The 57,671-nt window shown below is 43.5% G+C and carries 54 protein-coding genes, 2 tRNA genes and 3 pseudogenes (1 of these 59 cut by a window edge); 37 read left to right on the top strand and 22 right to left on the bottom strand.

What is annotated here, in order from left to right; genetic code table 11:
• The first annotated feature begins 201 nt into the window (after nucleotides 1-201).
• From ACE1OE_RS13120 to yqfB, 6 genes and pseudogenes are all read left to right on the top strand, one after another.
• Nucleotides 202-909, top strand: a complete 708-nt coding sequence (locus ACE1OE_RS13120; protein ID WP_449211388.1) for a response regulator — start codon at nucleotides 202-204, stop codon at nucleotides 907-909.
• A 13-nt stretch (nucleotides 910-922) separates the two neighbouring features.
• On the top strand, nucleotides 923-2,215 hold the full coding sequence (locus ACE1OE_RS13125; RefSeq protein WP_449211352.1) for an ATP-binding protein: 1,293 nt from the start codon (nucleotides 923-925) through the stop codon (nucleotides 2,213-2,215).
• Nucleotides 2,216-2,359: 144 nt separating this feature from the next.
• A complete protein-coding gene (locus tag ACE1OE_RS13130; protein WP_449211389.1) occupies nucleotides 2,360-3,502 on the top strand; it encodes an exonuclease SbcCD subunit D in 1,143 nt (380 codons plus the stop codon).
• 5 nt (nucleotides 3,503-3,507) lie between these two features.
• Nucleotides 3,508-4,177: pseudogene (locus ACE1OE_RS13135) on the top strand (AAA family ATPase); the annotation flags it as partial.
• Between the two features lie 1,793 nt (nucleotides 4,178-5,970).
• A pseudogene (locus ACE1OE_RS13140) lies at nucleotides 5,971-6,552 on the top strand (SbcC/MukB-like Walker B domain-containing protein); the annotation flags it as partial.
• Nucleotides 6,553-6,803: 251 nt separating this feature from the next.
• Complete coding sequence (gene yqfB, locus ACE1OE_RS13145) at nucleotides 6,804-7,100, top strand: N(4)-acetylcytidine aminohydrolase (protein WP_102470275.1); 297 nt, start codon at nucleotides 6,804-6,806, stop codon at nucleotides 7,098-7,100.
• Nucleotides 7,101-7,211: 111 nt separating this feature from the next.
• On the opposite strand, the gene ACE1OE_RS13150 is transcribed toward yqfB, so the two are convergent.
• Both ACE1OE_RS13150 and ACE1OE_RS13155 read right to left on the bottom strand, forming a co-directional pair.
• A complete protein-coding gene (locus ACE1OE_RS13150; RefSeq protein ID WP_449211353.1) occupies nucleotides 7,212-8,168 on the bottom strand; it encodes an ADP-ribosylglycohydrolase family protein in 957 nt (318 codons plus the stop codon).
• Nucleotides 8,169-8,387: 219 nt separating this feature from the next.
• On the bottom strand, nucleotides 8,388-9,401 hold the full coding sequence (locus ACE1OE_RS13155) for an OmpA family protein (protein ID WP_449211354.1): 1,014 nt from the start codon (nucleotides 9,399-9,401) through the stop codon (nucleotides 8,388-8,390).
• Nucleotides 9,402-9,856: 455 nt separating this feature from the next.
• Here ACE1OE_RS13155 and ACE1OE_RS13160 point away from each other — a divergent pair, with 455 nt between their 5' ends.
• The 6 genes and pseudogenes from ACE1OE_RS13160 (at nucleotide 9,857) to ACE1OE_RS13185 (ending at nucleotide 15,647) form a co-directional block, all read left to right on the top strand.
• On the top strand, nucleotides 9,857-10,768 hold the full coding sequence (locus ACE1OE_RS13160; protein WP_449211355.1) for a DUF6279 family lipoprotein: 912 nt from the start codon (nucleotides 9,857-9,859) through the stop codon (nucleotides 10,766-10,768).
• A gap of 37 nt (nucleotides 10,769-10,805) precedes the next feature.
• Entirely contained in the window at nucleotides 10,806-11,045 is a 240-nt protein-coding gene (locus ACE1OE_RS13165) for a hypothetical protein (protein WP_102470210.1), read from the top strand.
• Nucleotides 11,046-11,129: 84 nt separating this feature from the next.
• Entirely contained in the window at nucleotides 11,130-12,638 is a 1,509-nt protein-coding gene (locus ACE1OE_RS13170; RefSeq protein WP_449211356.1) for an NAD(P)H-hydrate dehydratase, read from the top strand.
• Nucleotides 12,639-13,174: 536 nt separating this feature from the next.
• Entirely contained in the window at nucleotides 13,175-14,221 is a 1,047-nt protein-coding gene (locus ACE1OE_RS13175; protein ID WP_102470212.1) for a GMP reductase, read from the top strand.
• Nucleotides 14,222-14,397: 176 nt separating this feature from the next.
• Nucleotides 14,398-14,526, top strand: a pseudogene (locus ACE1OE_RS13180) (helix-turn-helix domain-containing protein); the annotation flags it as partial.
• Between the two features lie 125 nt (nucleotides 14,527-14,651).
• Nucleotides 14,652-15,647 (top strand): ABC transporter substrate-binding protein, encoded by a 996-nt coding sequence (locus ACE1OE_RS13185; protein ID WP_449211357.1) that lies wholly within the window; start codon nucleotides 14,652-14,654, stop codon nucleotides 15,645-15,647.
• Between the two features lie 101 nt (nucleotides 15,648-15,748).
• On the opposite strand, the gene ACE1OE_RS13190 is transcribed toward ACE1OE_RS13185, so the two are convergent.
• A complete protein-coding gene (locus ACE1OE_RS13190; protein WP_449211358.1) occupies nucleotides 15,749-16,600 on the bottom strand; it encodes an SDR family oxidoreductase in 852 nt (283 codons plus the stop codon).
• A gap of 865 nt (nucleotides 16,601-17,465) precedes the next feature.
• On the opposite strand from ACE1OE_RS13190, the gene ACE1OE_RS13195 reads away from it, so the two are divergent.
• The 5 genes from ACE1OE_RS13195 (at nucleotide 17,466) to ACE1OE_RS13215 (ending at nucleotide 19,933) form a co-directional block, all read left to right on the top strand.
• Nucleotides 17,466-17,810 (top strand): cupin domain-containing protein, encoded by a 345-nt coding sequence (locus ACE1OE_RS13195; RefSeq protein WP_449211359.1) that lies wholly within the window; start codon nucleotides 17,466-17,468, stop codon nucleotides 17,808-17,810.
• 1 nt (nucleotide 17,811) lies between these two features.
• Nucleotides 17,812-18,474, top strand: a complete 663-nt coding sequence (locus ACE1OE_RS13200) for a DUF3313 domain-containing protein (RefSeq protein ID WP_449211360.1) — start codon at nucleotides 17,812-17,814, stop codon at nucleotides 18,472-18,474.
• A 39-nt stretch (nucleotides 18,475-18,513) separates the two neighbouring features.
• Nucleotides 18,514-18,729, top strand: a complete 216-nt coding sequence (locus ACE1OE_RS13205; protein WP_102470216.1) for a DUF3820 family protein — start codon at nucleotides 18,514-18,516, stop codon at nucleotides 18,727-18,729.
• Nucleotides 18,730-18,913: 184 nt separating this feature from the next.
• On the top strand, nucleotides 18,914-19,534 hold the full coding sequence (locus ACE1OE_RS13210; RefSeq protein WP_372061979.1) for a LysE family translocator: 621 nt from the start codon (nucleotides 18,914-18,916) through the stop codon (nucleotides 19,532-19,534).
• Nucleotides 19,535-19,564: 30 nt separating this feature from the next.
• Nucleotides 19,565-19,933: a VOC family protein gene (locus ACE1OE_RS13215; RefSeq protein WP_449211361.1), complete on the top strand. Its 369-nt coding sequence runs from the start codon at nucleotides 19,565-19,567 to the stop codon at nucleotides 19,931-19,933.
• A gap of 185 nt (nucleotides 19,934-20,118) precedes the next feature.
• Here ACE1OE_RS13215 and ACE1OE_RS13220 read toward each other — a convergent pair whose 3' ends face one another.
• On the bottom strand, nucleotides 20,119-20,376 hold the full coding sequence (locus ACE1OE_RS13220; RefSeq protein ID WP_102470219.1) for a putative hemolysin: 258 nt from the start codon (nucleotides 20,374-20,376) through the stop codon (nucleotides 20,119-20,121).
• Between the two features lie 283 nt (nucleotides 20,377-20,659).
• On the opposite strand from ACE1OE_RS13220, the gene ACE1OE_RS13225 reads away from it, so the two are divergent.
• The 4 genes from ACE1OE_RS13225 (at nucleotide 20,660) to ACE1OE_RS13240 (ending at nucleotide 22,917) form a co-directional block, all read left to right on the top strand.
• Nucleotides 20,660-21,178, top strand: coding sequence for an NUDIX hydrolase (locus ACE1OE_RS13225; protein WP_372061975.1), 519 nt, complete (start codon nucleotides 20,660-20,662; stop codon nucleotides 21,176-21,178).
• Nucleotides 21,179-21,189: 11 nt separating this feature from the next.
• The gene (locus ACE1OE_RS13230; protein WP_372061974.1) at nucleotides 21,190-21,849 is read left to right on the top strand and encodes a potassium channel family protein; all 660 of its coding nucleotides are present in this window, start codon (nucleotides 21,190-21,192) and stop codon (nucleotides 21,847-21,849) included.
• 184 nt (nucleotides 21,850-22,033) lie between these two features.
• Nucleotides 22,034-22,510, top strand: a complete 477-nt coding sequence (locus ACE1OE_RS13235; RefSeq protein ID WP_372061973.1) for a LabA-like NYN domain-containing protein — start codon at nucleotides 22,034-22,036, stop codon at nucleotides 22,508-22,510.
• Between the two features lie 2 nt (nucleotides 22,511-22,512).
• Nucleotides 22,513-22,917 (top strand): nitrous oxide-stimulated promoter family protein, encoded by a 405-nt coding sequence (locus ACE1OE_RS13240; protein WP_449211362.1) that lies wholly within the window; start codon nucleotides 22,513-22,515, stop codon nucleotides 22,915-22,917.
• A gap of 57 nt (nucleotides 22,918-22,974) precedes the next feature.
• Here ACE1OE_RS13240 and ACE1OE_RS13245 read toward each other — a convergent pair whose 3' ends face one another.
• Together ACE1OE_RS13245 and ACE1OE_RS13250 are read right to left on the bottom strand one after the other, a co-directional pair.
• Nucleotides 22,975-23,295, bottom strand: a complete 321-nt coding sequence (locus ACE1OE_RS13245; protein WP_372061970.1) for an AzlD domain-containing protein — start codon at nucleotides 23,293-23,295, stop codon at nucleotides 22,975-22,977.
• A complete protein-coding gene (locus ACE1OE_RS13250; RefSeq protein WP_198593102.1) occupies nucleotides 23,292-24,020 on the bottom strand; it encodes an AzlC family ABC transporter permease in 729 nt (242 codons plus the stop codon). Before ACE1OE_RS13250 ends, ACE1OE_RS13245 begins: the two co-directional genes overlap by 4 nt.
• 114 nt (nucleotides 24,021-24,134) lie before the next feature.
• Here ACE1OE_RS13250 and ACE1OE_RS13255 point away from each other — a divergent pair, with 114 nt between their 5' ends.
• Nucleotides 24,135-24,995: a hypothetical protein gene (locus tag ACE1OE_RS13255; protein ID WP_449211363.1), complete on the top strand. Its 861-nt coding sequence runs from the start codon at nucleotides 24,135-24,137 to the stop codon at nucleotides 24,993-24,995.
• Between the two features lie 93 nt (nucleotides 24,996-25,088).
• Here ACE1OE_RS13255 and ACE1OE_RS13260 read toward each other — a convergent pair whose 3' ends face one another.
• The 4 genes from ACE1OE_RS13260 to ACE1OE_RS13275 all read right to left on the bottom strand — a co-directional run bounded on the left by ACE1OE_RS13260 (nucleotide 25,089) and on the right by ACE1OE_RS13275 (nucleotide 28,417).
• Nucleotides 25,089-25,880, bottom strand: coding sequence for an EAL domain-containing protein (locus tag ACE1OE_RS13260; RefSeq protein WP_372061969.1), 792 nt, complete (start codon nucleotides 25,878-25,880; stop codon nucleotides 25,089-25,091).
• Between the two features lie 307 nt (nucleotides 25,881-26,187).
• Nucleotides 26,188-26,976: a lipase family protein gene (locus ACE1OE_RS13265; RefSeq protein ID WP_102470227.1), complete on the bottom strand. Its 789-nt coding sequence runs from the start codon at nucleotides 26,974-26,976 to the stop codon at nucleotides 26,188-26,190.
• Nucleotides 26,977-27,072: 96 nt separating this feature from the next.
• A complete protein-coding gene (locus tag ACE1OE_RS13270; protein WP_449211364.1) occupies nucleotides 27,073-27,705 on the bottom strand; it encodes a hypothetical protein in 633 nt (210 codons plus the stop codon).
• 67 nt (nucleotides 27,706-27,772) lie between these two features.
• The gene (locus tag ACE1OE_RS13275; protein ID WP_372061966.1) at nucleotides 27,773-28,417 is read right to left on the bottom strand and encodes a helix-turn-helix domain-containing protein; all 645 of its coding nucleotides are present in this window, start codon (nucleotides 28,415-28,417) and stop codon (nucleotides 27,773-27,775) included.
• Nucleotides 28,418-28,597: 180 nt separating this feature from the next.
• Between ACE1OE_RS13275 and ACE1OE_RS13280 the strand changes: the two genes are divergently transcribed.
• The 6 genes from ACE1OE_RS13280 to pulA all read left to right on the top strand — a co-directional run bounded on the left by ACE1OE_RS13280 (nucleotide 28,598) and on the right by pulA (nucleotide 35,201).
• Nucleotides 28,598-28,831: a DUF2164 domain-containing protein gene (locus ACE1OE_RS13280; protein ID WP_449211365.1), complete on the top strand. Its 234-nt coding sequence runs from the start codon at nucleotides 28,598-28,600 to the stop codon at nucleotides 28,829-28,831.
• A 153-nt stretch (nucleotides 28,832-28,984) separates the two neighbouring features.
• Nucleotides 28,985-29,539 (top strand): cytochrome b, encoded by a 555-nt coding sequence (locus ACE1OE_RS13285; protein ID WP_449211366.1) that lies wholly within the window; start codon nucleotides 28,985-28,987, stop codon nucleotides 29,537-29,539.
• A complete protein-coding gene (locus ACE1OE_RS13290) occupies nucleotides 29,536-30,105 on the top strand; it encodes a YceI family protein (protein WP_449211367.1) in 570 nt (189 codons plus the stop codon). Before ACE1OE_RS13285 ends, ACE1OE_RS13290 begins: the two co-directional genes overlap by 4 nt.
• Nucleotides 30,106-30,599: 494 nt before the next feature.
• Nucleotides 30,600-30,686, top strand: a tRNA-Leu gene (locus ACE1OE_RS13295).
• Nucleotides 30,687-30,709: 23 nt separating this feature from the next.
• Nucleotides 30,710-30,783: transfer RNA gene (locus tag ACE1OE_RS13300), tRNA-Cys, on the top strand.
• A gap of 413 nt (nucleotides 30,784-31,196) precedes the next feature.
• A complete protein-coding gene (gene pulA, locus ACE1OE_RS13305) occupies nucleotides 31,197-35,201 on the top strand; it encodes a pullulanase-type alpha-1,6-glucosidase (protein WP_449211368.1) in 4,005 nt (1,334 codons plus the stop codon).
• Between the two features lie 167 nt (nucleotides 35,202-35,368).
• Here pulA and ACE1OE_RS13310 read toward each other — a convergent pair whose 3' ends face one another.
• Nucleotides 35,369-35,689, bottom strand: a complete 321-nt coding sequence (locus ACE1OE_RS13310; RefSeq protein ID WP_102470234.1) for a heavy metal-binding domain-containing protein — start codon at nucleotides 35,687-35,689, stop codon at nucleotides 35,369-35,371.
• A 297-nt stretch (nucleotides 35,690-35,986) separates the two neighbouring features.
• Complete coding sequence (locus ACE1OE_RS13315) at nucleotides 35,987-36,802, bottom strand: phosphate ABC transporter substrate-binding protein (protein ID WP_102470235.1); 816 nt, start codon at nucleotides 36,800-36,802, stop codon at nucleotides 35,987-35,989.
• 183 nt (nucleotides 36,803-36,985) lie between these two features.
• On the opposite strand from ACE1OE_RS13315, the gene ACE1OE_RS13320 reads away from it, so the two are divergent.
• Nucleotides 36,986-37,333, top strand: coding sequence for a DUF3024 domain-containing protein (locus tag ACE1OE_RS13320; RefSeq protein ID WP_102470236.1), 348 nt, complete (start codon nucleotides 36,986-36,988; stop codon nucleotides 37,331-37,333).
• Between the two features lie 111 nt (nucleotides 37,334-37,444).
• On the opposite strand, the gene ACE1OE_RS13325 is transcribed toward ACE1OE_RS13320, so the two are convergent.
• The gene (locus tag ACE1OE_RS13325) at nucleotides 37,445-38,869 is read right to left on the bottom strand and encodes a methyl-accepting chemotaxis protein (protein WP_449211369.1); all 1,425 of its coding nucleotides are present in this window, start codon (nucleotides 38,867-38,869) and stop codon (nucleotides 37,445-37,447) included.
• A gap of 188 nt (nucleotides 38,870-39,057) precedes the next feature.
• On the bottom strand, nucleotides 39,058-40,296 hold the full coding sequence (locus ACE1OE_RS13330) for an aromatic amino acid transport family protein (protein ID WP_449211370.1): 1,239 nt from the start codon (nucleotides 40,294-40,296) through the stop codon (nucleotides 39,058-39,060).
• A gap of 702 nt (nucleotides 40,297-40,998) precedes the next feature.
• Here ACE1OE_RS13330 and ACE1OE_RS13335 point away from each other — a divergent pair.
• Nucleotides 40,999-41,943, top strand: coding sequence for an endonuclease/exonuclease/phosphatase family protein (locus tag ACE1OE_RS13335; protein WP_449211371.1), 945 nt, complete (start codon nucleotides 40,999-41,001; stop codon nucleotides 41,941-41,943).
• Between the two features lie 47 nt (nucleotides 41,944-41,990).
• On the opposite strand, the gene ACE1OE_RS13340 is transcribed toward ACE1OE_RS13335, so the two are convergent.
• The 4 genes from ACE1OE_RS13340 to ACE1OE_RS13355 form a co-directional block, all read right to left on the bottom strand.
• The gene (locus ACE1OE_RS13340) at nucleotides 41,991-42,557 is read right to left on the bottom strand and encodes a PhnA domain-containing protein (protein WP_102470240.1); all 567 of its coding nucleotides are present in this window, start codon (nucleotides 42,555-42,557) and stop codon (nucleotides 41,991-41,993) included.
• Between the two features lie 182 nt (nucleotides 42,558-42,739).
• Nucleotides 42,740-45,199 carry a VolA/Pla-1 family phospholipase gene (locus tag ACE1OE_RS13345; RefSeq protein WP_449211372.1) on the bottom strand — a complete coding sequence of 820 codons (2,460 nt, stop codon included), beginning with the start codon at nucleotides 45,197-45,199 and terminating at the stop codon, nucleotides 42,740-42,742.
• Between the two features lie 18 nt (nucleotides 45,200-45,217).
• Nucleotides 45,218-46,465, bottom strand: coding sequence for an outer membrane protein transport protein (locus tag ACE1OE_RS13350; RefSeq protein WP_449211373.1), 1,248 nt, complete (start codon nucleotides 46,463-46,465; stop codon nucleotides 45,218-45,220).
• A gap of 251 nt (nucleotides 46,466-46,716) precedes the next feature.
• Nucleotides 46,717-47,508 (bottom strand): M48 family metallopeptidase, encoded by a 792-nt coding sequence (locus ACE1OE_RS13355; RefSeq protein WP_449211390.1) that lies wholly within the window; start codon nucleotides 47,506-47,508, stop codon nucleotides 46,717-46,719.
• Nucleotides 47,509-47,725: 217 nt separating this feature from the next.
• On the opposite strand from ACE1OE_RS13355, the gene ACE1OE_RS13360 reads away from it, so the two are divergent.
• The 5 genes from ACE1OE_RS13360 to cutA all read left to right on the top strand — a co-directional run bounded on the left by ACE1OE_RS13360 (nucleotide 47,726) and on the right by cutA (nucleotide 50,817).
• A complete protein-coding gene (locus ACE1OE_RS13360) occupies nucleotides 47,726-48,160 on the top strand; it encodes a hotdog fold thioesterase (protein WP_449211374.1) in 435 nt (144 codons plus the stop codon).
• The gene (locus ACE1OE_RS13365; RefSeq protein WP_102470245.1) at nucleotides 48,157-48,390 is read left to right on the top strand and encodes a DUF3389 domain-containing protein; all 234 of its coding nucleotides are present in this window, start codon (nucleotides 48,157-48,159) and stop codon (nucleotides 48,388-48,390) included. The genes ACE1OE_RS13360 and ACE1OE_RS13365 overlap by 4 nt, the downstream gene beginning before the upstream one ends.
• A 64-nt stretch (nucleotides 48,391-48,454) precedes the next feature.
• On the top strand, nucleotides 48,455-50,176 hold the full coding sequence (locus tag ACE1OE_RS13370; protein ID WP_449211375.1) for an SgrR family transcriptional regulator: 1,722 nt from the start codon (nucleotides 48,455-48,457) through the stop codon (nucleotides 50,174-50,176).
• A 55-nt stretch (nucleotides 50,177-50,231) separates the two neighbouring features.
• Complete coding sequence (locus ACE1OE_RS13375; RefSeq protein WP_102470247.1) at nucleotides 50,232-50,483, top strand: hypothetical protein; 252 nt, start codon at nucleotides 50,232-50,234, stop codon at nucleotides 50,481-50,483.
• A 13-nt stretch (nucleotides 50,484-50,496) separates the two neighbouring features.
• The gene (gene cutA, locus ACE1OE_RS13380; protein WP_102470248.1) at nucleotides 50,497-50,817 is read left to right on the top strand and encodes a divalent-cation tolerance protein CutA; all 321 of its coding nucleotides are present in this window, start codon (nucleotides 50,497-50,499) and stop codon (nucleotides 50,815-50,817) included.
• 35 nt (nucleotides 50,818-50,852) lie between these two features.
• On the opposite strand, the gene ACE1OE_RS13385 is transcribed toward cutA, so the two are convergent.
• Nucleotides 50,853-51,476, bottom strand: a complete 624-nt coding sequence (locus tag ACE1OE_RS13385; protein WP_449211376.1) for a DUF2238 domain-containing protein — start codon at nucleotides 51,474-51,476, stop codon at nucleotides 50,853-50,855.
• Between the two features lie 198 nt (nucleotides 51,477-51,674).
• Here ACE1OE_RS13385 and ACE1OE_RS13390 point away from each other — a divergent pair, with 198 nt between their 5' ends.
• A complete protein-coding gene (locus tag ACE1OE_RS13390) occupies nucleotides 51,675-52,514 on the top strand; it encodes an isopenicillin N synthase family dioxygenase (protein ID WP_449211377.1) in 840 nt (279 codons plus the stop codon).
• Nucleotides 52,515-52,728: 214 nt separating this feature from the next.
• Nucleotides 52,729-53,343: a DNA-J related domain-containing protein gene (locus ACE1OE_RS13395; protein WP_449211378.1), complete on the top strand. Its 615-nt coding sequence runs from the start codon at nucleotides 52,729-52,731 to the stop codon at nucleotides 53,341-53,343.
• A 104-nt stretch (nucleotides 53,344-53,447) separates the two neighbouring features.
• On the opposite strand, the gene ACE1OE_RS13400 is transcribed toward ACE1OE_RS13395, so the two are convergent.
• The 3 genes from ACE1OE_RS13400 to fabV form a co-directional block, all read right to left on the bottom strand.
• Complete coding sequence (locus tag ACE1OE_RS13400; protein WP_449211379.1) at nucleotides 53,448-55,103, bottom strand: P-loop domain-containing protein; 1,656 nt, start codon at nucleotides 55,101-55,103, stop codon at nucleotides 53,448-53,450.
• Between the two features lie 173 nt (nucleotides 55,104-55,276).
• Nucleotides 55,277-57,163 (bottom strand): putative bifunctional diguanylate cyclase/phosphodiesterase, encoded by a 1,887-nt coding sequence (locus ACE1OE_RS13405; RefSeq protein WP_449211380.1) that lies wholly within the window; start codon nucleotides 57,161-57,163, stop codon nucleotides 55,277-55,279.
• Between the two features lie 188 nt (nucleotides 57,164-57,351).
• A protein-coding gene (gene fabV / locus ACE1OE_RS13410) for an enoyl-ACP reductase FabV (protein ID WP_449211381.1) crosses the window boundary here: on the bottom strand, nucleotides 57,352-57,671 show its end. The gene runs 877 nt beyond the window's last position; only the last 320 of its 1,197 coding nucleotides appear in the window; the start codon falls outside the window, past its right edge — the gene reads right to left on this strand; the stop codon is at nucleotides 57,352-57,354.

The following is a 57,671-nucleotide window of genomic DNA, read 5'->3' on the forward strand; positions in this document are numbered from 1 at the left end:
AAAGGGAAGACCCAAAATCCATCTATAGGTAGTAGTTAGATTCGTAACTCTTTGGAATTTAGAGACTAAATCTACTTAAGGCAGTCGTTACTTTATAAATGTGTAATGCCTTACTAAAAATGTAATATTATTTATACGTGTTTGAGTAACTATGTAAATTTATGTATGGTGGCGCGCAATATTATTGATATTACGGATGGGATGATGGACAGCCAGAAACTATTAATTGTTGAAGATGACGTTAAATTGAATGAAATGCTAGCGGATTACTTCAAAACTCAAGGCTTCCGCGTTCGTAGTGTCGTCGATGGAAATCTTGCTCAAGATGTCATAAAAGAATTTGAACCGGATCTGATCATATTAGATCTTATGTTGCCTGGGCAAGATGGCCTATCGATTTGCCGTGCTGTACGGGACAGTTATTTCGGAAAAATATTGATGCTCACCGCCAGTGACGATGACTTTGATCATGTGGCGGCATTAGAAACCGGTGCAAATGATTTTGTTTCTAAGCCTATTAAACCAAGAGTCCTACTCGCACGAATCCGAAACTTACTTCGTCAATCTGTGGGAGATAACGTCAATAAAACAGGTCACTCGCTGATGTATGGCCAACTCGTCATTAGTCAATTGAGCCGCAGTTGCAAATACAAAGACATTGACGTATCACTGACCGATAGTGAATTTGATTTACTTTGGTTGCTGGCTTCTTCGCCGGGTGAAACCTTATCGAGAGATTTCTTAACCAAGACGTTACGTGGCATTGATTATGACGGTATCGATCGCACTATCGATAACAGAATTGTGACCCTACGTAAAAAACTTTTCGATGACGCGACCAACCCCAAAGGTGTGATTACGGTTCGTGGTAAAGGCTACCTATTTGTTTCTGATGGCTGGCAAGATTAAGGTTGTATGATCAATGTGGCGAATATTTGTTGAATCTTTAATTGGACTTATCTTACTGTTCGCGGCCAGTATCGTGGGTTACGAGCATTTGATCTATGGTAAGTCAGACCCCGATCTTGCCGACGCCAATCTGCAGGTCGAGGCATTTCGTGACATATTGAACCATGTTTCTGTCAGTGAGAGTAATCAAGACGCAACGGAGTTGCTTCAAATATTCACTAAGAAGACCCATCGATTATTGGACGATGTTCCTAAGTCGGCCTTACCAGAAGATGTCGCTCAGTACTTTAATAGTGAAGCCAAACCTACTTATTTACTTGGCGACTCCGGCCAGTTTTGGTTGAAGTTTGATAATAGTAATCACTATTTTAAAATGTACGATGACCCTGACTCAGAATTGGTCAAGGCGATTGAATTCGCAGATCAAGTCGTGTGGCTCTTCTTCTTAGCCAGCTTCGTGGTATTCAGTTTTGGATTTATTTGGTTCTTGAGTCGAAGGCTTCGAGAGCTAGAACGCACCGCGAATGACTTTGCAAGCGGTAACTTTGCCGCTAGGGCCTCAGAACGTCACGGGATTAAATTAGGCAAGCTAAATCGAACGTTTAATAAAATGGCAGACGAGATTGCTAACTTGATGGTGAGCAATAAATCGTTAACGAATGCCGTTGCTCATGAATTAAGAACGCCTATTTTCAAAATTCAATGGCAAAGTGAGGTGTTGCTTGAGCAAGTGAGCTCGCCAGAACATAAAAAACAAATACAAAGTATTATTGAAGATACAGAAGAGATGGCGACGCTGGTGGATGAACTGCTTTATTACGCGAGAGTCGAGCGACCTGATGCTGCTATACATTTAGAAACGGTCGATGTGGTTACTTGGCTAGAAAATCACCATGACAAATGGCAAAAAGATGTCGGAGTCGATTTCGTTATACAAGCCGGTGATTCTCCACAAATAGCGAATATTGATCCTTTTCTTTTGTGTCGAATGATTGTCAACTTGCTTAGTAATGCAAAACGCTATGCCAATGAACGTATTGAGATAAACGTATTGTCCTGTGAGGAGAGTACCGTTATCCAAGTACAAGATGATGGCTGTGGTGTACCGAAAGAACATTGGGAAGGGTTGTTTGAACCCTTTTATCGAGTGGATAAATCTCGGGATAGAACATCAGGCGGCTACGGTTTAGGGCTTGCTATCGTTAAGCACATCATGCTTCGTCACAACGGGCGAGTTAAAGTTTGTGACAGTGAATTAGGTGGCGCGTGTTTTTGTTTGATTTTTCCTCATATAGAGCATAAATAAATCACTAGACATAATGACAATATTTCGCTAATTCAAAAGGGCTTCAGCCACACTTTCATGTGATTGATCTATCGCTGCCAACTGTTCCTTGAACGTTATATACTAACCTTGTACATGTATTAACAAGGTAACGAATTGAACCGTATGAAATTTATCCATACCTCAGACTGGCATTTAGGCAGACAATTTCACAACGTCTCTTTATTGGACGACCAACGCGTCGTTTTAGAGCAAATTGAGCAATATCTCACTGAACATCACATTGACGCGTTGATTATTGCTGGTGACATTTATGATCGCTCCGTCCCTCCGACAAACGCTATTGAAGTATTAGATAAATTTCTGACTAAAGTGATTCAAGAACTTGGCGTCCCTGTCATCATGATATCGGGTAACCATGACGGGGCGAAACGCCTAGGTTTTGGTGCGCGTCAGTTTGATCAGTCCGGCCTTCACATTATCAGTAGCCTTGAACAGATGACTCAGCCAATTGTTATTTCTGGCGCTGACAATACGCAAATTAATTTCTACGGCATGCCTTATAGTGACCCTGAGCATGTTCGCCATTTCTACGATGTTCCTGCAACTAATCATGATGACGCTCACCGAATTATGGCTGAGCAACTAGACCTTGTCATGGACACCTCAAAAAACAACGTTTTAATTAGTCACTGTTTTATTGATGGAGCAGAACCGTCAGAGTCGGAAAGAACCTTGTCAATTGGTGGTGCGGATCGAGTCAGTTACTCTCACTTTAGTCATTTTGATTACGTTGCTTTAGGGCATCTACATCAAGCCCAACAACGCGGAGCGCCACATATTCGTTACTCCGGTTCGATCATGAAGTACTCGTTTTCCGAACAATACCATAATAAAAGCATGACGCTGGTTGAGTTTGATTCTAATGGATTAGTATCAACGACTGCGATTCCACTAATCTCGCCTCATAATATGCGCATATTGGAAGGAGAGATGTTGGAGCTGTTAGAAAAGGGAAAAGAGGACACCCATAGTGAAGATTATCTGTTAGTTCGCTTAATGGATAAACACGCTATTTTGGACCCAATGGCCAAACTTCGGGATGTGTACCCCAATGTATTGCATCTGGAAAAGCCCGGAATGCTGATTGGTGTTGATAGAGAGTTAGCTCAAGCTAGATTGGCGCATTCAGAGTTTGATATGTTCAAAGACTTTTTCCAAGAAGTTCAAGGCAATACGTTGAGTACTGAGCAAGAAGACATGATCACTGACATCGTTAGCTCGTTAACGAAAAGCAACAAGGAATAGCGACATTGAAACCAATAAAATTAACCTTATCTGCTTTCGGACCGTTTGCTAAGACCGAAGTGATCGATTTTGCGTTGCTAGGGCATTCTCCACTCTTTCTCATTAATGGACCGACAGGATCAGGGAAAAGCTCAATCCTTGATGCCATTTGTTACGCCCTGTATGGAGAAACAACAGGAAGTGAGAGAACGGGCGATCAAATGCGTTGTGATTATGCAAGTGCAACGATGCTGACATCGGTGACATTCGATTTTGAGTTGTCTGGCGAGCAATATCGAATTGAACGCAGCCCTGACCAAGAAGTGCCAAAGCAGCGCGGTGAAGGAACAACGAAGCGCACGCATGCCGCGGTGCTCACGAAGGTATCTGACCAAAGTTTAATTGCCAACAAACCAAAACAAGTAGCGGTTGCGATTCAAGAGCTTGTAGGGTTGGATGTGAAACAATTTCGGCAAGTAATGGTACTCCCGCAAGGAAAGTTTAGAGAGTTGCTTACCGCAAGCTCAAAAGAGCGTGAACTCATCTTTGGCCAGCTATTTCAAACGCATATATACAGTAATATAGAACGTACTCTATTAGAAAAAGCCGCTGGCATTCGCAAAGCTAAAGACGAGTTTGATAACCAAATCAAAGGCGCTCTTGAGGTTGCAGGGCTTGAATCGGAACAGCAATTAAAAGCCCAAGAAGATGTGTTATTACCAGAGGTTAATTCGCTTAAAGACGACCTTAATCAATCAGATAGGGCGTTAATCGAGGCTAGAAAACAAGCAGAATTAGCCACGCTTCAAGAAAGAAAGTTTAACGAGTTGGATGAGGTTGCTAAGTCAACATTGTCTCATCAGGCGAATCGTCCTGTTGATGACACCAACCGTATTCAACTGGCTGCATTTCAATCTGCCGTTAAGTTACAACCTGCGTATATACAGAAAAATAAATTAACAGCAGACACCGTTGAAATGGAGCAGCGGTTACATATTGGAGCCGGAAAAATAGAGAAAGCAAAAGCGTCAAGCGATGCGGCGAACAGAGCGTTAGATAAAGCGCAACAGCAACATAACTTTACACGGACATTGGATGAAGAGCTTTACCGGATAAAAGGTTATGTCGTGAATGTTCAGCAACTTGAATTACAACGTACAGAACTTAACAATACTTCTTTGGCAGTGACCAATTTAAAAACTGACGTTGAAAAAAGTAAGCAAGCCGTCGCCACCAACTTGATTCGCTACGAACAGAGTAAAGAGAAATTACTCGAATCTGAACGCTCAGTGGCCATGGTGAAGGAAAAACAACTCGCACTTGAGGCGCTACAAGCTAAAAATGAATTGATTGGACAACTCACGAAGCTAATCGAACAAACAATCGCGGGGGGAGTTCGAAAAAAAGAGATAGAGACACAGTTAGCCTCTGCCAAGCAACATTACCATATCCTCCAACAACAACGAATCCAGGCTGAGGTGGATTGGCACTCTGGCCAAGCTTATTTATTGTCAAAATCACTAGAGCAGGGCAAGCCTTGTCCGGTTTGTGGAAGTGAAGCACACCCTAATCCGGCAGCACCTATTGGAGCTGAAGTGACGGTAGAGTTGGTCGAAGACTACCGTGTTCAGGAATCAACCGCAAAAACGCAACTTGATGGTCTAGTTATCGATGCTAACCGAGTCGCCGATAGCGTGTCACAGCTTGAGCAACGGAAAAATGAAGTGAGCCACACACTTTCAATCAACATTGATTCCGTCACCCAAATTCGAGATCAAGTTTCGAGCGAGCTACTGGCACTTTCTAATGAAATCAAAGCATTACAGACCATTGATCTCAGCGCATTAAATGCACAAGTTGACGTTGCGAAACAAAACCATATTGACGCGGAAACTCTTGTCAAACAACAAACTGCGCAAGCAGATAACCTCGTGAGTTTGCTCAGCGGACTATCGGCAGTGGTGCAAGAACTAGAGTCACAAAACCAATCACCTTATAAAACGTTGGCGGAGTTAACCACGAGAAGACAAGCCGTTGAATTGGAAAAAGCACAGCTAGATCACTTAATGGAACGCACCAAAAAGCAAGCGGTAGAATCGGCAGAATTGGTGACTCGCTATTCAGCCCATTTTGAGTCCTTGACGACGCAAAGTATACAGTTACAAAAAGACCAACAAGCTGCTCAGCAACACTGGGATGAGTCGTTGGAGGCGAGCGATATTATCAATGAAGCTGCATTTAATGATGCTTTGATGTTAAGTGCATCGGTTGGGCAACTAGAGAATGACATTCGTCAATATGAACGCATCACAACGCAGCTGACGGAAAGGCAGGCTTTATTGTCTAATGAGTTAAATGGAATCGTTCGCCCCGATGTACTGTTGTTTACAGAACGAGTGAATCAGACCGAATTGAGATATCAATCATTGCTAGTATCGCTGCAAAACGCACAGTCAAAATTAGATAACCTGACAAAAGTAAAACACATTCTAACCACACTCTATACTCAAAACGATGCCTTGGACAAAGAGTACAAAGTTGTAGGCACACTCAGTGATGTTGCCAACGGTCGGACAGGCAGTAAGGTGAGCTTACACCGTTTTGTTTTGGGCGTTCTTTTAGACGATGTATTGATTCAAGCTTCTCAACGCTTGAGGTTAATGAGTAAAGGACGTTATGACTTAAAACGTAAAGAAGTTCGCAGCAAAGGCAATGCAGGCTCGGGTTTAGATTTGATCGTCGAAGACGCTTATACGGGCAAATGGCGCGACGTGGCGACCTTGTCCGGAGGGGAATCCTTCATGGCCGCGCTGTCGCTCGCGTTAGGATTATCGGATGTGGTTCAATCTTACAGTGGCGGTATACGATTGGACACGCTGTTCATCGATGAAGGGTTTGGTAGTCTTGACCCCGAATCACTTGACCTGGCGATTCAAACATTGATTGAATTACAGCAGTCAGGAAGAACCATCGGTATCATTTCGCATGTTTCTGAGTTAAAAGAACAAATGCCATTACGATTGGATGTTCACGCATCAAGGCTCGGTAGCACGGTGAGTTTAATTAATTAGATTTGCAGTTCCATACAGAAGACTTAATAGAGTAGGCACTAAGAATGGCAAAGGCTAAGTACTGTACAGACTAAATGTTGTAAAGACTAAATGCTGTAAAGGCTAAATGTTGTAAAGGCTGGGCGCAGTAGAGTTTAAGTACAAAAGGTTCCAGTACGCCGACATCTAATTTGATTGGTGTACAGTATCAAATTTATTTAACGACAACTCCCATTGGAGTGTGTATCAGGAAAGTATTCATGTTAAAAACAATGACATTTTTTGAGCGATTTGAAACCGATATTCTTGCTCAGACCAAGACCATCACGATTAGAGATGCGTCTGAGAAAGATTATGAGATTGGCAACGTTGTGCCGGTTTCGACCTTCGAGGATGGGCGAGAGTTTTGTCACGTCAAGGTGTTGTCGGTAAAGGCCATCGACTTTGACGAAATCAATGACCTTCATGCCGAACAAGAAAACATGACGCTTCCTCAATTAAAAGAAGTCATCGAGGAGATTTATCCAGGAGAAAAGCAGTTGTATGTCATCGACTTTGAACTTGCTTAATTTGGCGCTCACAAATAAGGGCAACACTCGCCCAATACAGGTGGGATAATGAATACAACTCAAAGTTAGATAGTGTGGTTGATAGGAACCACACTTGTCGTCATCACTAGGCTATGGATTAGCGTACAGTAGTTGATAATAAGCGAGCAGCGATTTGGGGAACATGACTCGGCCTTCCCAGGTTCTAGGAATACCCTGCTGCTTGCTTTGATAACAAGCGCCCAACGTTGCGCCTAATAAAATGGCGCGACCACAACTATCGCCACCACAAAATATGTTTTCCCGGATCGTGGCTTCATAACTATGTGCGTTGAGTAATAGATGCAACGTGACTGGAAACGCGGCTTCTAGGCTGCAGTGCATCCCAAGTTTTTCCGCAACCACGGTTGATGGTTGCAGTACCATCTCCTCAGCGCTTGAAATTGCTTCGTCAACCACCGCCGACAAATTCTTCGCACTCTGGACACATTCGACAGGTGTCTTGCCTTCAATAGCGGCTTTTAAAATGGCGGTAGCGGCAAGGCCATAATCAACAGCTTCAGTATTATTGTTAGTGACTCGTATTGCGGATTCGGCGAGCGTAAATAAATTAGGGTCCAGGTAATGTTTCGCGACGAGTGCTGGAAGTTTAGATAGCGCTGGGTTTTGCTTGTCATCAGCACCACAAGCGGTAAGTGGGGTACCCTTAATTTCAAGATGGTGGAGGTTGAGGAGAGTTTGTCTCGTTGGTTTATCTATATAGCCTTGCCAAAAACCGCCAAAATCGAACCATTGACGAAAGCTGTCAATATACTGGCTTTCTTCGTAATTTCCTCTATCTGCGATAGCATCTATCATCGATACAAGCTGGGCGCCATATTGAGACACGTCACCAGGTCTCTTGTTTGTGTGCGCAAAGTATCCTCTATCAATGTAATCCTTAGCGTTTGGCGCGTGGAACTCTGGTGTTCCGTTTGATAGTGTTTTAATCGTGACTTGGTCGTATAACCAATGAAACCCCATAGATGCGGCATCAGCAACCAGCGCGCCTACGATTGAGTTGACTGCTCTATTATTGTTTGAGTTCATATATGATCCAGTTAAAGCGTACTAAGTTAATGTTAACGTTAATAGTTATTCTAGTTTGGATTACGAGAACCTACCTTTAAACATGACTAATTCGTTGATATTTACACGTGGTATCAGCATTTTGTGCATAACCATTTATCTTGTTGCATATTAAAAAATGCCAGTCTAAACGGACTGGCATTTGGTTGAGATGCAATTAATCTTCTGTACTGTATGACTTTACTTTTGCATTTCTTCGACTGTGTACTCAAATTCCGGAACAGTGAGTTCTACGCGCCTATTTTGTGCTCGTCCTTCTGATGTTGAATTATCAGCAATAGGATTCGCCTCACCCATACCACTGACCGTCATTCTTGAACGTTCAATACCTTTAGACTCGAGGTAAGAGGCGATAGACTCAGCACGCTCTTCAGAGATTCGTTGATTGACCTCTTCTGGTCCAGATGAATCCGTATATCCAACAATTTCAACACTCGCTTCAGGGTGATCGGTCATAAGTACGACCAATGGTTCGAAATCAGATAAACGCTCTTCATCAAGTGATGTGCTGTTAAAGCCAAAATTCTCTTGTCCAGAGGCTTGTTCAAATGTCTTAGTCATGACAACCGCTGTTGCCACAGCTTCGGTTGGCGCTGGCTCCACTTGTGTTGTAGCGGCTGCAGCAGCAGCGGCCGTTGCAGCGGCCGCTGCGTTACCAAATGAGTAGGAAACACCAAGCCATAATGTATCAACGTCAGTGTTAAACCAGTCGTCTTTTGCGTCATTAATTCGTTGATATTCGAGTCGACCCGACCATGCAGTGGCAAAATCATACTCAACCCCAACCCCACCCATAAGCGCTGTAGTTTTTCGATCACCATAGGTGGTGTAGGCCGCACCAATCTTACCAAAAACAGACCAATCCTCAGTGAAAGGATACGAAAACTTCGGCGCTAGCGTCGCGGCACTCAGGCTCGCATCTTGAGTGTAACCGATGCCGTTATCTACAAATGATGTTTTGTAATTGCCCAACCAATCGTATGCAAATTCTAAAGCGATGTAATCATTCCAATCGTATCCGCCAAAGAAACCGGCACTAAAGCCGCTGTCTGTACAATCCGCGCCTGCTATATTACAAGCGTCGGAAAGTTGTGAACCACCTAAACGGCCACCTAAGTAAAACCCTTCATCCGCCGTGACCTGTGGTACGGTCAAGGCACTTAGTATTGCGGCTGCTACCACTGTTATTCTCATAATGACGTCCTTTATCCTTAAAATGTGTATTACGGTACATCACTGATAAAAATAGTTTAATAACAGGGTATTGGCAAAAAAAAGTCGTTAAGTTTCATATAAAAAAGCAGGCGCAATATAAATGCTCAGCCAGATTGGATAAAAATGAACCTGCTCGTACTAAACTAAAGTGCTAGTTGGCCCTTTGTTTGTAATGATTTACAGTGTGAATTTTCACAGAATGGTTGAACTTGATGGCAAATAAAACGGCGTAAATTTGAAGTGATCAATATAAGTATGAGTGCATATTGTGCTTGTGCGATTGACTGAGTTTTCCATAAACTAGCTTCCCGTCAATTCAGTATTCACAAAGTCACTAACCAAATGCACAGCCACATTGTCGTGCTTCACATTTCATCTATTCTTAACTAGGAATGGATACTAATGATTACATAGTAAGGGTAGGGATGTTGGTCATGAATAACACTATGCTGAGAAATAGTGTCGCAGCGGTATTCGCACTAGTCACGCTAGTGGGTTGTGGCACAAAATTTCTCTACAGTAATTTGGATTGGATCATTGTTGAATATATCGACGATTATGTCACCTTGACTGGCGGGCAAGAAGAGATCTTGAGTGAAAGAATAGAAGTGTTAAGTGACTGGCACCGTCAAGAAGAATTGCCTTCCTATCTTCGCCAATTAGATACAATTCGACAGCAAGACCCTAATCAAGCGTCGCAAGCATTTGTTTTAGAACAAATGAGGGAGGTCAGGCAGCACAGCCAACGATTGGTAGAGCGAATGACCCCCGATCTCTATGCGTTGACTCAGCAATTGAACGACGAACAGGTCAATGAGTTGGTGAAAAACCTTGCGAAACAAGACAAAAAGTTATTGGAGAAATATCAAGGATTAGATGAGGCATCCATTCGCCAGTTGTATCAAGAGCGGATCGAAAGTAGTTTTGAGCGTTGGTATGGGGAAGTCACACCCGAACATCATTTGTTGGCAATTGAATGGTCAGAAAGCATGGAAATAACAGCGGTTGACTGGCAAATGCATCGAGAAAATATGCAAAGATACATCAAGCAGTTGCTACTCAGAAGAAACGATCTTGCTTACTTTCAACCTGAATTTCAACGTTTTATGAATTCGCCTGACAGCTACTACTCGGAAGCTTTGACTGCCAAAGTTCTTAGTAATCGCCAGACAGCAGCGAAATACATCGCTAAGTCTCTCAATACACTGACAGAGAAACAAAAAAAACACCTCATTAGCGAAATTGATGACTGGCGCGATATCGCTAAGGACTTAATGGCTTTGAAGACGTTAGACTATAGTCCTACAGCTTTCATCCTAAGAACCTCCTACACTGAGTCAGTATAATTGTTGGCTACTACAAGCATTAGGGAGAGTGGGACGAATGGAAACGAGTTTATATTTGGCGGAAAAAGGACTGCTTTTAGTCGGTATCATGTTTATTTTAACGGGTATGGTTCAGTATGGCCGTCGTAGTCAGGACTGGAAAGGTGTTATAACCATGTTTTATAAGCGAGTACCGATGAACGTAACAGAATATAAGCGCTACAGACTGGGTGTTTCCTTGGTTATAGCTGCTATTGTCATCCGTTTTGCATTTCATATCTTTTGGCCGCAGTTTTAGATAGAACGGTTTACATTAAGAGTTCGAAACGCTCTATCCATTAATACTGACGACCTATCATTACTTACGACAAGGTGAGGGTTAATGATGAAGCAGTGTAATTATACGCATACCTTACCTTGTGAGCTTTACAGTACCGAGTCGGTCAGGCAAGGCGAGAAGGTGGTTGCATCGCACCTGAATATCGAACTTTCTACTTTAATGGAACGCGCTGGGCAATCGGTTTTCGATTACCTAATGGATACATACCCCTCTCTCAATCATATTCTGATCTGTTGTGGTAAAGGAAGTAACGGCGGTGATGGTTATATCACGGCTGCGCTGGCCTTGCAGGCGAACATCTCGGTGACGTTGTGGCAAGTTGGCAGTACTGAATTACTGAGTGGCGATGCTTTACACGCCAAAAATCACTTCCTGAATCTTGGTGGTTCGATTACGTCACCAACCAATATCGTACCTGATTCAATAAATGTTGTTGTCGATGCGATATTAGGCACCGGTCTATCCGGCCCTGCGCGTGCTTACCACTCTCATGTAATTGACCGTATTAATCAGTCAAATCTGCCTGTTGTCTCTATTGACGTTCCTTCCGGCATCGATGCGGATACAGGACACGTCTTTGGTAAGGCTATTATTGCATCTCACACCGTAACGTTTATTGGCGTTAAGTCAGGGCTCGTCACGGGTAATGCACGACAATATGTTGGGCAACTCGTGTTTGCTGGCTTGGGCATTCAGGATGAATTTAGGCGTGTTATCACACCGCTTGCTCAATTGTCGAACAACCAGTGGATGTCACAGATTCGATCAAGAAAGAGAGATGCACACAAAGGTAATCAAGGGAAAGTCGTGGTGATTGGTGGCGACAGCGGTATGAGTGGTGCAGCCTATCTTGCTTCTGCCGCTGCATTTAGGGTAGGAGCGGGACTCGTGACGACCGTTAGTCATACAGACAGCCTAACCCCCCTTCGTTCTCTATTGCCCGAGGCCATGATAGTTGAGTGGGGTCATCGTCATTTATCTTGGGGAACGGTTGCTTGTGTAGGTGTTGGGCTAGGACGTAATCAATGGGGGGAAAAGCGCTTTTCTGAAGCCGAGTTGTATTTCGATACGCACAATATCGCTCGGGTGTTAGATGCTGACGCGCTATATTGGCTAGCCCGCAAGACATCAAATTTGTCATCATCAATACGTATTCTTACGCCACACCCTGGTGAAGCGGCGAGTTTATTGGATGTATCGGTTGCAACTATCGAAGAAAACCGATATCTCGCGGCGAATCAATTGGTAGATCGTTTCGGCGGTATCATTGTCCTAAAAGGTGCAGGGACGTTAGTCTGCGATGGTAACAATACCGTTGTTTGCCATGCTGGTAACCCTGGAATGGCAATAGGAGGTATGGGCGATGTCCTCGCTGGGGTCATTACTGGCTTACTTGCTCAGGGCTATTCGCCATATCAAGCAGCGGTCCTAGGGACCTTAGTTCATAGTATTGCTGCTGATCAGTGTGCAGAAGAGCGAGGCGAGGTTGGTATGCTGGCCAGTGATTTACTTCCATACTTAAGGGAAGTCGCGAATAGTTATAACAGATGATGGAGACTCAGAGTTTTTAATGGCCGTGTCTGTGTCAATGGATAGGGTGTTTCAGCATAAAAATGAGTATTTTGAACGAAATATTTACAAATTTGTGCGCTAACAATCATTGCGAAATAGCATTGCTGATCATTTTTTGAACGGCTGATTAGCGGTTTTTTCTTAGAGAATCGTTTGCTTGGTTGTTTTTTGTCCAAGTTGAGCGCTGGTGTTGAGATAAGGCATGTTGTGTTTAATCAACATTATTAATTTAATAAACAATAAGTTAATAATGTTTTAGCTTAAAGAATAAGCACTTAGAATTGAGCAGATTTGCAGATGTTCGAAATAGTATCACAAATAAATTTGAAAAATCAGTCTTGTAAGATTTATTTCCCAACCTATAATGCTGAAAACCGGAGCGCCTGCCAACGCTCCGGTTTTTTTGTGTCCGAAGAAAGGTAAACCGTCTGCCAACGTTTTGCCACGCACTATGCTTAGTTATGTAAGTGATATGCCCACTGGAACATTTACTAACAAATCAAGGAATAAATACAATGCGTATCGAACAAGAACTTAAGTTAGGCTTTAAAGATGTACTGTTTCGCCCTAAGCGCTCAACACTAAAAAGTCGTTCTCAAGTAAATTTAACCCGCGATTTTACATTCAAGCATAGTGGTCGTCAATGGTCAGGTACTCCTGTCATTGCAGCAAATATGGATTCAGTTGGTAGCTTTGAAATGGCGACTGAGTTAGCGAAACACGGCGTTATGACGGCAATGCACAAGCATTACAGTGTTGAGCAGTGGGCTGAATTCGTAAAAGGCGCTGATAAAGAAACATTGAACAAAGTATTTGTTTCTACTGGTACGTCTGACCGCGAGTTTGAAAAAACAAAAGCTATCTTGGCGTTAAGCGACGATCTTGAGTTTATTTGTATTGATATCGCAAACGGGTATTCAGAGCACCTTGTTGAGTACGTTCAACGTGTACGTGCTGAATTCCCAACGATGACGATCTCTGCAGGTAATGTTGTGACTGGTGATATGTGTGAAGAGCTTATTCTTGCTGGTGCGGACATTGTTAAAGTAGGTATCGGCCCTGGTTCAGTGTGTACGACACGTGTTAAAACAGGCGTAGGTTACCCACAACTTTCTGCCATCATTGAGTGTGCAGACGCAGCTCATGGCCTTGGCGGTATGATCATTGGTGACGGCGGCTGTGCTTGTGCTGGTGACGTTGCTAAAGCGTTTGGTGGCGGTGCAGATTTCGTAATGCTTGGCGGTATGCTTGCTGGCCACGAACAATCTGGTGGCGATGTCATTGAAAAAGACGGTAAGACGTTCATGAAGTTCTACGGCATGTCTTCAGAAAGCGCAATGGCGAAGCACTCAGGTGGCGTTGCTAAATACCGCGCAGCAGAAGGCAAAACAGTGCTTCTTCCTTACCGTGGTGACGTGAACGATACGATTTCAGACATCCTTGGTGGTGTACGTTCAACTTGTACATACGTAGGCGCGGCAAAGCTTAAAGAGCTAACGAAGCGTACCACGTTCATCCGTGTACAAGAGCAAGAGAACAACGTTTACGGCAAAGACGCATAAGTTAACGCTTAGCAAAATTTGTTGAATGAGGGCCGCTTTTTAGCGGCTCTTTTTTTGCCTGAAAACGTAGAAGAAGCGGTTATATGTATAAGTTCTGAGTAAGGTTATGAAGCGTGGATAGAAAATTATCGGATTTAAATCAGATAAAGCTTTTGACTGATTAAGCACGTACTCAAAATATGAGTCGAACTGCAACGCGCATGGGTAAAACAACCAGTGCGATTTCAAAAAGCCTGCAGAAAATTTGTGAAGAGCTAGATGATGAGTTAATTGTACGTCAATTATCTGGATTCCAGCTGACTTAACTCAGTGTCTAGGACTGCTGGTGCGGATCACAAATCGTTTAAATTTAGATCTCAGTCTCTTTTATCTGCCACACATTTCTGTTTTTATAGTGAATAAGTTTCTTATAAGAAAAGGAATTACGTCAATGCAGATTAACAAACTCATGCTTCCCATCGTGCTCCTTGCTGCGTTTTCTGCCCGCGCCAGTGCTGATGAATGCGGAGAGATCACCATTGCAGACATGAACTGGAATTCAGCAAGCCTTATTGCCCATATTGACCAATTCATTTTGAATAACGGCTACGGTTGTGAAGCAGATTTAATCCCCGGCGATAGCGTCCCTACGGGCACATCAATGATAGAAAAAGGTCAACCTGATGTTGCGCCAGAGCTTTGGACTAATGGCATCAAAGAAGCGTTAGATAAGGGGGTCGCGGATAAGCGTCTACGTTACGCCGGTAAGGCTTTAGTAAACGGTGGTGAAGAGGGTTTCTGGGTACCCAACTACCTTGTTGAACAGTATCCAGAGATGACGACAATAGAAGGTGTTATTAAACATGCTAAGTTATTCGAACACCCAGAAGACGATGAAAAATTTGCATTCTATGGCTGCCCAGCAGGATGGACATGCCAGATAACCTCCGAACACTTATTTAATGCTATGGGTTTAGATAAACATGGGTTTGAAATGGTTGATCCGGGTTCAGGTGCTGCACTTGCAGGAACCATTGCAAAAGCTTACGAACGTGAAAAGCCATGGTTTGGTTACTATTGGTCACCAACACCTGTGTTAGGTAAATACGATATGGTTAAGGTTGATTTCGGAAGCGGTACCGACATTGAAGAGTTCCGTAACTGTACGACTCAACCTGATTGTGAGTCCCCTAAAGTGACCATGTACCCACCAGCACCAGTCCACACAATCACTACAGAAGCCTTTGCTAATAATGAGCCTCTTGCTTACCAATACTTTGAAAAACGTGGTTTTACCAATAAACAAATGAGTGAATTATTGGCATGGATGGAAGACAACCAAGCCGACGCCGAAGAAGCCATGTATTACTTTCTAGAAACCTCACCACAGGTATGGAAGCCTTGGGTAGAAGCAAGTGTCGCCACCAAGGTAGAGCAAGCGCTTTAAGCCTTATTAAAGCTAAGACCGGTTCTCCCAACAACGAATAAGTCTGGCCAAGCGCCAGACTTTTTATCTCTTGAACATTGTATGAAGGGAATTACCAGAAGCTATTGCTGAGATTTAAGCTTTGAAAAGTAATCTTGCCAGCTAACATGCTTGCGTCCTGCAGCTTGTTCGAAATGACTAGGGTTATCCGACTTACCTTCAAGGATACCTTGATAAATACCAGCGATAACCGTTCCAATAAAGTCACCTAATTCAGTGACTCTGTCTAAGCGATATTCTTCAACACTCATTGACGTGAATGTAAGATCGGTCCCAAACGCGTCATTCATGTAATCCGTGAGCTGTGCTTGGGTAATAGCATCACTGTGCAGATTGTAGGTATTGCCGTTATGCTTATCTTCAACGAGCATGCGCGCGTAAGCGTAACCCAACTCCTCGCGGGTTGTATAACCACACTTGCCTTCACCTGCGCAATTAAAGATGCTCCCCGCTTTCTTATAGCTCTCAATATATTCGATGTCAGGTTCGATATAGATACCATTGCGGCCGTTCACCCATTCAAGTCCGCTCTCACGAACATCTTGCTCTGTTTGACGATTACTTTGAATGACAGGAGAAAATGCCGTGTTTTCCTCGGCGCCTTGCACACTGGTATAAACGATTTTTCTCACGCCTGCCTTTTTAGCGGCTTCAATCACATTGCGGTGCTGTCCAATACGCTTATCCGGAGCATCCATACCAGACACTAGCAAAACCACATCCACACCTTGTAATGATTGTTCGAGCTGCTGAGCATCCTCATAATCGCCCGGCCGCACTTCGACACCCAAGCCAAGAGCTCGCTCTGGGGTTCTTGCTAGAGCGATCACTTGATCTTTTGAGGTTAATTTGACGGTGGCTTCTACGATAGCAGAGCCCAACTTCCCACTTGCGGCAGTAACAGCAATCTTCATCTTTTGTCCCTCTTGGTTATCTAGCAGTTATCTTCGGACATTCAGTAATATACTAGATCATTACAAAAACAGCGTACGTCTTCATAGCCGTTTTTGTTCGCGACCCAAATAAGGAAGCTCTCTAGAGTTTCATCGTTGTGTGGTTTTGGTCGCTGTAGAAACATAATTAAATTACAGGCTCGTACCTCCCAAACGTATTAATTTAGCCGATTGAACTTTAAAAAAACGTTTGATTTTGATTGTGTGCGTAGACTGTCCGCTCGAAAATAGAAACTGTGATGTGATGTGATGTGATTAGGTTTAGATAAGTGTTTGCCCAAAAGCGTGCCAGTTCAGCTTCCGTTAGCGTGTCTTCGTCAGCGCGTTGTGGACCTATTTTAATGTCGTTCATTCCTATTTAAGTGAGTCATACGCTGATGAAGATCCTCGTCTGGACGAAGATGACGGCCTAATAGAGATGGTTTGAAGAGCGATAAGCTAAGTGGCCTCTGTCCAAAAGTGAGTTTGAGATAAGTGGCTCATTAACGAATATCGAACGTTAATATAAAATAATGAGTGCTAGAATAGTGTGAGAAGCTTTCTTACCGATAGCATTAAACTAATTTTATGATTTCGCAAAGATATCAACTTGGTTGGTTTACATAGAACCAAGATCTGGTTGTTTCAACGTTAAATTTGTTGACTGAGGGCCGCTTTTTAGCAGGTCTTTTTTTTCCTGAAGATCGTCGATAACGAATTAAACCGTAAATGATTAAAATGGACGAGTTACTAGCACACCAGAAAATAACACCAAACATTATACGGTTTGTTGTTCTGTATAATGTTTGGTATCATAAACATTCCTTTAAAGCGATTTGGAATTAAAATGGAAAGAGGTAATCTTTTTAGTGGTATCCCAGATGTCATTACCAACGAACTTTTTGAAGATATTCAAAACCACTCGAATATACGAATAGAAAGGATTGTCTCTGATGGACATTCGAGCTGTGTTGACGATTGGTACAATCAAGATGAACACGAGTGGGTGTCTGTAATCCAAGGAGAGGGTGTGATTGAATACGCTGATGGGTGTGAAATAACGCTCAAGGCGGGCGATTATGTCAACATTCCAGCGAATACAAAACATCGGGTAAAATCGACGTCAAACAAAGAGAAAACCATTTGGTTGGCCGTGTTCTATCAATGCTCGACATTATCAAGTAAGAATTAATATGAATAAATGGATATTGGGCGTTTTGCTCACGGCGATGACAATGACGGGCTGCGCGCTTAAACCTTCTCCCGACAATGCGCGTTTCAAAAGTTACAATGATTTTCGAGTAGGCCCTGAGGGTGGCGTTGACCTTATTTGGTCTAGAGAAGACATCACCTCAAAAGATGAGTTGGAATCAATTTTAAAGCGTTATGATAGTGTGGTTCTAGATCGTATCTATGTCGTCGTTGAAGAGAGCGAACTATCGGATGATGAAATTACCTTACTTACAGAGCACTTGAAAACTAAGTTGTCAGAGAAGCTCTCTAGTTATAAACGTATTGTTGATACTCCATCTGACAGCACACTGCGAATCAGTATCGCTATTAGTAATATAGAGACACCAAACCCCGTGCTTGCGGTCACAAGCAGCATTTTGCCTGTTGGCTTGGGTATTTCGACGATATCTAAAATCACAACGGGAGAGCACACCAACGTCGGTAAGGCCACTATCGAGCTTATGGTCTCAGACTCAATAACAGATGACCCTATTATTGCCGTTATTGATCGTCGTTCAGGTAATAAAGACATGTCGACAATGATTGATTCCTTAGATGACGCCAAAGATGTGATAAATTGGTGGGTAGAGCGTTTAGGGGTGACATTAGAAAGCACTCAGTAACGTAGCCTGACTTCATTCACAAGAGACCATTAAAGTCCCATGCTAAATAAAGAGAACCTGATAAAACTGGCGACAATGAAAATGCCCTTTGGGAAATATGCAGGGCGAGTGCTGATCGACCTGCCCGAAGAATACCTGCTTTGGTTCGATAAGAAGGGCTTTCCTGAGGGAGAAATTGGTTCGCTACTCAAGTTGTGCTTGTGTCTAAAAATAGAAGGTTTAGAGAGTGTTGTGCAGCCCCTTAGGCGCATGTAAGCATTGGTTGACTTAATACGTTAGTTTTGGCGATGCGTGCCCACCTCAGTTCGGTGGGCATTTTTATGTCGGTCTTTTTATGAAGTTGAGAGAGCCAAACTGGGGTTAATGATAAACAGGGGTTGACTAAATATTATGCAATCCCCATGTTTGTTTTAATGCTGACATTAACATGGATTGGTAAATGGAATACTTTCTCACGGTCGTGCTCTTTGCGTTTTCTGCATCCGTCACGCCTGGCCCGAATAACATCATGGTGATGACTTCAGGCGTGAATTTTGGCGTTAAAAAAAGCTTACCGTTGCTGATAGGTATTTGTGTTGGTTTTGCCGTCATGTTATTGCTTGTTGGGCTGGGTTTTGCACAGCTTTTTGAGTTATTTCCTAGCTTACATCTCATTATTAAATGCATCGGTACGTTCTATTTATTGTATTTGGCTTGGTTGATTGCAAATTCATCCGGTTCAGTTCGAACATCATCTCAAGCTCGTCCTTTCTCATTTATTAAAGGAGCACTCTTTCAGTGGGTCAATGCTAAAGCTTGGGTGGTCGCAACGGGAGCCATTGCCGCGTTTACGACGTCTGGGTCCAACTTTTATAGCCAAAACCTGACGATAGCATTGACGTTTTTTGTGGTGTCTTTCCCTTGTGTTGGCATTTGGTTACTCTTTGGTTCAATGGTTAAGAAATGGCTAAATAGTGATAGAAACCGTGCATGGTTTAATTATGTTATGGCAGGTCTGCTGGTGGTGTCTGTGATACCTGTAGTCATTGATATTATTAGCCAACTTAGCCTAAATGGGTAAAGCAGGTTCGCCAATTCAAAAGGAGTAGCCATGATATCCCATATTGATCACCTAGTGCTTACCGTGTCTAATATCGAAGAGTCTGTACGCTTTTATCAACGAGTGTTACTGATGGAGGCTGTGTCGTTTGCGAACGGGCGGCGGGCCGTTAAGTTTGGTCATCAAAAAATCAATTTTCAGTTACTTGGGCAAGAACCTCGAAACCATGCACGAGTTGGCTCTGCGGATTTATGCTTAATAACTTGTTGGACGTTAGCTGAGGTAGCTGCGCATTTAGTTAAAGAGGAAGTGGAGATAGTGGAAGGACCCGTTAAAAAGTCAGGCGCAAAGGGAGAGATCACTTCACTTTATTTCCTTGACCCGGATAGTAATCTGATTGAAATCAGCTGTTATTGGTAATATTCATTGCATCGCTAGTTACTTACAAATAAATAGTCTATTAATCCCCAATGGGGCGGCGTTGTTAGCGAAGTCGTTGGTTAGCTGTCGCTTTAGCGAGAAGTAGTTAGGCAGGCGGTATTGTTTAGCCGAAAATTAAAAGAGCATTGAGTTCAATGCTCTTTCGCTGATAGGTATCGCTATCGTTAATTTTTATCTTCTTTATTACGGTTTTCGTAGTAATCCCAAACCGTATATTTTTCATCATCCGAGATAATGCAATACGGTACGCGTTTGCCGTTTTCAGTGAAGCGAGCGAGTTTATTGCCTTGTTCAACACAATATACGTAAGCGGGATCACTAATGACGGTTATCTCATCGACATCGTATTTATCGGGCTCACTTGCACATCCAGCTAACATTCCAAGCGCGACTGTCGCCATAACCCACTGTACTTTCTTCATCTTTACTCCTATTTCACATCAGGCTTTCGCATAAGTGTAGGAGATTACGAAAGAAAAGTGTTCATGTTAGGTAAAAATTTTACTATTTAAGTCTTTGAAACGTATAAATTGAGAGTTGTGACTATTATTCTTACATTAAATGGTTTTGCCTTATTAATCTGACGACCAAATACGTTGCGTTTACGTCTGGGATTACACGGTGAATTCACGGTAGAAGTCATGAAGGGTATTGCGTCGAGACTATGATAGACTTACCGAAAATTACGACTATACAGAGTAAGACATGCGACATATAACCACTGCGATTCACCCGTCGATCGAGCATTTAGATGACAAGGTTATTTTTCAAAGAAAGGCGACGCGTGCGATTGCAATCGATGGCGAAAAAATCTTGTTATTGTTCACAGAGCGTTACCACGACTATTCTTTACCTGGTGGCGGATTGGACGAAGGGGAAGATATTATTGCTGGGATGGTGCGAGAATTGGAAGAAGAGACAGGGGCCCAAAATATTCATGGCATCAAACCGTACGGAATCTACGAAGAATTCCGACCATGGCATAAGGACAACGCCGATGTCGTACATATGGTCTCGTATTGTTACTCATGCAAAGTAGACAAAGTATTAGGTAAGACAGCTTATGAGGACTATGAAGTAAAAAATGGAATGAAGCCCGTTTGGATTGATATTCATGAAGCCATCGCATTTAATGAAAAAACTATTATTGAGAGTGATAAAAAAGGGATGAGTATTGAGCGTGAAACGTATCTGTTGCATCTCATTGCCAAAGAAATGCTTTAGGAGGTATTAACGTGAAATTGGTGACAAAAGACGATAATTTCTTTTTCTTACTTGTGTCGTTGTTGGTTCTCTTTTTTTTAAGCGCGGTCGTGCACCAATTTAAAGACGAGGCACAATCTTATGTGCTTGCGCTATTGGTACTATGTATGTCTACGTCAATTGTGGGTGTTCAACGAAAACAAACCTTTTATCGGTCATGGTACGCCGTGATGCTGTTAGTGATCGTCATATCTGGTTCGATTTCTTTGTTTGAAGACCATGACCTGTCATTGGTTACTATGTCCGCCATGTTGTTGTTTGTACTGGCACAAACGTATTCCGCGCTGAGACAAGTGGTCATGGCGAAAACAGTGACACTGAATCAGATTGTTGGCTCAATTTGTGTGTATCTGTTATTTGGATTGAGTTTCACGTTCATTTATCTCATTCAACTGGAAATTTTTGTCGACCCCTTTAATGGCCTCGCTCATAAACCTTGGCTAGACAACCTTTTTGAGGTCATTTATTTCAGTTTTATCACGCTTACTACGGTTGGCTATGGGGATATCTCCCCAACATTGGCCATTCCCAAATTTTTTGTCTTTTTGGAATCTATCACGGGAAGTTTTTATCTGGCTATTATGGTTGCTAGCTTGGTCAGTAGCCACCTAGCACAAAAGAGTGACGGCTAGCGGTCTGGCGTAAATTCAACCGTCGTGCGTAAGGTTAAGAGCCTTACGTAAATAGAGAGAAGCGTTGAAGACAAAAGACTGAAAGAGGTTGGTCTTTCGTCTTCTGCGTTGAGGGAATAATTAAGCGAGCCCTTTACCGATTTAGATCTGCTATGATGCTAAAAAATCCGCTTAGGTTTGAATTATGGAAACAATTGCCGTACTGGTTGATGTACAAAATATCTATTATACAACACGTCAAGCTTTCAAAAGTCGCTTTGACTACAACGCTTTATGGCGCCAACTTTCTGAGCGATATCAAATTGATTCGGCCAACGCCTACGCCATTTCGTCGACGGATCCTAAGCAACGACAATTTCACCATATATTAAGAGGCATTGGGTTCAAGGTGCACCTCAAGCCTTTTATTCAACGTTCTGATGGTAGTGCAAAAGGCGATTGGGATGTAGGTATCGCGCTTGATGCCATAGAGTTGGCAGCTAATGTTGATAGAATCGTGTTGTTGTCTGGAGATGGTGACTTTCAGATTTTGGTTGAACGCATTCAACAGCGGTTGGGCAAAAAGGTGACCGTCATAAGTGCACGTGCATTAACTGCGAACAACCTCATCGAGGTGGCCGATGACTATCTACCTATTGAAGACTCATTATTGATTTATTAAGAATGAAACTAATACCCTCGACATTGCTTTCTGACGAGCTAGCAACAGAGTTTAAAACGGTTCAGGCGATGGTTGCGATTTACTGTCGAGACCATCATCAGTCAGGTGGTCTCTGTGAATCATGCCAAGCGTTGCTCGATTATGCAGAGATGCGATTAGACCGCTGTCCTTACGGACAAACGAAACCTACCTGCAATAAATGCCCCATTCATTGTTATAAGCCGGAACCAAAATCGCAGATGCAAGTCGTTATGCGTTACGCGGGCCCTAGAATGCTGTTGCCTCATCCAATTTTATCGATTCGCCACTTGCTGCATGAAAGGCGGGCTGTGCCAGTCAAACCGCCAAATGGACTATCTAATCGTGCGAAAAGAAAGCGAGAGCTTGATGAGGGTAATCCAAAATAAATTTAATGATTTACAAAGAGTTGGCGATCGACAAAGAGTTAACGATCTACTGAGCGTTCATGACGCAAATACCCAAACCTTGAGTGTTAAAAACACCAGAATACTGATGATGGTCGTGACCAATACGTTATTTGTCACTCGTGCGCAGGCTATGGCAAAGACTGCGCCTAAGCAATAAGGTAAGTTATCGTTCCAATTGAGTTCACCATGCGGAAGAAATACGATAGGCCCCCAAATTGCGGTGAGCACCGCTGGGCTGGCGTAACTGAGAAATCGCTTGGTGCTAGCACTAATTCTTAACGGTACTTTCGGCTCTAAAAAGAGATAGCGGCTGATAAAAACGATAGCAGTAAGCAGTAATATAACCCCAAATATCATGAGCGATACTTCCTATTACCTAGTCGACCTTCGCTAAAGTACCCCACACTCATGCCGACAACGCTGGCAATAACAAGTCCTAACTCAACATTCATAACCGCCAGTACAACCGAAGTCATTAACGCTGATACGACCGCTAATAGGGTTGGTATCGATTGAATATTGGGTACGACAATGGCAATAAACGTCGCGGCAACTGCAAATTCTAAGCCGTATTGTTGCAAGTCGGGTATTTGAGCACCAATGATGAGGCCCACTAGTGTTGCGACATTCCAGATAACATAGAAAGATATTCCAGCACCAAATGCAAACCAGCGGTCAAACTGTTGAGGTGTTTTGTGGCCACACAAAGCAAATAACTCGTCGGTGAGTAGAAAACCTAATCCTAATCGCCATCTTAATGGCAACGATGAAATGTGTTCTCTCATTGACAGGCTATAAAGAAAGTGACGAGAAGTGATGAAGAAAATAGTAATCACCATCGTCATAATAGTTGCGCCGGATTTAATCATGCCCATCGCGACGAGTTGTGCTGCACCAGCAAATAAGACAGCGCTCATTGCTTGACCTTCCAGCGGTGTTAGACCCGACTCAATGGCAAAGGAACCGGCTAAAAATCCCCATGGGACAACCGCTAGGCTAAGGGGCATCATGGCCAAAACACCTTGCGAAAATAATCTTAATTTTGATGGTGTAGTCGACACTGTCACCTCCTTGTTATGAATGATGTTGTATCGATAGAGTGTATTTTCAACCCTTGTCTCATGCTAAATGGAAATTATTTTTGTTTTCATATGCTTGTTAGAATCACCGACCCATTTCTCGGTAGGTTTATTCATGTGAACACACAACATCTCTCTTCGTGGTTTAAGCGGTTATTATTGCTAGCCGTATCGCTATTACTCACTGCGTTAACGCTGCTTTTTAACAATATAGTGGATGCGGCGGATCGCAACATCTCAAGTGACGAAGATTACGGACGTACTTTGCCATTTTATGGCGATCGTGTTCGAGATATGGGTATTAAGCTACCCAAGCCAGTAGGGATCTCGCTGTTTACTCACCAACAAGAAGATTTGATGAACCTTGGTGACTTTAAAATAGACGGCGAACCTGTTGATGACGTGTTACCAAGTGGTGGAAGCTCTACAACGAACACAACCAGTATCGTAGCCGTCAGAGCTGATGTATGGCTTTTACCATTTTGGGGATTTAACGCCATGGTTGGGAAGGCGGTGACATCATCAAATATCTCGATAGGGGTGGCAGGACTTGATAGCGACAACATAGCCCGCTTGGAAGCGAATGGCATGGCAACAACCTCAACCGTTACAGCGGTTGGGTCAACGTTGGCCTATGGACACAAAAACTACTTTGCTACGATTGATGCGCAGTATGTCTCTACGTCTGTTTCAGGAGTGGGAGTAAGCTTAGATGCACTCGTGGTGACTCCGCTGGTGGGCTTGAATATTGGCGATAGTGGGTGGCGCATCGTTATAGGAGGGCAATATCAGGATTATCAAAAACAATTAAAAGGTCAATTGGCTGATATCAAATTCAGCGCAACACAATCGTCTAGTCGATGGTCAACCATGGTGGGACTACAAAAAGCCTTCGCTGAGAATTGGGAAGCATCATTGATGGCACAAAGCGGCAAGACACGAGAGGGCGTTACGTTTATGCTCGGAAAGCGTTTCTAAAAGCCGGAGAGGCACTGTAATGTGCAGCGGCATATATGGTTAGTCACTGGGCCTCAACGTGTAGATATCAATAACTTGTGGTGGTGCTCAGTGTTAAACCACTTGTTTTAACCTAGGTTCGAGCGCCATTGGCATTGCTAGATGATAGCCTTGGTAAAAATCAAACCCGAGTGTTTTCATTATCTTAAGTTGTTCTTCTGTTTCTACCCCTTCGATAACCGTTTTTGCTCCGCTCGCTTTTGCTAACGCAATGCCTCGCATTAAATTAACAGTGTCACCATCGATGTAATCTAGCAGGAGTTGGCGGTCAAATTTGAGAATGTTAGGTCGAATGGATGCGACTCTTTCGGGGTTCGATTCCTTACAACCAAAATCATCAATCGCAATGAGGAAGCTGGCATCGCTCAAATGTCTGGCAGCAGAGGCCAATGTTTTTGGGCTAAATGACGTCAGCTCAACCAACTCAACAACAACACGTTTGCAGTCGATTTGAAGTGCTTTGAGACGTGACATTAATAATGATGAATGTAACCCTTCGGCGGCCAGTCGCTCACTAGAAATCGGTAAGAAGTTCAGAAATAATAACCTTTCCCGGTAACTAGACATACTGAAATTTCGAATATGAATCACTCGACTTAATCGATCAACATTGAGTTGGTCTGAAAGAGGAATGTTTTCGTTTTGGAAAAATAAATTTGGCGGGATAGCGTGACCGTGATTATCGAATAAACGGACTAAGGCTTCCAATCCAATGACTCTTCCGGAAGAACAAAAGATAGGTTGAAAAACACTTTTCATCACGTAGTTTTTATACATGGCGATGTAACAACCGGAGTCGTCAATTTTGATGCATTGAGTGAACTGGTGTTTGTCTTTGAGCAGCATGAGATAACATTTGTATTCGATATAGTTGGATAACTATGTCATGAGTTACAAATATGTCAAATTATCTCTATCAATGTGTTGATATATATGCATTGGTATTTGCTATTTTTGTTAGCACTGAGACGTTCACTATGTCATTTTCATTGAATAACTGGAGAGTAGACTCTTGTTTTTTATTGTTTATATCGTATTTATTGATGGCCTTTATGGAAGGCGCAACAAAAACGGCCAAATCTATAAAAACAGGTGCTTACGTAAGCTTAAGAGTTTATTTTTGAGATCTCACCCGTATTTTCGTGATTTATTATTATCGATCGTCGAAATAATCCTTATTACGGATATATTTGCTCATCAAGTGATAAGAAAAAGGACGAATTAACCAAGAAATAAGTGAACGTCCAAATCGAACAAAAGACGGCGTGTTCTCATAGATCTTTCCATTATAAAGCCAAAGCATTTTTCCGACATGCCAGTACATTAATGGGAAGGGGGGAAGAAACGTGACGACGTCTAAATCACAACATATTCGGTAGGTTTTGTGTGCCAATTTGTAGCGTTGTTTGAATCGCCAACCGCCGATAGCCGGTTGACCAAATGTGACAATGCGTTTAATGGATTTTGGGTATCGTTGTTCAAGGACATCAGCAATGATACATCCAATGGCACCACCCGATGAATGCCCAGTTACAGTGATGCGTTTACCATTTTCAATAAGCTCACTTGCAATGGCGATAGTCCTTTCAAACAGAGATAGGCCAAGCACATCAGCCTTATGACTGGGTTGGCTTTCTTGGTTAAGTATGAAATGAAATCCGGCGTGAATAGAATAGTCTAAGCCAAATAATTGGCATGAGCGCTTCCACAACGCTAAATTCAACAACCAATCACTAGGGCTATGTGAGCCTTTGATGACAATAATGGCTTCTTCGTGCTCCTTGCTCCACAAAATACGAACCACAGTTTTACCATGACGATTTGTTATGGTTCTTTGACCGTTGGGGTCAAACCCATAACGTGTTTGCTTAAAAACTCGCGGGTAAGCAAGATTACATAACACGGCGTACTTTTCGTATTGGTATCGCTTCAGGCTTTTCATCAAAGAGGCATGCTATTAAGACGGAGATAACGCAAACATACAGATTACTGTGAAAAATTAGCGTTAAAGTTTCATGACAATCCGTAAATTCAACGTTCAGCTTTGGATAATGGCATAGAGCTGTACATATTTTTTGAGGGAATCTCGTTGCTGCGTGCGTTTAATAGGATGAGAGTAGTGAATGTAACGAGGGGTCAACCGATTTCGTGTTAATAGATTTTGGCGCAGGTAGTCGGTGCTTTCGGTCAGTTTTACGCCTTGTTGTGCATACAATTCACAATCTTCCGGGAGTTGGTGCGTCCACCAATGGATAATTTCCCGACTGAAAATGTTCCGGTTTATCCAGTGATCAGCAATTAAAACCAGTAAATCATGCGGTTGGATCGCGTAACTATATTCGAGTTGCCATTCTTGAATCTTTTCAAAAAGTAGGGCTCTACTCGATGGGCTGGCGTTAACAAAATGGTGAGTGAGTACCCAAACTGTTCCTTGAGATGACGACACGCGATAATGTTGTGGAGCATCCGATTGACGACGCATCTCTATAGGCGCGAACTCGCAATGTTGTTGCTCGGTGCTTTGATTACTGACGAGCCTTTTGACAAAGGCAAGCCCTAGATGATGTTCTGTCATCCCTTTATTGTGCACCGCCGGGTAGTGGTGCGCACATAGGTTCAAACAGTCATCTTGAAATTGGTTTAAGCTGTGAACAACAACATCCAAAAGCACGGGGTTTTCCTTAACCTATTCTTATTGAGAGCTTCGCGGTATTGAGTGGTAATACTTTGTCTTTTGATCAGGACCTTCTAGACCAGGTTCCCCATCTGACAACCCCAATGATCTCGATCTCGTTATCTAATACTTGATGAATGGCATTTTTAGTTGTGTCGTCGCCATACCAAACGTGAATGACAGTGCCAATCTTTACTAAAGTGAAGAAGTCAGGGGTGGGGTTTCCTGGTAATCGAGCGAGCACGATATCGTCATTTAACCAGCTCTCACTTTGCTCAACTAAGGCAACACAATCCCATTTATACGATATTGAACCAGCAGCAGGATAGACCACTCCAAAACAATTGCTATGTTCAGGTGGCACTGGAATCGCCCCCATAGACACAACGTTATCACCGAGGAGTAGAGGGGTGACTTGACTACGCTTGTATACTTTAACGGTCGTTGCTCCAGCTTGCACAGCATTTGTTAATGTTTGGGCTTGTGTGTGTTTGTCACCAATACCAAAACATAACCAATGGGCTTGAACCTTAAAATAGTCAGCAATCAGTGTGAGGTCTTCAATTGAAGGGTAGGTTCGTGTCGCCCCTTTTGTTAGATATCGACCGATGGTGGCTTTTCCTTTACCGACTGCTTCAGCTAGCTCGTGATTGGTCACTTCGTGTTCTTTGATCAACGAAATGATACGTTCTTGATACCCTACGTCCATGTTTCCTCCATAAATTTGTGTAAAGCATAGTAGTTTAGTTTCAAAAATGAAACAAAGAATCTATACCAATAGTAATTGTGAGAACTGGATAGACTTATTCTGGACTCTCAAAGACCTTAAAAGAATTGCGGTTTAAACTGTAAGTAATTATTAATACACAACACAAGCGAGATACCGATTATGTTTGAAAAACAACAAAGGGAACAAATTATACGTGACTTACAACACTATTTTTCTGACGAATTAGAGCATGAACTAGAACAATTTGATGCGGAGTTTTTGCTCGACTTTATAGTAAAAAAAATGGGCCCAGCCTTTTACAATAAGGGATTGGACGATGCGAAACAGGTGTTTGAACGTCGCGTTTTGGATATTACGGACGAATTATATGAAATAGAAATGCCAGTCGATTAACGAAGTCACTTACCTAGCCAGGACATAACTCGTTCAAAAAATTTGAATGACTTCATCAACCTACGGATGTCGTCGAATTGTCAATAAAAGTAAATACTATATATCAATCGTTAAGGAGTCGTTAATATGACGAGTGATAATTGGTATCAATAAATGGGATTGGAAATGGCAACAAGCTCGACAAAAAATTACAACGCGTTATCACGTACACTACACTGGTTATCTGCGTTAGTGATCATCGGCATGTTTGCGGTAGGCACTTGGATGGTTGACTTAACTTACTATAGTGAGTGGTACAAAACTGCTCCGCATTGGCATAAGTCAATTGGCATATTATTGGCCGCTGCTACGGTATTAAGATTTTTCTGGAACAAGATTTCACCTACGCCAAGCGTAGACGGTAGTCCCATAGAAAAGCTTGGTGCTAAGGTAGGACACTTCCTGATGTACGTTGCATTGTTAGTTATTTTTGTGAGCGGTTATTTGATATCAACCTCTGACGGAAGAGGAATAGAGGTATTTGAATGGTTCACAGTACCAGCATTGGGTGAACTATTTCCAAATCAATCGGACATATCAGGTGAGGTTCACTTTTATGCTGCTTGGTTTGTTATTTTGACGGCCGCGGGACATGCGTTGGCCGCACTTAAGCATCACTTTATCAATAAAGATAATACCCTTCGAAAAATGTTAGGAGTTTCGAAATGAAAAAGACACTAATCGCAACAGGAATGGCAGTGGCAATGATATTACCACTTGGTGCAAACGCGGCTGATTATACGATTGACACGAAAGGTGCCCATGCTTCGGTGAACTTTAAAGTGAGTCACTTGGGTTATAGCTTTATCCAAGGTCGATTTAATGACTTTTCAGGTCAGTTCAGTTTTGATCCTGCCAATATTGATGCGTCTTCTGTTGAAGTTAAGATTGATACAACCAGTCTTGATTCAAACCATGCAGAACGTGACAAGCACATTCGAAGCTCTGATTTTATTGATGCAAGTAAATTTTCTGAAGCCGTCTTCAAAAGCACTGGAGTAGAAGACAAGGGTGAAGGCGTGATGGACATTATGGGCGATTTGACGCTTCATGGTGTGACACAGCCAATCACAATCAACGCTGAATTTATTGGCCAAGGTCAAGACCCATGGGGTGGTGAACGTGCTGGATTTTACGGTACGACACGCCTAGAGCTTGCTGATTTTAAAATCCCGGTTATGGGTGCATCGAGCTATGTTGATATGGAACTGCACATCGAAGGTGTGAAGCAATAATTTAATGGTTTTGGTTTCTGTGGGTCGGATTTAACTGCGCGCAGCAGCACAGGATTGAACAAACCAAAGGCGACTATTTCTAGTCGCCTTTATAATATATAGCGCTTTTGCTATGGCGCTTATTTACCATGAAATTTCTATACATCATGTAAGTTTGATCTGCGGTTCGGCTAAGGTTCATAGCGCCTTGACCTCTAGTCTTAGGACAATAAAACCATCGCCATCTTGGTAATCTGATACAACATTTCTTTTTCTATTCAGCACTGACACCATTTAAATTGTGTCAGTGCGTTTTCGTGCATGTATGAGTCACCGCAATACACAGAAGACGCGAATGGGTTAAAAATTAGATATGATGAGTGTAACGCTAACCTAATGGTTTGGTTTTTAACCACTTGAATCAAATGAGTTAAAATTACTATTGACTCAAAATCAGAATCACGTAAAGTACGCCTCGTCCTCACGGCAAATGTGAGGGGATGGTGTTTGCATGTGCCCTGGTGGTGGAATTGGTAGACACAAGGGATTTAAAATCCCTCGACGTTCGCGTTGTGCCGGTTCAAGTCCGGCCCGGGGCACCATCTTTCAGCAAACATCTCATAATGGCGCCTTGGCAGAGTGGCTATGCAGCGGATTGCAAATCCGTGGACCTCGGTTCGACTCCGGGAGGCGCCTCCATTAATTCTTCTGTTGTAAAAACACCTTCATTTGTTACTTACCATGTTGCATTGACTTACTTAGTCTGTACCTCTGTACCTCTGTACCTCTTGTTACTGTTTTGGTTTGGCAAGTTAATTATCTAAGATAATTAAGTGGTGTACTAAAGTTGACAACACTCTCTAATTGAAGGCTGACCTCTAAGCCCTTACTTCTCATCCCTCGTTTCTACGCCTTTGAATTTTTACAACAATAATGTGCGATTGCTCTCAGAGTGAGCCATTCATAACGCGTTATTTTGTGAGGGTGAGCCAGCGTAGGTGAAATTTTTTTCGATACATAAAGTTTACATACTTACATCTCATTATGTGGGCGCCACTGTTATTTAACATGTTCTTAGTAACTCATATACAAATAATAAGTAGGTTTGCTAAGTGGACAATAACAAATTTAAATTATCAGTAATCGCGAAAACACTCATCCCTTTACTCTCTGTTGCCGTTATTGCGGGTTGTAATGACAGCAATGACAACTCAGGTGGAGGTACAGGCGGTAATACGGGCGGAAACATCGAGGGCTTGTATGAAGCAGGCCAAAACGAAGTGGTGGTTTATTATAAACAAGACGTAGCGGCAACGTCTGGTTCAGCTTATGACGGGTGGGGTTTACATCTGTGGAACGGTGAAGGGTGTACCAGCACCGATCTCGAAGCAATGGGCCTCGATGATAGTGGAACGACTTGGGATGCACCTAAGGAAGCGGATGGTGTGAGTGAGACATATGGTGCCTATTACGTCTTGAACGTAAATCCAGATGCCTCTGACCCACATAATTGCATGAACTTTATCTTGCATAAAGGAGATGAGAAAGCATTCGGGAGCTCGAATTCAAAATTGCTTTTGAACAATCTGGATGACAGTAAAGGGCTATTTGGTTTCCACGGCAGTAGTGAGTTGTACTATAAGCCTATTGCAGAACGCCCAGTCGTTATTGATGGACAAAAAGCGCACTGGTTAGAGGCCGACACGATCGCTTGGGAAGCCGCGGCTAATGCCAACAAAATTAGTTTGTTTTATAGCAAAAGTGGTTCAATTACCATGGATGATGACAAAAACATCGTCGGTGGTGACTCGGTCGATATGAACGTTGAAGGCGATTTGTCAGAAGAGCTTAAGCTGCGGTTCAGACATTTAAGCGGCCTAAAGTCGGCTTCGCTGGATGTCAGTGATGAATTGTTACGAGACATTTTGAAATCTCAGATAGTCGTTGCAGCTTACAACGGTGATGATGAAGTAATAGCAGCAACAGAAGTTCAGAAACCAGGTGTTTTAGATGCGGTCTTCGTGGATAAAACAACGGGTAATGCAATCAATGAGACGCTGGGAGCGCTGGTCTCCGGTAGTGATGCGACTTTTAAAGTTTGGGCTCCAACGGCGCAATCTGTCGCTTTAGAAATTTACGATGCCGACAAAAAACTAGAAGACACGGTTAGCATGACTGAAAACGCTGACAATGGTGTGTGGTCATCTGACGTTGTCAGTGGCGTTGTGACTAAATTCTATCGTTATAATGTGAAAGTTTATCATCCCACAACTCAAGTAGTTGAAGAGCGATTAGTGACCGACCCATATTCTGTCAGCCTTTCTGTCAATTCTCGTTATTCTCAAGTTATCGATTTAAATGACCCAAGCCTGATGCCTGAGGGCTGGGGGAGCGATGCGCATGATCGCCCGGAAGTAGTGAACGACGAAGATCACGTTTTGTATGAATCACATATTCGTGACTTCAGCTTTAGCGACACAATGGGTACCAGTGCTCTTAATGGGAAGTATCTAGCACTTACTGAGCCTTCTCGTGAATCAGTGAAACACCTCCAGGCTCTCAAAGATGCGGGGCTGACCACGCTTCATGTGTTGCCTGCTTTTGATATCGCAACGATTGACGAAGAAAACAGTGTCGACATTACGGATACTGTTGGTGACTTATGTAGCGCATCGCCCGCTGCGTCAGTTTGTTCAACGGCGGATTCCTCGCAGGTTATTGAGGACTTGCTAGAAAGCTATGACCCAAGTACAGGCAGCGCGCAAGCATTGATGAATGATCTTCGTATGTTGGATAGCTTCAACTGGGGTTATGACCCTTACCATTACACTGTGCCAGAGGGCAGCTATGCAACAGACGCAAAAGGGTCGGTTCGCATTAAAGAATTCCGTGAAATGGTGAAAGCTTCCCATGATATGGGGCTTAAGCTGGTAATGGACGTGGTTTATAACCATACCAATGCATCAGGCGTGAACGACAAATCAGTACTCGATAAAATTGTTCCTGGTTATTACCACCGCCTTAACGTTAATACGGGTGGCGTAGAGAACTCAACATGCTGTGATAACACCGCAACAGAAAACCTGATGATGGGTAAGTTGATGGTCGATTCATTAAAAGTGTGGGCTGACGATTATAAGGTCGACGGTTTCCGATTCGATTTGATGGGACATCAACCTAAGTCCTTGATGGTTCAGGCGCTGAAAGAAGTTCGAGTTATTGACCCTAATACCCTGTTCTATGGCGAAGGCTGGGACTTTGGTGAAGTGTCGAATAATGCGCGTTTTGATCAAGCTAACCAGCTAAATATGGCCGGCACAGAAATTGGCACCTTCTCCGATAGACTTCGTGATGCGGTACGCGGTGGAAGTCCTTTCGATGGTGGACAAAACAGTGATGGTAAGCACCCTTTGCGTTTCAACCAAGGGTTTGGCAACGCGGCTTATATCAATGAAGAAGTGACCAGCTCTCAAGAAACCACTGATGCTATGCTGCACAATCAAGATATCGTTCGTTTGGGGATGGCGGGTAACCTAGCCGATTATATTTTGGTGGATTTCACTGGTAGCACTAAAACCGGTAAGGATGTTGACTACAACGGCGCACCTGCGGGCTACACCAAGTTCCCATCAGAGAACATTTCTTATGTCTCTAAGCATGACAACCAAACACTTTGGGATAACAACGCCTATAAAATAGCGACAGGCACGTCTTCGGCCGACCGAGCACGTATGCAAACGCTCTCGCTTTCTACCGTGATGTTGGGGCAAGGTATACCATTTATCCATATGGGTTCTGAGTTGCTTCGTTCTAAGTCAATGCAGCGTGACTCTTATGATTCTGGCGATTGGTACAACCGCGTCCGTTTTGATGGTTCAGACAACAACTGGAACGTGGGCTTACCGAGAGAAGATAAAGATGGTTCAAATTGGAGCTTAATTAAAACGATTATTGATGACGATTCCGCAGAGCCAAATAGTGGTGACATTGCGATGGCTAAGGCGCAATTTTTAGAGCTATTGACGATTCGTAGCGAAAGCCCGTTGTTTAGACTAAACAGTGCGGCAGAGGTGATGAATCGAGTCGACTTCAGAAATGTTGGTATTGACCAAACTCAAGGTTTGATCGTAATGAGCATTGACGATGGCACATCGGCAGGGGCTGATTTAGATACTAACTATGACGCCATTGTTGTTGTGATTAACTCGACAGCGGAAACTCAAGACTTCACCATGACAGGTGTTGAGGGGTTTGAATTGCATAGTATCCAAAAAGCGTCGGCTGACGCCACGGTACAACGTGCTTCGTTCAACAACGAAACATTTTCAGTACCGGCGTTGACAACGGCTGTTTTCGTTCAGCCGCAAGAGGGGGCGCAAGGTGCTGGCTTACCGGTTGATATGTCAAATAAAGATATCACGACGATTCCACCATTTGGTGATACGACGGTCTATGTCAAAGGCACGATGAATGATTGGTCTGACAGCACTGATTGGGCGATGACGTTTGTCGGAAGCGGTCTATATCAATTATCGGCAACACTAGACGCTGGAACTCATGCGTTTAAATTTGCTGACAGTAACTGGAGTGCGCCTAATATCGGTTGCGGCTCTGCTGATATCAGTGATAACTCACTAGACCTTGGTAGCAGTGATAATTGTGAGTTGACGATAGAGCAAACCGGCAAATATAACTTCGTTTTTGATGCGACTTATATGCAAGACGATTCGATCGAAAAACCTGTCATTACCGTAACAAAATCTGCTGATGTTCCGACATTTGGTGATACGGCTCTTTATCTTAGAGGTACGATTACCTCATGGGATACACCAAGTGAAGACTCTGCTGCAAAATTTGGCTACGTTGCCAATGATGTTTATGCACTCTCATTTGACCTAACAGCGGGCAGTTATGAAATGAAAATTGCCGATGCAGGCTGGGGTGCGGCAACCAACTTTGGGGGAAATGGTCAAGTTGTTCTTGGAACAGAAATGACCATGGATGTTGGTTCGGATAGCGCGAATTTAGCGATTACCATTGAAGAGGATGGCAGTTATCAGTTCAAACTGAATACCGCATCGACATCTGCACCATTGCTGACAGTGACTAAACAGTAGGCGGTGAACGGATCAACCGTTAGCAATTGAAACTATAAAGAATGAGCTAAGCAATAAATGAACTAAGCGATCAGTAAATTAAGTCATTTGCGGTTCACTCAATAAGAAAAGGGCAGGAAAATTAAATTTTCCTGCCCTTTATTGATCAGAGCGTGTTGGTTTGATGGTTAATCAACGACAACCGCTGTGCCACTAGCAGAAACCATTAGCATGCCATTTCCGGATCCAAGTACCTCGTAATCGAGGTCGACGCCGACAACGGCATTTGCGCCCATGTCTGCGGCTTTTTGTTCTAGTTCTTTCAGGGCGATTTCACGAGCTCGCTGCAGTTCTCTTTCATATGTACCAGAGCGGCCTCCGACAATGTCTCTTAAGCCAGCAAACATGTCTTTAAAGACGTTAGCGCCAAGAATAGCCTCTCCAGCAATGACGCCTTTATAAGCGACAACTCTTTTACCTTCAATAGTTTGTGTAGTAGTAACAATCATAGATAGACCCTTATCGAAAAGTGACTTGCGTGTTAACACCATAACAGCTGGTAGTGAGATATAACATGAAGGAAATGTATGAATTTGGTTTTGGTACGAACTAACGCTAAATTCACGCGTTCAAGTGATGAGTTACTCAAAGATAAGTAAAAAGGTAGGCCTTTGAAAGAGGGCTGATAGAGCGTGGTTGTTTGCGACTTATGAAAACACCAAGTCATTATCAAATAAAACAACGCCGCTCAATTGAAATGAACGGCGTTAAAATATCGGCCTTAATTTACGGCGGCGATCTCGACGTTATTTTTTAATCGGCGTGTAGCCATATTCTGCAATGAGTGCTTGTCCATTGTCAGACAAAACAAACTTGATGAACTTGTCGGCATCATCGTCGATTTCGTCTTTCTTGTGTAGCAACAAGAATGGACGCGCCAGTTTGTATTCGCCTTTTGCGATATTGGCTGTGCTGGCTTCAACCCCTTCAAATTGAATGGCTTTGATAGAGCGATCGACAGACCCTTCAGAAATAAACCCAATGGCATGAGGGTTATGGTTAACAATGGTTTTCACCATACTGTTGCTGTTAACCACGAGGTTGGTTGGATTGATATCGGACACCAAACGGTCATTAACAATGCGAGTCAAACCAAGCAAGCTTTCGAAGCTATATCTCGTACCAGACGATGCTTCGCGAGTGACAACTGCGATGTCTTTGTCTTCACCGCCGACTTGTTTCCAATTCGTGATTTTACCTTTGTAGATATCAAAGACTTGCTCACGTGAGAGATTCGGTACTGGGTTAGTGATGTTAACAACAATGGCCAAGCCATCGTAGGCAATTGGGAATACATCCAACGAATCACTACTTTCGCGTTCAGTTAAGTAGCGACTACTCATACCAATATCCGCGACGCCCTTATCAACCAGTGTAATGCCAGCCGTCGAGCCAATACCTTGAACCGCAATAAAGGTTTCTTTATGGTCGGTGTTGTAATGTTCGGCAAGAACATCCATGACTCTAGCGACTGACGTGGAGCCAGAAATATTGACTTCTTCAGCGTACGCAAATGACGTAGCTGACAGTGAAATAAGTGCAGCCATAGCGACACGTAGCATAGAATAACTCCATTAAAAGTAACGATTCGCCACATCATATGTCGTTTGTATGACACTTTTGTGATGAAGTTAAAGGTGGGTGCCACATAATGTCAAAAATTAAATGCTGCGGCTTCAAGCATCTAACAAATTCAACAAAAAACAGTTATATTAAATACACTAGTGAGGATAAGGTAGAAGTGTATGACACTAATTCAAATGTCTCAGTGTAGGTTAGAGCGTTGTGCCGAGATGGTATGCATGAACCGGAATAAAAGCATTCCAGTTGAACTAGGAAAGTCCTTATTCGAAACTATTCCCAACGGTGTGTTGTTCTCCAACGCGCATTATTTGCTTGATTCCACGTTTTCAGATTACACCAACCCCGTTGCGAAAGTAGAGTTTGATGATGCATTAAAGGTTTGGCACCTTTCTATACCTACGGAAGCTGACGACTCGCAATGGATCCCTTATCCTTTTTTATCACAAAGCGTTGATTTAACAGCTATTATGCGTGAAATAGAGAAAGATCCTAAATCGTATTTTTGGTGATGATAGTGGTTTTCGGTAATGTTTACTTCGCGTGGATATCTAGTTGTGTAATAAAAATGGGAGAGCTAATGCTCTCCCATTTTTATTACACAATACTTATATTTATCGCGTTTAAGTGCGGTATCGCACAAGAACTTGACTTAAAGACCGTGTTGATTTGGCAAGGCTGTTAATAGAAAGCTCACTTCGTTGAGCGACCTCTCTAATTGTCGCGGATTGGGAGCGGATGTCACTTAATTCACTCGCAATGCTCGATGCAACCGAGCTTTGCTCCGATGCTGATGTGGAGATTTGAGTACTCATATCCATCACAGCACGAGCTGAGTCTGCTATTGAGTTGATATCGTGGCCAATATCAGAAATCAGTGCACTACTTGACTGCGCTTGCTCGACCGTTTGTTGTGTAATCGCTGCGATGTTGTGGCTTTCAGACTGAAGCTTCTCAATCATACTTTGAATTTCAACGGTTGCGGCTTGCGTTCTGCTTGCAAGCGTGCGGACTTCATCAGCCACCACTGCAAATCCTCGACCTTGCTCACCTGCACGAGCGGCTTCAATCGCGGCATTGAGTGCTAACAGATTGGTTTGCTCTGAAATAGCATTGATGGTGGTAATAACATCATTAATCTGTGTTGTGTTTTCAGTTAACGCAGAAACTGAATGTGACGCTTCTTGGATGAAATTGGACAATTGATTAACATCACCAATCGCTTGCTGGACACGTTGATAACTCTGTTCCACTTGCTTTGCGTCATCTTCTGCTTGCTGATTGGATTGTTGTGAAATGTTCGAGACTTCTTGAGAAGAGGCCGTCATTTCTTCCATGGCCGTCGCAACTGAGTCTAATGAGGAGTATTGGTTGCTGATTTGGCTATTACTTCGGGCCATTTCGGTGTGAAATTGAGTAGAGGTTTCTTCTAAGCTTGTTGCAGAGGCTTTCACTGTCACGACTAATTCAGTCAGTGTATCCATCGCCTTATCAAGCGCGACGCCAATCGTTCCAAATTCATCACGACCTGCAACGAAGTTTAATCGAGATGTAAGATCGCCATCTGCAATTTTTTTCGTGGTGGCATAGAGTGTCCAGAGCGCTCCACCAAGAAATGTCGCGAGCCAGTAAGAAAAAACCGCAAAAGGGATCAGCCATAGGTACGTGAGAGCGAGTGACGTTAATGCACTCGATTTCGCTTCTTCGACAATCAATGATGCCGATTGATTTAAGCGATAGAACTTACCGTCGCTTCCGCGGACGACAGCTTGCACGTTATTGCCTTGAATCGAACTCGCTTGAGCGGATGTAGTCGAGACCCCTAATGCGCTTAGACTATCTTTATTCGTGGTTTCAAGGTATGCCGCTAATCGGGATTCTGCTGAGACTATAGCCAGTTGCTCTGCGCTATTGACGGTGTCTTGGTATCGGTTTATGGCTGTGAATGACAATGCAATGACAAATAGGGTGAAAAGCACCCACATTTTATCGCTGATCGACATTTTTATGAATATTGAGTCGATCTTTCTAAATTGAACTTCTCTCATAGAGACTCCGCTGCTTTCTTATGATTTTTTGAACTTATAATTGGTTTGAATAGACAAATGAACAGGAGGTTTTCAGATGAAAACCTCCTGTTCATTATCATATCGGCGTTTGATGCAATTACTTAACCGATTTTCACGATTAATGTGATTTGAATCGCTAATCGCTAATCGCTAATCGCTAATCGCTATCAAAGACTTGGTAGGACGTTCATTGAAATCAGTACTTGTGAAGCGACAATGAGAAGTCCAACAATAAAAGAAAGGTTGAGGGCAGTTTGGCCACCGGCTACGACGTACAGGTTATTGCTCTTTGAGTCGCGTCTAATTTTCTTAATCATTGCTACTGGTAAGAAAATAGCGAGCGTCGCAAGTGCGATAGCGGCGTAACCCAAAGCCATAATAAAGCCTTGAGGATAAAACAATGCAAAACAAAGCGGGGGAGTAAACGTGACCAGTGCGGCAATCACTCTCTGCTTGGACGTGAGCGAACCTGTTTCGTTATCATTAGATGCTGTTGACGTGTTGTACCGACTTCCAAGATCACGTAAGTACTCGAATAACCCTAAACTCACTCCTAAAAATGACGTCATTAAGGCTAAGTCTGCGAACACACCGATAACAGTGGCTAGCTTATCAACGTGAACCGTTTGTGCCAGTGAACTTATAAGGTTTGAAAGCCCTGCGTTTTCAAGCAATGTCGTCTGACTGACAACACCAAGAGTGACGATTTGCCAGAAAACATAGATAACCAAGGGCAAGCTTGAGCCAATGATGATGGCTTTACGCAATGAACCCGTATCGCCTTTTAAATAGTTCACAATAGCCGGAATACTGCCGTGAAAGCCAAATGATGTGAAAATCACGGGGATTGCGGCAAGAATTAACCCCTGTTGAACAGGCATGCTAAGCAAATAAGAATGGCTAACACTTGGTGCCAATAAAAATAGGACACCCCCCATGGCAAATAGCTTAACGGTAAAAAGTACGCGGTTGAGTTTATCGACAGCGTGAGTGCCCAAGGTAACCGTTAGAGCAACAAGAAATGTGAATATTAACGTTGCTACGGTGTTTGATAGCTCGATCCCCAGAATCATTTGGACGCGTTCACGAAATTGCCCACCACCTCCGGCAATATACGCAGCACATAACGCGTAGAACAACACCAGCATGGCGATACTCGCAATGTATTGTCCTTTTTTGCCTAAAATTTGCTTTGCCAGTGTATGAAGCGTCGCTGAGTGATCAGCATGTTGATGCAGCTCAACCATTAAAAGAGCGGTATAGGCCATCAGAGCCCATAAACCCAACATAATGATAAGTGACGTACCAAAACCAATCCCAGCAGACGCGATGGGTAGGGCAAGCATACCAGCCCCAATAGTGGTACCAGCAATAATAAGAGTGCTTCCAAGAACTTTTGATTTCATGTACAAAATACTTTACGGTTTGGCTTTCTAAAGTGGTACTGACTAACAGTATCGAGAAATAGTAGCGCTTTAATCTGGATGTTTGATGATTATGTAGATAATTAATTGTCAAAACAAGTGAAATGTAAAACTTTTCGTTATGTGGTGTAATGTTTTATGTACAGTGTCGTAGTTGTGCACGAAATATGGTCAACGCAATCGTTTAACAATGAGTTGGGTCAAAGATTGCGTGATAGACCGTTGGGTTTCACAAATTAGTCATATAAGTTAGTTATAACTCGATAAAGAGCAATGAAGCCGACTCTTTCGTTGGTCTCGGGAAAATAAGGAAAATACGATGGACACATCAACACACGAAGAAGCACTAGAATGGATCGACGCTATGGAAATTGGATTTAACTTGTCTGGTCTAAACGAAGTCGATCAACCAGAAGATAAAGAAGAATAAAGCAGAAAGAGGAGGACACTTGTCCCCCATGAATTTGTCATCATTGACGTTATCTCGAATCTAAACACGGTAACCAAATTAGCATTACCTCAGCCATTTTCATCTAGGCGATAGACGAGTTTTCCTATTGACGGATGTCTTGGCCAAAACAGTGGAAACTTCACCTCGTTAGCGACATTTCTCATTACCACTTTTCTTTACCGACACCTACACTGAACTTATTGTTGTTGTAAATCAGGTTGTCGTGCCTTTTCATGTGGTTATTGTTGTTATTTCTGCCAACTCTAGTGGGGGCTGGCGCTTTTTATGCAAAATCTAACTGGGTTCTTGAGAACGCAGCATCGTTCGCCATCCTGTTCCCCGTTTTTTATACGTTCTGTGCTCTTGGCCTACTTATTTGTAAAAAGACTCGTGGCAGTATTGTCGCTTTTTTATTAGCGGGAGTTTGGGGGAGTGTATTAGGTCAAGTGGTGTACCGGAGTACACATTTTTATACTGACCATAGTGCTTGCACTGACGAGACCGTGAATATTGTTCAATATAATGTCTATTACGATAATCAGAATTTAGAGGCTTTTATCGAGTATGTCGCAGATACCCTACCAGATATCCTCGTTTTACAAGAAGTATCGCCAATTCATGGTGAACGTTTACAAGTACTTGAACCTCTCTACCCGTATAAATTCGGCGGACAGAGTCGAGTTGGTTATCCTAGTGGGCAAATGATCCTCAGTCGCAAGCCTTTATATGGAATGAACACGGTGTCATCGCGCTCAGGTCATAAAATATTAAAAGTAATCTGGCGGGCGACCGCCGATAAAGATGTGTATTTAATTGCTGCACATCCACCTTCGCCAAGAACCGAGCAACTGTGGGTAGAACGAAATGAAGTGATTCGGGATGTCGCGGTTGAAGCTCAGCGCTCACCATTGGATACCACACTTGTCGTCGGTGATTTTAACCTTGCGAGCACAACGTCGCGATTCACGAGTTTAATGTCAACATTTGACACGAAACCGGTCTTTAGTTGGCCAACGTTTGTAAAGCGTTGGGGGGTGGCATTCCAACCTGTTGTCGCTATCGATCATCTTTGGATTCGAACGACACAAACCACTCAGCCAGCAATTTGCTATCGGCATACCGTCAACAGCATCGCAGGATCTGATCACCGACCAGTACGAACCTATTTGAATTTATAGCGCCCATAAAAAAAGCGCCTAAGGCGCTTTTTTTATCATCTTTATGGTTATTTTTTACGACAATATTCGCAACGTAACCACATCGATTGCCCTTCAACTTTACCAGAGAAAAGCTCAGGGTCATCTTGTGCAAGGCCAATATTTCTGACCATAGTACCAATTTTAACCACCATTGAAGACCCTTTAACAGGGAGGTCTTTAATGATGGTGACAGTGTCACCTTTTTGCAAAGGAGCACCGTGGCAATCAACGTGCTTTAGACCGTCGTTTTCAAGACCCGTCTCAGCCCAAGTTTTGACTTCTTCTTCCATGTACATCATGTCGAGAAGATCTTGTGCCCAGCCTTCTGCTGAAAGGCGGTGAAGTTGGCGAAATGCGACAACTTGAACAGGGGCAACTTGGCTCCACATGCTATCGTTAAGACAACGCCAGTGGTTCACATCCATAGACTCTGGGTTTTCAATTTGGCTTGAACATGTTTCACAAAGCATGATCGCGTGATCAACGGTAACGTGCGAGTGCGGCGCGACAACAAATGGAGATAGTGACGTTTCAGCGGCACAAAGTTCACATTTGTTTCCGCAGCGTTCAAGCATCGTTGCTTCAGTAGACATACTTAACCCTTATTTTGATGAGATCGGGCGAAAAGCCTCGTCCGATGGTTATTCTGTGGTACTTAAATTTTAGTATCACCGGATTGATAGCCGCGCATTATACATGGTTTTACTTAAAAGTGTGATACAGAAACGGAAAAGCACGGCGAGACGCCGTGCTTTGAACCTGAGTGGTCGTTGCGTTATTCCAAAACAGAGGACGAGTTGGAGATGACGGCGCTGCCGGTAGCAATGAAGCTTGTCACTTGACTTTGCATCTCAATATGGTGGGCAAGATCTTGATAAGTCGTCACGTCTTGCACTGAGATATAGCTGCTATGCTTGCCGATGTCGCTAAAACGAACAAATGGTGTCGCTTCGGTTGAGCCGCCTTCGTTACTGCGGACAACGGTAAGTCCTAACTTTGTAGCCAGAGGTTCGGTGCCGGCAAAAAGAGATTGTTGAACGTATTTACTGACGCCTTGCCCTTGGTCAACCAAGCCAGGGACATGGTTGGGGACCGTGCCATCGTCTTTGACCTGGGCCATGTAAATCGGTGTGGAGAGCGCTTTTAATAAGGTGGCGTTGGTATAAGGATCAGCGGTATCAAGAACGGTTTGAACGGCATAACTAAACTCAGTCGTCGCAGTTAAAATACGTTCGTTGTTCGTCGTGGGGTCTTCGCGCTTAAAGGCGTCCAAACATGAGTCGTAATAAGTATCGGGGTCTACCGCATATTGGTCACAGGCACGTGAAGAAACGAAGGCGTCATAACCTAATCCCGCCGATAACGCCACATTGTGAGCAACCAAAGGGCCAAACGATGTTGAGCCTAACAAAAGATTAGCGATTTGACCGCCAGAATTTACAAATGCAGCACGGCTGAATTTAAATAAAGGATCCACTGAGTCATTCAAAGGCGCATTCGCTTGTGTGATTGCAGGGACGCCTAACACACCACCAAGTGAGTGTCCGATGAAAGCGGGCGGAGTAGTAAGGGTTGAAGGCAGTGTCGCTAGCACCGTACCAATAAAACCCCCCGAGACCTGGTTAGTTGATAACGCCATTCGTAGCGTCATGATATCTAACATTGACTGACGGATATTATCCCGAGCAACGGGTAACACGGTTAGGTTCATGTAGTTTAATACATCGTCTTGCGCTGACTTGCCATTTGGCAGCGTTCGATCTCCGTGAATCGGCGCGTCGATAGCAATAACGGCTTGACCAGCATTGACAAGGTTGCTTGCAAAGAAATAGGCGTTTTCTTTCGCTGAAGTAATGCCGTGCTGATACACCACTATGCCTGATATTTGTCCGTTAGTGGGCGTATAAAGTAAAAAGTTAACCTCTTGTATGGATTTGACAGCAGGTACCGGTGAGTAACGTGTCACGATACGCTCTGAGTCAAACGTACTGCCATCAAGCTTCGTGAAGGATAACCCCATCAACTCAGGTAAGAGAGAACTAGGATCTGACATAAACGTATTAGGGTCGATACTGTGGTCTTTTAATTGATCGACAAAATTCGTTCTTTCGGCATCATCGCCAATAATACTGTTGGCGATAGCGAGACTGTCTGTACCTGATTCAAATGGCTGCGTATTCCAATTGTCCCCCGTTTCTAAATAGTAAGGCAGTTTAACCACACCTTTGGTAACAGAAACGGCGAGAGGAGTGGTGTTATTGTAGTTTGCGATAACTGCATTTCGTTCAGTATCAGTCAGCTTCAAATAAGTGTTGAAGTTGTCATCATTGGCGAGCGCCGTCGCGAAATCAACCGACTTACCAAACGTCATGCTACCAATGCTATTGACGTCAATGTTATCGATATTGTTGGGGTTTGCTGAGCCTTTCCAAATATCGCTGTAATCGGTATTGGGTGCTTGGGCGGCGGCTAGCATTGCTTTGGTAGCATAAAGCGTTGCACCAATCGATTGAGTAGAAAACCACGTTGAGTAAACAATATCGTTAGGGTCAATACTTCCACCTGACCCCGCGGCGATAAGGGATTCGACACCTTGAACAACCTTTTGTGCAGACGCTAGTGAACCTTCTGTGTAAATTTTTGTTTTGGATTTAAGCGCTGCGTAGCTCTGCGATGTGCCGACAGAGAGCCCATTGCTATCGAGCAGTGAATTGTTAACCGAGATGATGTATTCACTGGAACCAGAAAGATCTTTGAGTAAGACCACGACTAATGTGTTTCCACTAGTCTGTAAAACGTAATCGTCACCATACGTCAGCAACTTTTCGGGGAGCGGTGACGATCCTGTTAGCCCTTCTGTGAGCTTGACTATAGTCACCGATGTGGTTGATGGGGTAGCGCTTAACGGGCTATCAAAATTGATAGCAATAGGCTGAGTGGTTGACCATCCATCAACTTGACCCATTGCTGCAATGGGATTATTGAGATTTTCGTTGCCGCCAGTCGGGATTTCTAACGTACCGTCAACCGTATTCATGAGAGCAAAGGTTGGAAAGGGCACGTCAGCATTAGCGCCTTGCAGTGTATACACCACGTTTGTAGGCTGATTTAAGGATGTTTGAATATAGTCTTCATAAGCCGTCGAAGTGGGTGTTCCGGAGAGTTCGCTCTCACCACCACAACCAGACAAAAGAAAAACGCCGGACATGAGTGACACTAAATATAACTTTTTCATCGTCGTATCCTTACTGACTTAATTGAAAACGTAGTTGAGCTGCACGGCACCAATATAGGCATTTGACTCGCCACTAAACGCTAATTCCTGACCGAGTTTGTCGGTTTCGGTGAATGATCCTGATTTTCCGTACAGGTAGGTGAAGCCAGCGTCTAGTGAGAGAGCCGCACTGACTTGGTAGGTGAGGCCTGCTGAATACCAATAGCGGTCTGAGTCAGGGATACTTAACGTGGCTTGACCCGCTTGTTTATCGAGTGCGAAGCCAGCACGTAGCGTCCAGTCATGATTTAAATAGTGGGTAAAGCCTGCAGAGTAACGGTTGCTGTCTTCATAGCTTTCGTTTTTATAAAAACATTCACCGGGCACGCCTCCACCGGTACAATTGGGAGAGGTCGCCTTAAGCTCTTTAAAGGCACTCCATTCTGTTCGTTGTAAGCCGTAGTGTATTGCCCATTTTTCTGCGACTTTGTGGTACCCAGAAAACTCCCAAATAGCGGGGAGTGTGACGTCTAAGTTTGCGGTCGTATTCGTAGGTGTCGAAATGCCACTGTCATAGCTTGAAAAATCGCCATCTTCGAACGATAGGTCAATGGCGGATCGATAAGAGAAGCCGAATCGATGGTCATCATTGATTTCATATAGCGCACCAAGATTCCATCCAAAAGCATAGGTATCCCCTTTCATCGAGATGAGCTTGTCACTGGGTGAGCCGCCAAGAAAAGGAGCCAATGCGCCTTTGTGACGATCGAGTTCCGCTTCGGCATACACTAAATTTACCCCGCCCCCTAAAGAAAAGTGATCATTAACACGATAGGCAATGTTGGGGTTGAGGTTAACTGAGATTAATGAGGTATTGCCCGCAAGATCGCCAGCCGCAGCGCTATCTGGATAATCAGTTGCCACACCATAGGTGCTGAAGAGTCCAATTCCCCACGCCCACTGGTCGTTAATTGGGCTAATGTAATAAGCACCTGGAACGATTTGTGACGGTGCGATGTCCTTCAATTCTTGATTGTTGGTGGTATCGGTAATGTTAACATTTGGATCGACAAGGGTAATCGCACCTGAAAATTGTGCGGCATCAAACAATGTCATTGCCGCCGGATTTCTTGCGAGTACACTGGCGTTATCGGCTACAGCGCCTTCACCAGAGAAAGCACGGCCTAAACCAGATGCTGAGTGTTCGTTGGCTTGAAACCCAGCAGCTAGCGATGTCGGCGCGACAACCCCCAGAAGGATAGGCGTGAGGAGAGCTCTTTTCTTCATTCTAAATTCCCTTTAAGAAGTCATTCACCATCGTGCGCATATGATTTGTATTTTTGGCAATATAGTGTCTGATCTGACCAGTTGTTAACTATATGTAAATAAAAAGTAAATGCAAGGTGATTTTTTAATCAGGTGATATGGGTAAAAAAACAGGGATACAAGGAATGATGAAAGTAACGATGGGGGAGACTGGTTTTCTGACTGTGCCGTGATTACGTTGATGTCGCCACGGCACACTTAGTTTAAGGAGGTTAGCTGGGAATACGACAGCTAGGTGTTGCAGCATTGTAAGCGGGTAACGTCGCCGCTTTTGCCTTAAGATCGTTGATTCGCGTATCGTGAGAAGGGTGTGTCGATAATAATTCTGGCGGTTGGTTTCCCCCTGAAGCTTTTGCCATGTTTTTCCATAAATCGACACTTTGTTGTGGATCAAAGCCGCTCTTTGCCATTAATTCTAAGCCAACGATATCCGCCTCTGACTCTTGTGTTCGACCATATGGAAGAATAACGCCATATTGAACCCCTACGCCTAATGCTGCCATGGTGACACTTTGGTATTGAGACCCCCCTAGCGCGACGTTGGTAATTTGCATACCGGTGTTCGCTATTTGGGACTGCGATAACCGCTCGTTGCTGTGATCGGCTAGAACATGGGCGACTTCATGTCCAATAACCGTAGCGAGCTGATCTGGGGTGACTGCGACGTTGAGCAAGCCAGTATAAACGCCAATTTTTCCGCCAGGTAAAGCGAACGCATTCACTTGCTCACTGTCGAAAACCACTACCTCCCATTCCGAAAACTCTGCCTGCGGAGGAACGTGATCAGTTATGGTTTTTGCTACACACTGTACATAAGCATTGATCGCTTTATTGGTGCTTATTTTTTGTTCTTGTTTCATTTGCTCAAAAGACTGCGAACCGAGCTGACTCATTTCATTATCGGAGAATAAAATAAGTTGGTTCCGACCCGTAGGTGATGACGAGCAAGCTGCAATTGCTGTAGTGACCAAAGCGGTACCACATACTTTTGCCCAAGTTTTCATAATGACGCGGCTCCTTTGCTTCCATGCGAGTGCTTCCATTCGAGAGTCCTTTGAGAATCTACGTAGCGTGATTAACGAATTTCTATCGTGTGCCTTGTAAACCTTAAGAGTGGATATAACACTTCAACGATGGTTTTCGATTATTCTGATATTTGCCAATTGAGATAACTCAAGGCATGATGTTTTTTATTCTTGACCCTAAGTATAGGATTTAACAGTGAGTATTTGGAAGAAGAAACTCTCATTAGCTGCGCTAAATCGCACTTCCGAGAATACGCTGATTGAACATCTACAGATTGAATACACGGCTTTTTCGGACAATTCCCTGTCGGCGACCATGCCAGTTTGTAGTTTTACCCATCAACCGCTAGGGATGCTGCATGGCGGCGCATCAGTGGTTCTGGCAGAGACCCTAGGCTCACTTGCTGCCAATTACTGCGTGGATGACAACCACTATTGTGTGGGGCTGGATATTAATGCCAACCATGTACGAGCAATGCGTTCAGGTATCGTAATCGGGACCGCAACGCCGGTTCACCTCGGCGTTTCTACTCAAGTATGGCAAATAGACATCACTGATTCACAACAAAGATTGGTGTGTACAAGCCGGTTAACGATCGCGGTGAAAAAACACAAAAAGGCGACAGCATGACGGTCGAGTTTAGTGGGGGAAAAGTGCTCACAACCCCGCATGAAATCGTGGTGCGATTGACGACGGGCCATACTACGCTGCAAGCACAGGTTGATGCGGTCCAACTTATATTGCCAGCGTGCGTGATTTCGGCGAACGGTTCAGAATGCAAGTGGTCGATTCGGTTGGATAATGAAGCGCAAATTCAGCAGATTGCGAATGAGACCAGCATCGAGATTCTGTCTATGTAACTTGCTAATTGGTGTAGTAAAGAGGAAACTAACGTTAAGGTTATTAAGTTAGTGTTTCCTCTTTATGAGTAGTCCTCGTCTCCGTAAACAATTTGAAATCCTATTTGAACACTTCTCTGGTCAAAACGCTGAAACTCAGCTAGATGATGTCACTGAAATCCTCTTTTGTACACGTCGAAACGCCCGCATTGTATTAAATAAACTGGAAGAGGAGGGATGGATCGAATGGCATCCCGCCGCGGGGCGAGGAAAGCTATCCAAGCTGAATTTTAAGCAAAACCGCAATGATGTCAGCGAAACGCTGGCGAGGCGTTACCTAGAAGAAGGTCGAATTGGGCACGCACTGAATGTGTTGGACAAAGACACCAACCGCCTAAGCAATGTGATTCAAAGTTATTTAGGGGTGACCCAGACCGATGGTAAGCAAGTTATCCGTTTGCCTTATTACCGGGCACTTTCCATGCTTAACCCGTCTAAACCATTGCGACGTTCAGAACTTCACATTGCCCGGCAGGTGTTCAGTGGACTAACAAAGCTTGATGAACACGATGAAATTAAGCCTGATTTAGCCCATCACTGGCAACAATTAACCGATTGTCATTGGCGCTTTTATATTCGTCCTGGGGTGCGATTCCATAATGGTGAGCCATTAACAACAGAGCACATCAAAGCGAGTATTGAGTCGTTAAAAGATGTTCGGTTATTTTCACATATCGATGAAGTCGTGAGCCCATCGGCCTGGGTGCTCGATATTCATTTTAGTCGCCCTGACTATCATGCGGCATTTTTGTTCGCGGAAATCAGTGCGAAAATACTGCCACCTCCAGAGATGAGAAAAGAGGATTTTGACCGCTTCCCCGTAGGCACTGGCCCATACAGCGTGACCACCAATAATGAGAAACGACTGATTTTAACCGCATTTGATGGGTATTTTGGCTATCGACCGCTCCTTGATACGGTTGAAGTATGGATTATTGATGAGCCACATTCTACGTTAGTGTTTCCAACATTGGCTGATCCTGTTGCCGGTGCACGTTCAGAAAAGCATGATGATATTGACCTTGATCCTGGGTGTACTTACCTCCTTCTTAACCGGGTTAATGGGTTGGCAAAAGACGATGAATGGGCACGTTATCTCACGAAAAAGCTAACCTCATTATCGGTATTTAAAAAGCTACCCGAGCGCACGGTTACTGACCTCGGCATTATACCTGCTCATGGGCTAAAGCCAGGTTGGTACCATCAGCCAACTCATAGTGATTCCTCTCTTGAAACTGGGCGCGCAAACCTAGAACTTACACGTGATATTAGAATTGCCTATTATTCTGAGCATCCAACGTTTCCGGATATTTCCAATGCCATTGAGCAGCTTCTAAAGCAAGATGGTATTCGAACGCATTTTATTCGTTACGGGCATGACTCACCGGATCCTAAAGATGTCGATATCTGGATTCGACCAATGGGTATTGCAACGAAAAGAGAAGAGGCGATTGCAGGTTGGCTATTGGATTATAGTGGCATTGAAGCCATGTCTAAGCCTGAAGATTTCTTAGTTTGGTCTAATCTAGTTGAAGAGTGGCAAAGCCAGAAAGAATTTAAGTTTCCGGCGCAAGAAATAGCGAAACGGCTTGTTCAAAGTTATCAAGTGATTCCTATGTTTCACTGTTGGTTAGGCATAAGTAAAGACCATTGCGGAAGCTTACAAAATGCCAAGTGTAACGCTTTGGGTTGGTTTGACTTTAGTCAGGTATGGGTAAAACCTGATGTATTGGAGCCCAATGATTAGCGGCAATATCAATATTAATTCCAATGGCATAGGTTGACTAAAGTAGGCGTGCATTGTGGCAAAACCGAATAGTAAAGCACCATCCAAATCGGTCGATATATTTTGTAATAAATGCGGTGTTAAACTCTATCGTTATAAAAAAGGCGGTAAGGGTGCTCTGGTTAAGTGTTTCAAGGAGCGAATCACGGCAGATTACACACAAAGCTTAGGTATATGTCCAAACTGCAGTAGTGTGTTTGGGCGCGATGCTCTCGTACGAGGCACGCCCGCGATTAAGTTTGTGGGTGGTAAGGTTCGAATGAAATAAATGGAGAATTTCAGTGAAATCTAATGCGATAACGGTACTGACGACAGTAGCCAATGAGCAGCAAGCAAATCTTCTTATTAGTACGTTGCTTGAAAAGCAACTCGCCGCGTGTATCCAAACTCAAACCATAGGCAGCCATTACATGTGGGAAGGGAAGGTATGCCATGATCAGGAGATGTTGTTGATCATCAAATCGACGAACGAGGCGTATTCAAAGCTGGAGCGAACTATCATTCAATTACATGACTATGAGATTCCGCAAATTGTCGCATTACCCATTGAGGCAGGCTACCGGCCTTACCTCAACTGGTTAAAGGATAATGTAAGACCGTAAGCAAAATGGCCACTTAATTACCTGTGCTCAAGCGTTTATGCCAAAGAGTGTTTTGTGCTCTTTGGCGTCATAAACCAAAATAAAGTAAGCGCTGTAATGGCACCTAAGGTATCGCTGAGCATATCTTTTTGTGCATCCCAAATATCACCTTGTGAACCAAGGAACGCAATACCTTCATCTCCGCCTGCTAATTCGGCATACCACCATTCAATTATTTCGTATGACGCTGCAAGACTCATAATGGCAAATAAGGCAAATAATATGGCTGGAGTTTTCCCCATTATGTTTTGCTTGAACACATATTCAGCAATAGCAAACGCGTATAAACCGATAGAAAAATGCGCGACACGGTCAAAGTTATTCCTCTCTGAACCAATCAACTCATTAAACCAATCAAAAGGAACCTCTGAGAAGGTGTATTTGGCACCAATGGTGTGAAGTATGAGCCACGCGAACATCAAGGCATAAGCCGTATGAGTAAAAGTGAATTGTCGAGAAACGAGCCAGATCACCGCGAGAATACCGACCGCAGGTACAATCTCGGCAATCCATACCGCTCTTGAACTCGGTGACACCGCTGAAAAAATGAAGATGGCAGAGTACACCACTGTTAACAAAAGAAGTGTTCGACTATAACTGAGTTGGGGAGAAGTAATCATTTAGATGCTTATTGTCGTAAATAAAATTAAGCATAGTATAATTGCAATAAAACATCGTTCAATTGATGTGGGATGTATTTTTGTGACTAAATCTACAAAATGAGTGAATCAGGCTGAAATTGGTTCGAGATTACTTTGAAACTCCACTTACTTTTTTCTAACATCGCATTACAACAATAAAGATAAGAAAGTGAAGTCATGAAATTAGAAACTGTCGATTATCTCGATCCGAAAGCACCAGAGTTGTTTGTCAATTCATTGAGAACAACAGGGTTTGGTGTTTTAGAGAACCATCCGATCCCTAAATCACTCGTTGAATCAATATATAAGAATTGGCAAGCATTTTTCAATTCAGCTGATAAAGACGACTATCGCTTTAACGTAGAGACGCAGGACGGGTATTTTCCTCCAAGTGTGTCTGAGGTCGCCAAAGGCCATGCCGTTAAGGATATTAAAGAATATTTTCATGTTTACCCTTGGGGGCAAATACCTGCAGAGTTAAAAGATGAAATCCTTGATTATTATGCTCGCGCGAATGCCTTTGCTGAAGAATTGTTAGGTTGGGTTGAGGCTCATGCGCCTGTTGAAGTCAAAGAAAAATTTTCTATCGCTTTATCGGACATGATCAACAACAGTGATAAAACATTGCTGCGTGTACTCCATTACCCGCCAATGACTGGAGACGAAGAACCTGGAGCGATCCGCGCTGCAGCCCATGAAGATATTAATTTACTCACCATATTACCAGCTGCCAATGAACCGGGGCTTCAGGTCCAGACCCAAGAAGGGGACTGGCTAGATGTGCCTTGTGATTTCGGTAACTTGATCATCAATATCGGCGATATGCTTCAAGAAGCCAGTGACGGTTACTTTCCTTCTACGACGCATCGAGTGATTAACCCAACCGGTGAAAAACAACAACATTCGAGAATATCGTTACCGTTATTTTTGCACCCTAAGCCTGACGTTGTCCTATCGGAAAGATATACCGCAGACAGCTACCTAATGGAACGCTTAAGAGAGCTGGGTGTGATTTAGTCGCAGATGGTCTCTCTTTAGGTTTATACGTTGACAATGTATTGCTTGATTAACAATACATTGTCTGTTTAGCGTTGGCCGGTAATACGTTGTGTGACGTCACAACGCAAATTAATTAAGCATACAGCGAGTCAGTCACTGGCTGGCTAATTAATGTGTTTACTGTTCGGTACAATGCTAACATTAACGGAATAGATTGAGAGGGAGTAAGACGTTGACTGAGCGAAGAGAGGGAGAGATCCACGTGTTTCAAGCGGAAGAGAATCCCTTGATATGGTCGGTTTTAAATCGATTAGAAAGCCGTTCTGATAGCTGGAAAATCCATATACTTGCATCAGAGCTTTGCAATGACGGTGTTATCCCTATTCTCGATTCTCAGCCAGAAAAAGACCTATTTAAGCGTAACTTCTTGTTGATGAATGCGTTGTATCAGCTGCAAGGTCTGCTTATCCCTGATAAGTGGCTAAACCTTGAAGCGATGGCGATCGAATTGTTGCCATTCAGTCCTTCAATCCATAACCTTTCTGTTGATGATCCACTGCGAGAATACTATTTGGATTGGTCGCACTATGATGCGGATTCATCGGAAGTTAAGCGATTATTAAATGCTTTCTGGGATCGCTATCAAGAACAGGTCGGCTCTCATGAGGTGACAATGTCACAAAAGGCGGCTTTTGAGTTTTTCGAATTGGACTGCCTAGCGACGCCAAAGGAAATCCGTCAGGCATGGCGTCGTCTTGCTTTAAAGTGGCATCCCGACCGAGAAGGCGGGGATGCCGAGCAGTTTACACTAGCTTGTGAGGCATGGTCACAGCTCAAGTCTCTATAATTTTTTTCAAGAACCTTAGAACCTAGAGCCTCAAGGTCACGCCGTTAGAGCGTTACATCAAACCAAACGCAGTCGGTCTGATGATTACCTTATTTCTCGTTCTACTACCTTGGCTGGCGCATTTTGGCACTGCGAAGACGATTTAACGCAGACAGGGTGTCAACGATGCGTGGCTTGGCTAAGTCGCCTGAATTGGGCATTCTAGCGCTCCAATCACCTTCTAATAATTCGACTAACGCCTTGGGTGGATGCTCTGACCAACCTGGCTGCTGTGCCAATTGGAACAGTAGCCAACCGATAGCATTCAATTCTGCATTTGATTCCAGTTGTTCTAGCGCTTCTAAGTCAATGGTATCCTTACCAAAGCGAAGTGAGTTGGCGCCTTTGCCTGATACTCGGAACTTGCCATCCGCTAAGATAGACAACAAATGCGCTGAATCGATATGGCGCGGCGGGATCAGTTCTAAAGGCTTTTCGCTTTCGTTTTGACGCTCACTTGGATGAAGCTTGACCACTTCTTTCGCTTTGTCTGTGACGTCGATCGCTTGATAGTCATGCATTTGAATCACGGTATCGGCAACGTCTAGATAATCACCTGAGCCACCCATAACGATCATGGTTGATACGTCAAGTTCATCACGAAGTTGACCCACACGATCAACAAAAGGGGTGATCGGCTCATCACCTTTAGAAACAAGTGCTTGCATGCGTTCATCACGAATCATGAAGTTCGTTGCTGATGTGTCTTCATCAATTAAGATTGCTGTTGCGCCAGCTTCAATAGACTCTTGTAACCAAGCGGCTTGCGACGTTGAACCCGAAGCATCTTGTGTGCTGAAATCTGAGGTATCTTTACCAAATGGCAAATGATTAATGTAATTGCTCAAGTTTAGATTATGTATTGAGCGACCATCTTCTGCTTTAATTTTGGTGGCTTCTGTCGAGGTGACAATACACTCACGTCCGTCGTTCGGAATATGGTTATAGATAGACCGTTCGATGGCGTTGAGAAGCGTTGATTTACCGTGGAAGCCACCACCAACAATGAGTGTTACGCCTTTTGGGACGCCCATGCCTGTTACTGCGCCGAGGTTAGGTCGTTGCAAGGTTATTTCTAACGAGCTAGGAGAAACAAACGCGATTGCGTCTTTCATTGGTAAGTCACAGTTGCCGGCAATACGGGGTAGAACGCTACCGTTGGCGACAAACGCGAGCAGGTTATGTTCATCGAGTTGAGCGCGGAGTGAATCCTGGTCTTCGATGATTTCGCAATGGCGTTTAAGTGCTTCTATATCGATCTCACGCTCAAGCGTCGCCTTACGAATGTATTTCGGTAAATGAAACGTCAGAATGTTAGAGGCTTTTTTGCCTAAGATACTGCGACCTTCTGCGGGTAAATTAACACGGAAACGTAGCTCGATACCTTCGTCGCTAAAAATGACCGATGTCGCATCCATCACCGTTTGGCCGGTAAGCGTCATAGAGACGTTATTTTCTTGTTTTGCAAACTCTACGAATGTGCGAGCAATAAAATCTCGTGCCGCAATCTGATAGCTCTGAGACGTTGATTTTAGCCACTCTAAACCCGTCAATGACCATTTTCTAAATGCACGCACTCGTGACGCGGCTGCATACGGATCGGATTGAACATGGTCAATATAGAAATCGAAATCAGTGAAGTCGTATTGGCCTTTAATTTGCTGGTAGGCACGGTAGTTCTGTTTCTCGATTTTTTTCAGTTTAGCTATCAAATGATCCATGACGAAATTTCCGCATTTCAAGAGTTTGGGGCGCGATTATAGGAGTCCGCGTGGTGATGGTAAAGACCTAAACGTCATTCTACCGACGATGAAGCGGGTATTCATTGTTTTTATGCCTATAACCGGGTCGTGGATGGACGTTACCGGACAATATCGACGACAAAAAACGATGCTTAACGAATGATAAAATCGTTTGGAATAGGATATTGTTTGATTAATTGGCTTTCAAATACATCACGCGGCATTGGTTTAGCGTAAAAATAGCCTTGGCCGAGGTCACACTGTTCGCGCCGAATAAAGTTGTTTTGATCGTTGGTTTCCACGCCTTCTACCACCACTTTTTTGTTTAACTTTTTTGCAATCGTAATTATGGACTTTAGGATGGCCTTGTCTTGTTTGTTGTACAGTACATTGACCAGAAACTCTCTATCAATTTTTAACGAATCGAAGGGAAGCTTTTTTAAGTAATTGAAGGACGCATACCCAGTACCAAAATCGTCTAGGGCAAACATTACGCCATGTTGCTTTAGGGCTTCGATATTTTTCCTTGCCACATCGAAGTTGCCGACTAAACAACTTTCGGTGAGTTCAAGTTCTAGGTTTGCTGGGGGGAGTTCATTTTGTTCTAATAAATGGATGACTTTTTCGGCAAAGTCTAATGAACAAATCTGCTTAGCTGACACGTTAACAGACAGGTGAAAGTTGGGCGCAATCTGAACCCATTCTGAAGCCCGGTCAATGGCGCTACGCAAAACAAAATATCCGACTTCGATGATCAGTCCATTTTTTTCCGCCATATGGATAAGCGCTTCATTTGATACGTCGCCAAGTATTGGGTGTTTCCATCTTAGCAGCACCTCGGCACCCATCCATTTACCCGTGGTAAGGTTGACTTGCGGTTGGAAATGCAGGATTAAATCATCATTTCTCACGGCCTGTAATAAGTAATTTTCCAGTTGGTTAAACTCTTTTTGCTCAATCTGGTCAGCATAAGAAAATACCTTGACTAAGGTACCTGACTCTTTACAAGCAACAGAAGCTTGATACGCATTATTGATAAGGTCTGTTGCGTCGCTGGTATGGTAAGAGTTTGCAACACCCATGTAGGCATGTAGATGAATATTGTGTTGCCCAACAATAAATCCTTCGCGCGCAACACTCGATAATTGTGTACATAGATTGGGTAAAAAAACATCATCGAGTGCTGGAATAATCGCTGCTAGGGCAATCTCTGTCGTAGAAACGCGTGCTATATGACTAATGTGAGGGGTACTGGTATGTATTTTTTGTTCGAACTCTTTTAATAACCGATCAAAGGCTTCACATCCGATTCGAGCTTGGACACGTTCGCCGTTGGTGAAGTGTAGGAAGATGACAGATAAGTAAACTTTATTAGAGGCCACTGCAGCCCCTTGGAGCATACGCTGCAACGCGTTCTCAAATCCAGAACGGTTTAGCATCTTTGTCGCGGGGTCATGAGTTTGTTGAAACACCATTTCCTGTTCCAACTTGCTTTGTTGATGCTGTATTGCCGTGATGGTGTTGCTCAGTAGGACAATTTGTTGGTCCTTGCCTTGGATTTGTTGTTGAAAAGCTCGCTTCACACGAAATAATTCATCAGATAACAAACGTAGCGTGAGAAAATGGTTAATGTGTTCACTTGCCCATCGTATATGTTTAGTGATCGGAGCCGATTGGCTGCAAATTTCAAACACTCCTAACTTGTTGGCATGTGGTAACGTGTCTACGATGTCCACATTGAATCGGGGAGAAACAGAAGGGGTGTGGCGCTGGGTGAATGAAGCTTTTAACTTGTCGGCTATTTCATGTTGTGATGCTCTATCGCAAGACAAAGATATAGGTGCTAATGCGTTGTTCGACTCGGTTTGGCTGTTGACGTCATGTAACAAGTGAATCGTCAGAAGATCGCCATCAACATAAAACCACCCAGACCATAGCTGGTCATTGTGATTGATGTAATCGCTAACAATCTCAGTTATTCTCCGAATGTCAGACGGTTGAAGCGCTCTATACTCAGTTACAGCTTGTTTCCTTTCCATCGTTATTCACCACATCCTGTGGAATATACACCTTGTCTAAGACCCAGACCCTCGGTGTGTCCAAATAATGATTAAAGTATATGTAATCCGCAGACGTTAATAAAAAAAGGCTCTCCCTAAAGAAAGGGAAAGCCTTTTAATGTACATCACGTCTCAGTAGTGAGAATGATTAAAGATGAAAAGCTAAACTAAGGTTTGAGTTTTTTAAGCTGCTCTAAATCAGTCTTTTTAGAGTAGTCGACCCCTTCGAGCGCGAATCCATTAAGGTTCAGGAATTCTTGTTGGAAACCATCAAAATCGCCGATGGTTCTAAAGTTAGTTTCATCCATTTGATTTAAAAGCTCGGCTACACGTGCTTGAGTGTTTGGATTAAGCTCATAGTCGTCCATTCTCAACAAGCGCTCACCGTCGACGGGAATACTTGATTGGTTGTAGAGCTTGGTAGCAAACAAGCGTTGCATTTGTTCAATACAACCTTCGTGGTTACCTTGTTCTTTCATGGTTTTAT

The organism is Vibrio sp. E150_011 (genome assembly GCF_053544015.1).

What these genes read in the sequence shown, in the direction of transcription:
- ACE1OE_RS13120 (WP_449211388.1), top strand. Translation starts at nt 202, where the DNA reads ATGATGGACAGCCAGAAACTATTAATTGTTGAAGATGACGTTAAATTG.
- ACE1OE_RS13125 (WP_449211352.1), top strand. Translation starts at nt 923, where the DNA reads ATGTGGCGAATATTTGTTGAATCTTTAATTGGACTTATCTTACTGTTC.
- ACE1OE_RS13130 (WP_449211389.1), top strand. Translation starts at nt 2,360, where the DNA reads ATGAAATTTATCCATACCTCAGACTGGCATTTAGGCAGACAATTTCAC.
- yqfB (WP_102470275.1), top strand. Translation starts at nt 6,804, where the DNA reads ATGACATTTTTTGAGCGATTTGAAACCGATATTCTTGCTCAGACCAAG.
- ACE1OE_RS13150 (WP_449211353.1), bottom strand. Translation starts at nt 8,168, where the DNA reads ATGAACTCAAACAATAATAGAGCAGTCAACTCAATCGTAGGCGCGCTG.
- ACE1OE_RS13155 (WP_449211354.1), bottom strand. Translation starts at nt 9,401, where the DNA reads ATGAGAATAACAGTGGTAGCAGCCGCAATACTAAGTGCCTTGACCGTA.
- ACE1OE_RS13160 (WP_449211355.1), top strand. Translation starts at nt 9,857, where the DNA reads ATGAATAACACTATGCTGAGAAATAGTGTCGCAGCGGTATTCGCACTA.
- ACE1OE_RS13165 (WP_102470210.1), top strand. Translation starts at nt 10,806, where the DNA reads ATGGAAACGAGTTTATATTTGGCGGAAAAAGGACTGCTTTTAGTCGGT.
- ACE1OE_RS13170 (WP_449211356.1), top strand. Translation starts at nt 11,130, where the DNA reads ATGATGAAGCAGTGTAATTATACGCATACCTTACCTTGTGAGCTTTAC.
- ACE1OE_RS13175 (WP_102470212.1), top strand. Translation starts at nt 13,175, where the DNA reads ATGCGTATCGAACAAGAACTTAAGTTAGGCTTTAAAGATGTACTGTTT.
- ACE1OE_RS13185 (WP_449211357.1), top strand. Translation starts at nt 14,652, where the DNA reads ATGCAGATTAACAAACTCATGCTTCCCATCGTGCTCCTTGCTGCGTTT.
- ACE1OE_RS13190 (WP_449211358.1), bottom strand. Translation starts at nt 16,600, where the DNA reads ATGAAGATTGCTGTTACTGCCGCAAGTGGGAAGTTGGGCTCTGCTATC.
- ACE1OE_RS13195 (WP_449211359.1), top strand. Translation starts at nt 17,466, where the DNA reads ATGGAAAGAGGTAATCTTTTTAGTGGTATCCCAGATGTCATTACCAAC.
- ACE1OE_RS13200 (WP_449211360.1), top strand. Translation starts at nt 17,812, where the DNA reads ATGAATAAATGGATATTGGGCGTTTTGCTCACGGCGATGACAATGACG.
- ACE1OE_RS13205 (WP_102470216.1), top strand. Translation starts at nt 18,514, where the DNA reads ATGCTAAATAAAGAGAACCTGATAAAACTGGCGACAATGAAAATGCCC.
- ACE1OE_RS13210 (WP_372061979.1), top strand. Translation starts at nt 18,914, where the DNA reads ATGGAATACTTTCTCACGGTCGTGCTCTTTGCGTTTTCTGCATCCGTC.
- ACE1OE_RS13215 (WP_449211361.1), top strand. Translation starts at nt 19,565, where the DNA reads ATGATATCCCATATTGATCACCTAGTGCTTACCGTGTCTAATATCGAA.
- ACE1OE_RS13220 (WP_102470219.1), bottom strand. Translation starts at nt 20,376, where the DNA reads ATGAAGAAAGTACAGTGGGTTATGGCGACAGTCGCGCTTGGAATGTTA.
- ACE1OE_RS13225 (WP_372061975.1), top strand. Translation starts at nt 20,660, where the DNA reads ATGCGACATATAACCACTGCGATTCACCCGTCGATCGAGCATTTAGAT.
- ACE1OE_RS13235 (WP_372061973.1), top strand. Translation starts at nt 22,034, where the DNA reads ATGGAAACAATTGCCGTACTGGTTGATGTACAAAATATCTATTATACA.
- ACE1OE_RS13240 (WP_449211362.1), top strand. Translation starts at nt 22,513, where the DNA reads ATGAAACTAATACCCTCGACATTGCTTTCTGACGAGCTAGCAACAGAG.
- ACE1OE_RS13245 (WP_372061970.1), bottom strand. Translation starts at nt 23,295, where the DNA reads ATGATATTTGGGGTTATATTACTGCTTACTGCTATCGTTTTTATCAGC.
- ACE1OE_RS13260 (WP_372061969.1), bottom strand. Translation starts at nt 25,880, where the DNA reads ATGCTGCTCAAAGACAAACACCAGTTCACTCAATGCATCAAAATTGAC.
- ACE1OE_RS13265 (WP_102470227.1), bottom strand. Translation starts at nt 26,976, where the DNA reads ATGAAAAGCCTGAAGCGATACCAATACGAAAAGTACGCCGTGTTATGT.
- ACE1OE_RS13275 (WP_372061966.1), bottom strand. Translation starts at nt 28,417, where the DNA reads ATGGACGTAGGGTATCAAGAACGTATCATTTCGTTGATCAAAGAACAC.
- ACE1OE_RS13280 (WP_449211365.1), top strand. Translation starts at nt 28,598, where the DNA reads ATGTTTGAAAAACAACAAAGGGAACAAATTATACGTGACTTACAACAC.
- ACE1OE_RS13285 (WP_449211366.1), top strand. Translation starts at nt 28,985, where the DNA reads ATGGGATTGGAAATGGCAACAAGCTCGACAAAAAATTACAACGCGTTA.
- ACE1OE_RS13290 (WP_449211367.1), top strand. Translation starts at nt 29,536, where the DNA reads ATGAAAAAGACACTAATCGCAACAGGAATGGCAGTGGCAATGATATTA.
- ACE1OE_RS13310 (WP_102470234.1), bottom strand. Translation starts at nt 35,689, where the DNA reads ATGATTGTTACTACTACACAAACTATTGAAGGTAAAAGAGTTGTCGCT.
- ACE1OE_RS13315 (WP_102470235.1), bottom strand. Translation starts at nt 36,802, where the DNA reads ATGCTACGTGTCGCTATGGCTGCACTTATTTCACTGTCAGCTACGTCA.
- ACE1OE_RS13320 (WP_102470236.1), top strand. Translation starts at nt 36,986, where the DNA reads ATGACACTAATTCAAATGTCTCAGTGTAGGTTAGAGCGTTGTGCCGAG.
- ACE1OE_RS13325 (WP_449211369.1), bottom strand. Translation starts at nt 38,869, where the DNA reads ATGAGAGAAGTTCAATTTAGAAAGATCGACTCAATATTCATAAAAATG.
- ACE1OE_RS13330 (WP_449211370.1), bottom strand. Translation starts at nt 40,296, where the DNA reads ATGAAATCAAAAGTTCTTGGAAGCACTCTTATTATTGCTGGTACCACT.
- ACE1OE_RS13335 (WP_449211371.1), top strand. Translation starts at nt 40,999, where the DNA reads ATGTGGTTATTGTTGTTATTTCTGCCAACTCTAGTGGGGGCTGGCGCT.
- ACE1OE_RS13340 (WP_102470240.1), bottom strand. Translation starts at nt 42,557, where the DNA reads ATGTCTACTGAAGCAACGATGCTTGAACGCTGCGGAAACAAATGTGAA.
- ACE1OE_RS13345 (WP_449211372.1), bottom strand. Translation starts at nt 45,199, where the DNA reads ATGAAAAAGTTATATTTAGTGTCACTCATGTCCGGCGTTTTTCTTTTG.
- ACE1OE_RS13350 (WP_449211373.1), bottom strand. Translation starts at nt 46,465, where the DNA reads ATGAAGAAAAGAGCTCTCCTCACGCCTATCCTTCTGGGGGTTGTCGCG.
- ACE1OE_RS13355 (WP_449211390.1), bottom strand. Translation starts at nt 47,508, where the DNA reads ATGAAAACTTGGGCAAAAGTATGTGGTACCGCTTTGGTCACTACAGCA.
- ACE1OE_RS13365 (WP_102470245.1), top strand. Translation starts at nt 48,157, where the DNA reads ATGACGGTCGAGTTTAGTGGGGGAAAAGTGCTCACAACCCCGCATGAA.
- ACE1OE_RS13370 (WP_449211375.1), top strand. Translation starts at nt 48,455, where the DNA reads ATGAGTAGTCCTCGTCTCCGTAAACAATTTGAAATCCTATTTGAACAC.
- ACE1OE_RS13385 (WP_449211376.1), bottom strand. Translation starts at nt 51,476, where the DNA reads ATGATTACTTCTCCCCAACTCAGTTATAGTCGAACACTTCTTTTGTTA.
- ACE1OE_RS13390 (WP_449211377.1), top strand. Translation starts at nt 51,675, where the DNA reads ATGAAATTAGAAACTGTCGATTATCTCGATCCGAAAGCACCAGAGTTG.
- ACE1OE_RS13400 (WP_449211379.1), bottom strand. Translation starts at nt 55,103, where the DNA reads ATGGATCATTTGATAGCTAAACTGAAAAAAATCGAGAAACAGAACTAC.
- ACE1OE_RS13405 (WP_449211380.1), bottom strand. Translation starts at nt 57,163, where the DNA reads ATGGAAAGGAAACAAGCTGTAACTGAGTATAGAGCGCTTCAACCGTCT.